This window comes from Ruegeria sp. BJ6 (assembly GCF_056537885.1).
Map to the genome: position 1 here is coordinate 1 of NZ_JBQFSG010000017.1, position 45,655 is coordinate 45,655.

Genomic DNA, 45,655 nt, shown 5'->3' on the forward strand with positions numbered 1-45,655 from the left:
CGGCACTTGCCGCGCTCTTTGCCGGCCTCTTCACGGTTCGGCAGGGGTTCATGTTCGGAATGATCTACGGTGCACTTGTCTGCCAGAAAGCGGGCATCCCGATGCAGGTTTATGTCGACCAACTCCCTGCTACAATCAAATTGGTCAATGACTACCATGACCTCTTTACCAGAACTGTTCCGGTTGAGGATTACGACAGTGCGGAAGCCTCCCTGAAGGTTTACGCGATGGCGCAAGAGGACGCGTTGAAGACCTATCACTCACTTAAGGCGCCCGCTGAATTCATCCAGTTGATGCACGACCGCACCAAAACGGCTTGGGACGATGGCTACGGCGACAGACAGCTGACCGCACTGGTCCAGCATATGACGGATGCCTGATGCAAAAATGCTCCGGCCCAAAGCTGCCCTCTATAGCGACAGACGTCGCTGCGATGCAGCTTCTACAAAGCGGACGTTGATCAACTGCGCAGCATTTCCAACATTAGCGTACACTCATCGGACAAAACGAACTCTTGCAACCGCAGCTTCAATTGTTGCCACGCGACCTCACTTGCTCCGGGATCGGCGCATTTACACATGTCAATCGCCGCCACTTCGGCGCTTCGCAACGTCTGACAGACCCCGGGCCAGCAGGTCGAATACGATCCGGATACGGCGGCTGGTCTGTAACTCCCGATGGGTGACCAGCCAGATTGGAAACTCAAGCGAAGGGAAATCCGGCAAGACCTTCTCTATGCCAGGTTCAGCCTCGCCCAACGTTTCGGGCTGCATAGAGACGCCGTAGCCCGCTTTCACCAATTCCCATGCGACGACACCGCTCTCGCTCGACATCACGAAGCTCTCTGCACGAACGGGCACGCCCATGTTGTGCAGTGGGGCCATTAGCCGCTCGGGGTCGGCATTGCCGACGAAATCGAGTGCGGCCACATCGCGCGGTGTCCGTGGGCGGCTTGCACGATCGAGATAGTCGGTCGCGGCATAGAGAGTGGCGCGAAAGTCGCCCAAGTGCCGTGCGATCAGGTCCGGCTGATCTGGGCGGACGTGGCGTATCGCGATGTCCGCCTCGCGCTGCGTCAAATTCTGCATCTCACTCGACGCGAGAATGCGGACGCGGATGCCCGGCGCCATCTGTCTCAACGGCTTGAGCACGCCCGGCAGGATCGCTGCTGACAAGAGGTCCGTTCCCGTGACCGTGACCTCTCCGGTGACATCCTGAGATTTACCGTCGGCCACCATCGAGATGAGCGTCGCAGCCTCGCCCATCGTGCGCATGTGATCAATCAGGTCGCGCCCTGCTTCCGTCAAGGTAAGACCACGGACGCTGCGTTCTACCAACGTGACGCCAAGTGCCTCCTCCAACGCACCGATCTGCCGCCCTATCGTCGGCTGCGTTGTCTTCAGCACGCGCGCCGCACCGCTGAACGAGCCTTCCTCCGCTGTCGCGAGGAAGGCGCGTACCTGGTTCCAATCGAAGGAAACGGCCTGCCAGTTCATTCATGAGCGTATAGCAGGTGGACGAATTTAAGCAATCGACCTTTTATGAGCGCATGGATGATACCGGATGCGAAACGAGATCGGCCCGGTCTCTGCAATCGAAAGCGACACAATGCATTCCGCAGTTTCTTACGACTGGCGCATCCGCGCCGCTTCAAACCTGAAGTGCAACGCGCAAAGGAAACCGACATGACTGCCCAAGCCTTCTGGGACCGGCATGCGCCCAAGTACGCCAAGAAACCTATTGCCGATGTCACCGCCTACGAAGAAAAGCTGGAATGCGTCACTGCGCTTCTTCGATCGACCGATCGCGTTCTTGAAATCGGCTGCGGCACAGGCGGCACAGCCAGGAAGATCGCGCCTGTCGTCGCTCATGTGACCGCAACCGACCTCTCTGCCGAGATGATCCGGATCGCCCGGTCACGATCAGGTGGCGATGCCGCGGGAACACCAGAATTTCTTCAGGCGGAGGCGGCGCAACACATTCCTGGCCAACCGTTCGAGGTCGCTTGCGCGTTCAGCCTGCTTCACCTGGTGGATGACATGCCGACCGTGCTGGATTCAGTATTCCACCAAATGAAACCCGGCGGTCACTTCATATCAAAGACGGTTTGTCTGAAGGACGCGCCGCGCTGGATGCGAGCCATGGTTCGTTTGCTCATGGCCCTGCGGATCGCGCCTAATGTGATCATCTTGAGTCGCGCTGAATTGACCCGGCACCTGATCCGGGCCGGGTTCGAAATCGAGCAGACGCGGTACTTCGGAAAGAACCGACTGAGCCCCTTTATCGTCGCCCGCAAGCCCGCCTGAGGCAGACCGACACCTTATTCTGAGAGACTGAAGCATGTACTTTATCAGCCGTCGCGAATGGGCGTTCCTTGCCCTCGTGTTCCTCTACTCTTTCATTCCGGCAGTCGTCGGGCTGGTCCGGATTCCGGAACTTTTCGGCGCTCCGGCGATCATACCGCCGAACCCGCGTGCGGTGATCGATCCCCTCCCGATAACATTGCATATCCTCGGCAGTTCAGTTTTCTGCCTTGTGGGGGCTGTGCAGTTTCTGCCGAGCCTGAGGCGCTACCGCCCCGCCTTGCACAGGAACCTCGGGCGGATCGTGGCGGCCGCGGGATGCGTCAGCGCGCTTACCGGGCTATGGATGACCGTAGCTTACGTATTTCCCGACGCCCTGCAGGGACCATTGCTTTATGGGGCGAGGGTCACGCTTAGCCTCGCGATGATCGCCCTCATCGCATGGGCCGTCGTCGCGATCCGGTCGCGAAACGTCGCTGCGCACCGCGCTGCGATGCAGCGCGCTTATGCCATCGGCCAAGGGGCCTCAACGCAGACCGCGCTCTTTCTGGTCACGATGGGCCTCTTCGACACTGAGCCGTCGGGGTTTTCGCGAGACCTCCTGATGGTTGGGGCGTGGGCCATCAACCTTGCGATTGCGGAACTCCTGATCCCCCGCGCCTTTGCAACGCGCACATCCGGTGCCGTGATCTGAACCCAATCGTGCTCCCGGCCTGACACCGGCAAACTCCAGAAACACAGAAAGAAGGCACCAAAATGAGACGGCTCGATCCCCATATTCTTCTGTCGGCCCTGTGGCTGTTCATACTGCTCAACATCATCTTTCGCGACATTCACCAGTTTGTTCTCGCGTCCCATATCGAGATGCTGCTGACAGGCCATTATAACGGCATCGAGATCACCGAAGGGCTGATGCTTCTCGGCGGTTTCCTCGTCCAGGTGCCGATTGCGATGGTGCTCTTTTCGCTCCTGCTAACCCGCAGGATCGGTCGCCCTGTCACCTTCCTTGCAGTGATCGTCACGACGGGTACACTCCTTTCCTCGGCCCCCACCGACATGGATGACACCTTCCACCTCGCTATCGAGATCGTGGCTCTAATGGCAATTCTCTGGACTGCATGGACGTGGCCCGAGCACGAACACACCGCGCCGCAATCCGACGCAAGTTCTTCGTAAAAAACGTGTGCGCACCGCGGACACTATGAATGAGTAATAGGACTAAAGAGATGTTGGCAGAAACGCCTTTAGACGATGCGGTCGATCTTTATGACAAACTCGCACCTCGCTATGACAAACTTCATCATCGCTGGCTGCGTCATGCAGGCGGCGAGGCGCAGGCCGCCCTGGAAGGCCTTGTGCGTGCACTTGCGTCGCCGAATTCGAGTTTTTTGGATGCTGGCTGCGGCACCGGCAATCTGGCACGTGCATTGATTGCCGAGGGTATGCCCCCGAATTTGATGACCCTTCTCGACCCGTCCGCGTCGATGCTTGCACGCTGCGCCGACATTCCCGTGCCAAAGATACAAGGACGGTTGGAGTCCCTGCCGTTTGAGGATGGCACCTTCGATCTTGTGACGTGTGCTTGGGCTTTGGAAACCGTCCCCGATCCCTATCTGGCTTTGACTGAGCTTTGCAGGGTTGTTCGAGCCGGCGGCGCGCTTTGTCTCGCGTTTTGCGCGGACGAGCCTGCCCGTGGTCTTGCCGGAAGCCTCATGCGCCAGGCGCTTTTGTTTCGCGGGACCGGCCGATTTATGTCCCGCTCCCGATTGATGCAGGCAATCGAGCGTTTCGAAAATTTTGAAGTGCGGGCAATTCCGAGCCATGGTCCGGCCTCGACCTTACTTGCAAGGCGGTCTGGCGCAGCAACCCAGGTGTCTTTGTAGCCGGGCTTAAAGTTGAAAATGACGCCCACAGAATTACGGAGATCAAGCATGATCGGATATGTTACCCTCGGAACCAACAACTTCGAGGCCGCGCTGAAATTCTACGACGCCTTGTTTTCGAGTGTGGGCGCAAACCGCCTTTGGAAACACGGCGATATGGCCGCATGGGGCCGCTCAAGGGCCGAGCCTGCGTTATGCCTTGTTTGTCCGTTCAATGGGGAACCGGCAAGTGTTGGAAACGGGGTGATGGTCGCTTTGAAAATGACCAACAGAAAAGCCGTCGATACGCTTCACGCCAAGTGCCTCGAACTTGGCGGAACAGATGAGGGCCCCCCCGGTCCGCGCGGAGATCATGGTTTCTACGGAGGGTATTTCCGGGATCTGGATGGCAACAAACTGAATGCCTATGTCGCAGCGTGACAGCAGGCATAGAGTTGGCTGTTGAAATATCGCGTTCAGAGGACAATGAGCGACGAGCACATCGAAAGACGCCGCAATGAGATCTGAAATAAAATTCGTCCGATTGTCGGAAATCGACCCAGCCGAAATCTTGGCGCACATGTCCGACCCTCGTGTGGCCGAGCATATGCCGCTTCTGAAATTTACTTGGAATGCCGAGACAGTGGCGCGGTTTGTCGCCAAAAAGGAAGAGTGTTGGCGCCGTGATGGACTTGGGCATTGGGCATTTTTGTCCGATGACCGATATGTCGGCTGGGGTGGATTTCAAAAAGAAGGAGTCGAGTGGGATTTCGGACTGGTCTTGCGGCCCGACACGTTTGGCCTCGGGCCGCGCATCTCGCGAAAGGCGATCGACTTTGCAATTTCCGATGAACGCATCCCGTATGTGACCTTCCTTTTACCACCGTCACGCACGAACCTGCGGGCACTCGACAGACTTGGTGCTTGGCGGGTTGGCGAAGTCGATTATGACGGCGCGACCTTCCTCAAATTTCAACTTGCGACAGAGTGACAGCATTGTCCGATTTCTGGTACATCGCCAGCTCCAGAGTGTGTTGTAACTCGCGGCCCAAACAGGACATTCGATGCTCGAGTCATGCTACGATGCAGCTTCTTCATACCAGGGGGTTGTTGAGCTGGGGGAGAACAACGCTTTGCCCGAAGTCTGTATTCCGTCGATATCCAGGTCATCAGTTTTCGACGAGATGGAGCCCCGGGTGCGCAAGCTTTGTACAGCCAATTGCCCAACTTGATTGTTGCCTGGCGTTCTATTTCTCAGCCTTGATCTGGTTTCGCAGCCAACACTCCTCGCCGAACCATCTCGACTAGGTACAACTCATCCCAATTGACGTTCCCCAAACTGACTTCGGGGCCGTATTCGCGCACAAGCCAACGAAGCACGTCGGTTCTGTAAGCTTTTGTATTTCCGGAAATAGTCTCTTTTGGCAACTCAATCATAAGTCTGTCTGTATCTACAACCTGAGAAAGCTCTCTAAGGACGTCGCCACGCTGCTCTCCACAAAAGATCTCCTTGTCTTCCAAGATCACCAATGAAGCGCCTGCTTCGAAGCACTGAACAACATCGGTGATGATTTCCGCGCTTGTCATCTTTCTATCGTGCAGCCCAACCTCTCCAATGACTTCAAGATTAGTACGCTTTGCTGCCAGCGATAGAGCGTCGTACTTTGAGCCGATGTTGGAATCGCTTCGGATGTTCGACACTTCAACACCCGCAAAACCAAGCTGCTCACAGTCTTCTAGAAACGCCTCAAAGCGCCCAGTGTTTACGGCGACCTCGGCAAACAAACCTCCTGGAAACGTGGTAACACCGTGGGAGTTGTACAGCGCGATCTTTGATTTCAAAGCCTCTTGCGGGAGAATTCCAGCAAGGTTTCCAGCAAATTTGGCCTGATCGATGATCCCGCTGTGAGACGCCATCAGGTCTTCTTGTAAAGACACTGGAAGCCCATAGTCGATCAGCATAGTTTTCCCGGTTGTGCGGGGTTTGGTGCTGCGTTGCGGAAGTGTGATTGATTCAAAGGTATGAGCGTTCACGTCATTAGCTCCATGTTTGGGCACATTGGGCCCATTTCGATGTGTTTGCAGTTATTCGGAAAGCTCTGCGTCAGGCTGGCGGCTAGTTGACACCCCAATCGTTTCGCGGCGGAGGTCGGCTGCGGATTTTGCATTTTGCAATGCGCGCTCGAGCTTTCCAAAGATGCAGTGAAGCATCTCTTGTTCGTCTTTATCCAAGGCGTTGGCCAGTTCGGCTTGCCGGGCTTGTCGAACGGCCTCGATTTCCCGGCTCAAAACATGACCTTCGGGCGTCAGTTCAACACGTACAAGCCGCTTGTCTCCCGGATCATCCTTTTTTACCAAGATTCCGTGTTCCACCAGGAATGCAACCGCTCGACTGGTCGAGCCTTTGTCCATTTTTGTATTGGTGGAGAGTTCGGACCCGGTCAGTCCAGAGGCCCGGGAAAGGGCCCAAATGACCCGAATCTCGGGTACGGCCAACCCAAAAAGCTCTCCATAGATCTCCGAACTCAGGCGGGACCACATGCCGGAAATGAGCTTCAGATTCCGGCTAATGTGAGTCTGCGAGATTGAGCTCTCCACTTCCTGCAAGGTGTCTTTCTGAAACCTTTTTCTGGAGTTTTTCATTTTGTTCACAACGTCTTGCGGATCATCCTGCATCATCTGCCCCTAGGTATCTCAAAAATATTCTTGCACTGTTTGACTGAGCATGTCAACGTTGTTTGCAGAACGTTGTGTTGCCAACGTTCCCATGGCAACGGTAAGTGCTGGTTATTCTAACCGTAAATGCCTGTTGTCCTTGAGATGGAGGAACTCAGATGAAAATGCCAATGAAGCTATTCGCTTTGGCTGCCGGCCTATTCGCCGCAAGTGTTGCAGCTCAACCGGTCGTTGCCGAATACCCCGATAGCCCGATTACAATCGTGGTGGGATCTCGTGCCGGAGGCGGGATGGACACCATGACCCGGGCAATTGCTCAAAAGATGGAAGAAAGCCTGGGGACATCCATCATTGTTGAAAATCGCGGTGGCGGCGGTGGAACAGTTGCTGCGAAGTTCGTCCAAAACAAGCCAGCGGACGGTTATGTTATTGGCTTCGGCAGCACCGTTGCCTTCACCCTTGCGCCTCTATTGGGCAAGGTCGATTACACACACGAGGATTTCAAGACACCGGGCATGATCAATGAGGCCGGCCTTATCCTGCTTGCGCGAGCCGACAGCAATTACGGCGACTTCAAAGGTTTGGTCGAAAAGGCGAAGAGCGACGGTTTCATTCGCTACGGCACTCTTTCTCCGGTGGACCTTTTGGTCATGAAGGCAATTGCCAAAAAAGAAGGCTTCGAGCTGGATCGCATCGCAGCCAAGGGCGGTGCAGAAACCCGTGCAGCATTGATCGCAGGTGATGCTGACATGGTTGCCAGCGGAGCTTCCGGTCTGCGTCTTGTCGCAAAAGATAAAAACATCGTTGCTCTAGCGACCTTCACTCCTAACCGACTGGCAGCAGCACCGGATTTACCGACGCTGGCCGACTTTGGGTACGAATTCGATGTCTCTTCAAGCTACATGTTCTTTGTTCCCGCAGAAACACCAGACGCGGTCGTCAAGAAAATCGATGTATCGGTTCAAGAGGCTCTGGCTCAGGACGACATCAAAGCTCTCATAGAAAAATTGGGGCACGAATACTTGCCACGAAATACTGAAGCCTCCAACGCTCGACTGCTTGAGACCCTGGAAGCCATGAAGGCTCTGGCGTCAGGTCAGTAATGTCATCGGGAAAGGGCGAAAAATGTCACGCTTGAAGTCTCAGGATACTGTCGGAGGCCTAATCGCCATAGCTTTTGGCGCACTTATGTGGACTTGGTTGATACCTGGTTTTGTGGATGAAGATACGGATCTGCAATTGCCGGTATCAACGATGCCGAAATTCGTTGCACTGGCCCTGATCGGTCTTGGGGCATTGCAGGTGTTTAATGGGTTGAAGCAAGCATCCCAGACGAAGCCAGACGCATCGCCCTTTCCCATGGATGAAGCACTGGTTGTGAGTGGACTACTCTTGGCCATTGCAGTGGCAGTTTATGCGATGCAATTTGCCCCGTTTCTGGTTGTCGCACCGCTGCTAACCGCCGTTTTTGTGCGAGTTTATGCCAAGACGTCCCTTTGGGTGCTTGCCGCAGTATCGATCATTGGCCCCGGCGTGATCTTTGTAATCGTCCGCTACGTTTTCGAACGAACTTTGCCCTGAGGACAGTAGAATGGATACCATTCTGGAAGCCGCCAGAAGCGCGTTTGAATTCTGGAATCTTGTTGCCATCTGGGTTGGCGTAATGGTGGGGATAACCATCGGTGCCATCCCGGGGCTGAATACCCCTATGGCCATGGCGATTGCCATCCCTCTTACCCTGACCATGGAACCACTTGCTGCAATTGGCATGTTGGTCGGAGTCATGAAGGGGGGCGGCTTTGGTGGTGCCATAGCGGCCACATTGTTGAATACTCCCGGAGAGCCTTCTGCGGCAGCAACCGCATTGGATGCGCATCCCTTGGCCAAAGAGCAAGGGAAACCGCGGAAGGCTCTCAAAATGGCATTGTTCTCATCGGTAACGGGCGACACTCTGTCTGACATCGTCCTAATCACTTCGGCAGTGCCATTGGCAATTTTGGCATCTCAAATGGGACGAGTAGAGCAGACTGCTGTCTTGTTGTTTGCCTTCACCATGGTCGCCGGAATCGCCGGCTCGTCTCTCGTACGAGGCTTGATTGCCACCATGCTTGGTATGCTTGTTGCGCAAGTTGGCGAAATCGAGGGGAGCATTGCTGAACGGTTCACGTTTGGTGTTCTGGAACTGAGTGATGGCGTACCGCTTGTCGCCGCAGCTCTGGGATTGCTGGCCGTGCCCGAAGTTCTTATCCAGCTTCAGAAAGGTCGAGCCGAGGGCTCCACAGCAGCCGTGATTTCCGAAATGGGGACAAAGGAAGATAGGCGTCTTTCCTTTGGCGAGTTTTGGAGCGCCAGGTATTCTGTCGCGCGTGGAGCTGTCATCGGAACTGGCATCGGCGCGCTCCCAGGGCTTGGAAGCTCGGTCGCAGCTTTCATCAGCTATGGCCTCGCCAAGCGTTTCTCCAAGACGCCCGAGCAGTTCGGCAAGGGATCCCTTGAGGGTATTGGAGCAGTCGAATCTGCGAACTCGGCCGTGAACGGTGCCAATCTCATCCCATTGTTGACGTTTGGCATTCCCGGCAATGTCACTTCCGCCTTACTGATTGGCGCGTTCGTCATTCACGGGGTGGAACCAGGCCCAGGCGTTTTTGACAATGACGCGTTGCTGATCTTTGGACTGTTCGTTTCGATGTTGATCGCCAACTTCCTGACGTTTTTAAGCGGTCAAGTTGGTCTCAGATTCTTCACCACCGTTCTGTCCACACCCGGCGTAATTGTCTTTCCGACAGTTGGTATTCTGTGCTTCACCGGCGTCTACATCTCGGCTGGTATTGGGTTGCTGGGTGTCGGGATAATGGTCGGTTTTGCGGCTCTTGGCTATCTGATGCGGCGCTTCGACTATTCAACCATCGCCTTCATTATCGGATTGGTGCTGGGTGACACATTCGAACGAAATCTGCGTGGCGCTGTTACCATTCTTCACCGAGACCCGATTGGAGGATTGGCAGAGCACCCATTCGCGGTCGTAATGATGCTGGTGACATTGGTGTTTCTCTACTTTCTCTACAGGCAAAAGCGAGTGCTCATGAAAGAAATGAAATCGCTGAACAAGACGTGATGTAAAGCTGCGCGATCCGTTTCGGATGGATCGTGGCAACCACTCAAACAAACCTGACGCAGAAGGAAATTTCAGAACGGCGGCAATGTTGCCCGCCGCTCCTCTGACTGTGTTCTGAAACAACTAAAGAAAGGTGACCCACAATGAACCTTGGGGATATTGTCAAACGCTCGGCGCGATACTGGCCCGAACGACTGGCCGTCGTAGACGGAGACCGACGCATTACGTATCGAGAGTTCGAAGAACGGACCAACCGGTTGGCCTCAAGCCTTGCTGATTTGGGGCTTAAGGAAGGCGACCATGTTGCCGTGCAAGGGCCGAATGCGCTTGAGCTGCTCGAGGCAGAAGTGGCCTTGTACAAAACGGGCATGGTGAAGGTGCCAATCAATGCCCGGCTGTCCATTGATGAGACAGTCCATGTGATCAACGATGGCCAACCGAAGGCGATTATTTGTGGTCCACAACATGCCAAAGCACTGACCGCCCGGCGTTCGGAAATGCCAACTTTGGAAACCGTAGTGGCGTTCTGGGCCGACACGGGTGACGTGAGCTATAACTTTTTGATCGATAAGGGATCGGCGGAATGGGAAAACGCAAATCCTGACGACTCGGCCACGGCAGTTTTGCACTACACATCCGGTAGTTCCGGGGTGCTCAAGGCGGCCATGCAGACCTACGGCGGTCGCCGAGCCTTGGTGCGCAAAAGCGCCATGCTGCCTTCGGCCCGCATTGAGAGCCATGACGTTTTGGCGCATGTCGGGCCGATCACGCATGCGAGCGGCATGCAAATGATGGGTCTGCTACGCGTCGGTGCCTGCAATCTGATGAAGAATGGCTTCGACGTAGATGACCTGCTTCAGACGGTCCAGGATGAAAAGGTCACACGCCTGATCCTGGTGCCCACGATGGTCAATCGCATTGTGAACCATCCCGGCGTTGAAAAATATGACCTGAGTTCGCTGCGCAACGTATCTTATGGCGCGGCTCCGATGGCTCCGGCATTGGTTGAAAAAGCCTTTGGATTGTTCGGTCCGATTCTATCCCAGGGCTATGGCGCTGGCGAAGTTTGCAGCGCTGTCACTGTTTTGACCGAGGAAGACCACATCAAAGCGATGGCCGGGGACAAAAAGCGGCTCGCCAGTTGTGGCCGTTGCTATTTCGATACCGAAGTTCGGGTCGTAAACGACGACTTTGATGACGTGGCTCCAGGTGAAACCGGGGAAATCGTAGTAAAGGGGCCTGACGTTATGGCCGGATACTACAACGCCCCCGAACTGACCGCAGAGGTCATGAAAGAAGGTTACTATCTGACGGGTGATCTCGCGACCGTCGACGAAGAGGGTTTCATTTTCATTGTCGACCGCAAAAAGGAAATGATCATTTCGGGTGGTTTCAACGTCTACCCCAACGAGGTTGAAAAGGCGCTTTACCAGCACGAAGGGATTTTTGAAGCAGCCGTTGTTGGCGTACCAGACGAAGAATGGGGCGAAGCAGTCAAAGCGGTAGTAGTGGCCAAGCCTGGGCACGAGCTGACACCCGAGCAAGTCATGTCCTTTTGTGCGGACAAGCTGCCCGGCTTCAAACGCCCAAGAAGCGTGGATTTCGTCACTGAACTTCCCAAAAACCCCAATGGCAAAGTCGTGCGCCGACAGGTTCGCGAAGCCTACTGGCAAAACACTCAGAGAAAGGTGAACTAATGAAAGTGCCTTCTGATTTCCGAGGATCCGAGCGTGCCGCAGAGGTGCTTGACGGACTTCTGACGTTTCTGGACGACGTCATCATTCCCATGGAGCAGGAAGCTGGCCTCAAGTGGGGTGAAAAGCCGGAAAGAAGCCTTCTTGAAAAGGTTTGGAAAACCTCCACTGAGGCTGGCCACTACTCAATGCTGCTACCCAAGGAGTTGGGTGGGGCTGGCCTGTCCACACGAGATTTTTGTGCTGTAAAATGCGAAGCATATTCGCATGGCTCGCAACTTGTTGCTCATGTCTTGGGTGAATTGACTGGTCCACCTCGCGTGGGCCACTTGTTCAAAGTTGCGACAGACGATCAGGTCGAAAGGTTCCTGTCGAAAGTTAGCAGCGCAGAAAAGAACGTTTGCTTTGCTCTTACCGAGCAAGGGGCAGGATCGGATGCAACCTCGATCAAAACCAAGGCCGTACGAGATGGCGATGAATATGTCATTAACGGGCATAAGCGGTTTATTTCCGGCGGGCCTTACGCAAACTTCACGATCCTTCTGGCCGTAACGGACCCTGAAGCGGGAGCACGTGGCATCTCAGCATTCTTTGTCGATCTCGACGGCCCGGGCTGTACGGTCAAAACCGACTACGAGGTTCTGACCGGTCAACAGTCACATGCAGATTTGATTTTCAAAGATGCACGCGTTCCCGCCGCCAACCTGATCGGTGAAGAAGGAGCCGGGTTCAAACTGGCAATGGGACGGATTACGGTCAATCGGCTGTTGCACTGCGCAACAATGCTTGGCCAAGCTAAACTGGTGACCAAGCTGTCCATCCAGAGGGCCCAAACACGACAGCAGTTTGGCAAGCCTATTGGTATGTTTCAAGCGATTCAGCACATGATTGCGGATATGTCGACCGACCTTTTTGCGGCCCACAGCATGATGTTGGACGCAGCCGCCCAACATGATGCCGGGCACGATATCCGCAAGGAAGCATCCATGGCCAAAGTGTTCTGTTCCGAGAAGGCATTCGAGATCGCCGACCGTGCCGTCCAAGTCCATGGAGGCGTCGGCCTGCTCAAGGGAGGAGCACCGGAGTACATTTTCCGAACCCTCAGAATGTACCGGATTGTCACAGGAACAAGTGAAATCCAGCGAAGCACGATTGCAAAGGAACTTTTGCTGCCCAAAGGAATGAAGGTGCCGAAATGAGCTTTCCCCAACCACTTGCCGGACTGAGCGTCCTGGATTTTTCGATGCTTCTGCCTGGGCCGTTTTGTACATCAATGCTGGCCCAATATGGTGCCGAGGTGATCAAAGTTGAGCGACCCGAAGGCGACCCGGTGCGCAAGCGAAGCGTCTTCTTGTTCGACCAGCTAAACGCTGGAAAAAAGTCCATCGTCCTCGACATGAAGTCGCCTGGCTTTGCCGATACAGTTCTCGAACTCGCAAAAGATGCAGACGCCGTGGTCGAAGGCTTTCGTCCTGGTGTCATGGATCGGGCGGGCGTCGGATACGACCAGCTAAAAAGCGTTAACCCGGCGCTCGTCTATTGCTCGATTTCTGGGTTTGGGCAAGATGGCCCATATCGGGACCGGGCTGCACATGATCTGAACTTTTTGGCCGTTGGTGGATACTTTTCAGTTCCCTCGCAGTTGGACGGTCGGATTTCTCGCCCAAATGTACGGCTCGCTGACACCTTGGCTTCAGTTAACGCCGCATACGCCACGTCGATGGCAATGCTAGAAGCGCAAAAAACCGGTAAAGGATGCCACATCGATGCCAACATTTTCGATGGGATCGCAAACTGGTCACTGATGCTGCTTCTTGCTGGTGGCGGGATGATGCCAGAGAAAACGGCACAGTTTGGGCACGTTATGGCGGACAGCGAAATGTACGAAACCAGCGACGGACGATTCATCACAATCGGAACACTGGAAGATAAGTTCTGGGTCAACTTGGTCGAAGCCATTTCACCCCAAGGGCATCCTCTTCGCAGTGAGGTCTTTCAAACCAGACGCGGTCGCGACAAAGACAAACACGCTTTGCAAAGCCTTTTGGCTGAACAATTCAAGCAGAACAGTTTGAAGCAATGGGAAGAGATCCTTCGGGACGTAGATACGGCCTGGGGCACTGTCTATCAGGGGTTGGAACTACTTCGTGACCCCCATCTTGTCGAACGCGAGTTGGTACAAGAAAGAAATGGGTTCAAGTATCCTGCTTTTCCTGTTTCGTTCTCGCAGGACCGAGGCTCTGTATTGTCTCCAGCCCCAAAGTTGGGCGAAAACACGGGTGAGTTGCTTGATGGATTGCAAGTTGCTTCCCAGGAGACCTCAAAGCTGTAGGCTTCGAGCGTCTTTGTGATGGGGCAGTGGGTCGAGAACTGCGACGACCCGCTGCACACTCCATGCATTTTCCGGGTTTACTGATAGCTAAGAGTGGTTGGGCGGTTAAGCGCCCAAGTGCTGTTTGGCACGGTGTGGTTTCATGGGAAACCAAGCGATGGTTATCTACCACCGCTGGTTTCAACTTGCGCCCGCAGCGAATGTCTGTTTCCCGCCCTTGGCACCGGAATCTTCCATTTATCCCGGGTATTCCGATGGGTTTCCGCGTGGCGCTGTGTTTTTAATAATGTGTTATTTTCAGCGCTATAGACGCTTTAAAGATGTACTTTTCAAAGAGATCCTCTTGCCTTTTCTTTGAAATTATATGATCTAGGGCGTCATGAACACTGGAAGATCGCAAAATCTGAAGAAAGTTCTCGACTCGGTGCCTGCGGGATATCTCGTCGATGCCAACTGGCTCACCGCCCATGGCATAGCCTACGAAACCTTTCGCGACTATGTAAAACGGGGCTGGCTCGAACGCGTTCACCGCGGCGTTTTCCGCCGACCTGTTCCCAATCCGCCCGCATCAAACACCGTTGACTGGAAGGCCTGCCTGATCTCGATGCAACATATCATGGGCTATGATATTCATGTCGGCGGAAAAACCGCTCTCTCACAACAGGGCTACGACCACTACCTGCGTTTGGGCAACAACGCCCCCGTCTGGATCTATGGCTACAAAATACCCAACTGGCTCATTAAGCTGCCACTCAACGCACCTATCGAAACGCGCAATACGTCACTGTTCGCTGACCAGGCACTTGGCGTTACAAATGACGACATAAAATCTGAAAACTCCCTCCCGTGGGACTGGCAACTGCGCATGTCGGTCCCCGAACGGGCGGTCATGGAAGCCATGGACGAATTGCCGGGCCATGAGAGTTTTCACAACCTCGACATGGTGTTCGAGGGTTTGACGACGTTACGACCAAAGATGCTCTCGGCACTTTTGCTGAGCTGCAGGAAAATAAAGGTCAGGCGCCTCTTCTTCGTTTTTGCGGATCGCCACAATCACCCCTGGCGCAAACGACTTGATGCTGACGCCTTCAACCTCGGGACGGGGGATCGAGCATTGGTCAAAGGTGGCCGGATACATCCGCGATATCGCATCATGGTACCCGAAGAGTTCGTCACGACAGGGGCAGAAAATGGCGCGTAGGAATTATGAATCCCAGGTCGCCCTTCTCGTGCGTGTATTGCCTTACGTCGCGAAGGAAGAGATATTCGCGCTCAAGGGCGGGACAGCAATCAACCTCTTCTATCGCGATCTACCGCGACTCTCGGTTGATATCGACCTGACATATCTGCCGATCAAAGAGCGTGAACAGAGCCTCGCCGAGATCAACGAAGCCATGGATCGTATCGCTAAGTCGATCGAAAAGGGTATCAGCGGGGCGAAGGCTCAAAGAATAAAAGGAGGTGGGGGCGGCGCCACCCGCGTGCTTGCGCGTCTGGAAGGTGCAGAAGTCAAAATCGAGACCTCGCCTGTCACACGCGGCGTTGTTCATGACCCCGAAACCCGGGCGGTCTCCGACGCCGTAGCAGACGCGTTTGGCTATGCAGAAATGCAGATCGTCTCATTCGAAGATTTGTTCGGCGGTAAGCTCCACGCAGCCGTGGATCGCCAGCATCCACGCGATCTTTATGATGTAAAGCTGCTCTACGAACACGAAGGACTGACGGATGATCTGTTCCGGACTTTCCTGATCTACATCGCCTGTTCGGCACGTCCGGCACACGAATTGCTGAATCCCAACCTGATCGCCCTAGATCAACCTTATGTGCGTGAGTTCGAGGGCATGACTAAGTCAGCCGTCGGCCTGGATGACCTACTGACGACGCGCAACCAACTGATTGCGGATATCCAATCTCGCTTCGACAAACCCACCAGACAATTCTTGCTCAGTCTGCAGGATGGCGCGCCGGATTTCGCCGCAATAGATCGACCGCAAGCCGCCAATCTTCCCGCCGTGCGTTGGAAGCTTCTCAATCTGGAGCGCCTGATCCGGGACAACCCGAAAAAGCACGTCGAGCAAAGGGAAGAACTCGAGAAACTCCTAGGTCGCCTCTTCGACTGATTGAAATTCAGAGTCCGACCAATTGAAAGCGCGGGGACATTTCCGCGCCGCTTATTGTCACTGCGTATAATGCCGAGAAATTCGAACATCCCATTACGATTCAGGGGGCTCATTCTTCTCCGTTATGGGAGCCACCTGTCATCAGGTCAAGAATCGTCAATCGTTAGGTAAGCCGTAAGGAAGTCAAATTGGGTTGGCTTCAGCGAATTTCCGAATGTACGCGAGAAATGCACGGTCGGGATCTTTGGGTGGTTCCATTCCTGCAGACCAGTCACGCCATTGGCCCTCAATGTAGTAGATGTCATACCCCGGATGGCGCAGACGAGCAGTTTCGTAGGTTTCGGTCTTTAAGGCGTCACCTCTTTTTTCTAGCCAGGCCGGACGCGGCTTGATGCTTGGAGCAACAGGCACTTGAACGTTTTCTTCCTGTTTTTGTGCTTTTGCCTTACGTCCAACGGACGAAAATTTTAGAGCACGTTCCGCAGCCCCCTGCCCTTCTCCGTCCTTTTTCCACCAGCGCAATTCGACGTGAGTCACACGGCGCCCGGTCTTTATTGGATCGATCGCCACCATGTAATCCGACAGCGCATTGACTTCAGCAATTGCAGGTTCGATCGCGCGTAGCTTCAGGTTGCTCCAGTTGGTTAGCTTACCCTTTGGTACACCTAGAATGCCGCGCAGATCATCGACGGAAAAATTCTCGGATGAGCGCCAGCGCAAATTGCCGCGCTTCTGTACGATCTCATACAACGTCAGCGCATATTTCGAACTCAGTGCGAACATGATCTCGCGCTGTAAACGGGCAAAAACTGTCGAATTGGAAATAATTTTGCGCAACCGCGCTGGGATCTCGTATTCAATTAGCCCGTCGCTTCGCACTGTTTCCACGTTGCCACCCAACAACTGGACCCGCTCGACCGCAGGTTCGCCATCCCATACAACTTCCACTTTCACAATGGCGGACATCAATCGCTCAATAGACTCCCCTACCCTGTCGTTCGAATTATGTGACCCACGCAGCATGGATTTCTGAATAACATGGCTGACAGGCTTGTCGATCGCATCCCAAGCGTTTTCCAAAAGCTGATTGTAGATCCGCCGATCGTTAAGCGTCAGCGGTGTTACCTCAATCACGTCAACAAGCTCACCAGGCTTGACCAGGCTTTCAGAATTTGGCCGTGCGTCCAAAGTGCGGTATGGTTTTTTTGACATGTACTGCCCAACACCTAATTATTACTTTTGTATGGCGTATGATGTAAGCATAGACATCACTGTTGTCTCGGTCCAGCACCCAATCTGTAATTTTTCGAATCAGCATCGAGTCTCGCGTGATTCGAAGGAAGTCTCACAAACCCCAATAAAACAAGGGTTTTTCGAATCACCTCACCCGTCCCCAAAAGTAGGATTTAGGCCCATCCCGAAATGTAAGCTTTAACCATCCGAAACGTAAGGCAAAGCACCCCAATCTGTAAGGATTTGCGCCCGATATGTAAGGGAAACATACCACAAAGCATTGATTTCAAAGCAATAACACTCGTATGAACAATTGAATCCAAGAATCTTGAACAAGATTGTTTTTTATATTTGGTTTTTTGGGGGATTGGTACCAGGCAACATCGTCAGACATCAACTTCACCCGTATTAGATGTTCTGAGTTAGAATGTTGTTACTAATGACCTTCGGTTACCCCCAATTTCCGCTCCTGTGGCCTTTGCCTTCGAATTTCCCATTTTTTACGTGATCTGCCTCAAAAACCACACTTGAGCCGATTCACCATTCCGGGCATGATTCACGAAAGGCAGATTTCTACAGGACAAAACCTATGACCACCTCCCCCTTGCCCCCTGTTGGGCTGGAAGAGATTGAGCAACTATCTGATCGTGCAAGTACCGTGATGGAGCGATTGCGCGATCGAGTATTCTCCCCTGACACTGAGAAAACGCTAAACCTAAATTTTAATGTTCGCTCCGCTGCCGAGATGGTAGGTCGATCAGAGAAGTTAATCCGTGATGCTGAAGCGGACGGCCGCTTGCCTGAGCCGGAAAAAGACCCAGTCACTGGAAGAAGGACCGGGTACTCACTGTCTGACATAAACCGGATGCGGGAAGTGTTCGGTACACTACCTCATCGTGCAACAGATGATCCAACACTGGTTTTGTCAGTTCAGTCATTCAAAGGTGGCGTTGGAAAGTCGACGGTAACGACCCATCTTGCCCAGTTCCTCGCGCTTAAAGGCTATAGAGTTTGCGTTATCGATTGCGACAGCCAAGCTTCAACGACTTCGATCTTTGGCCTGAATCCTGACATTGACGTGGATGAGACTGAAGATACGCTTTACCCATTCTTTCAGCATGGTGGGCCGCAGACGCTTCATTATGCTTTACGCGCTACGTATTGGCCTGGCATTGCGCTCATCCCTGCAAACCTCGGTCTCTATGACGCTGAGTATGAATTCGCAGCTCGGATGGCCAGGGATCAAGTTTTTGTGTTGGACCGTTTGCGAGATGGGATCAGCACCATAGCCGATCAATTCGACGTAATCCTTCTAGACCCGCCGCCTGCGCTGGGAATGATTTCTCTTTCAGTGCTTCGAGCAGCAAACGCGATGGTGATCCCTGCCCCGCCGAATAATATCGACTTTGGATCTACTGCCCATTTTTTGAAGATGATGGGCGCAACGTTGAATGAACTAGCTCAACATGGCGGAGCTCGTGATTATTCATTCGTCAAGATTCTGGCCACCAAAATGAACGACAACAAATCTGCGCATGCAGCCATCAAACGAATGATGGACGCGGTTTTTCCCCAAGACATGTTGGCCAGTGTTCTGAAAGACAGCGCCGAGATTGATAACGCCACAGCGAACTTGGGCACGGTGTACGAGATTACAGGACCAGCAGCTCGTACAGAAACCCACAAACGCTGTCGGGCATATCTGGACGCGGTGGGACGCGAGGTTGAAGTTTTGATGCGCAAAACCTGGCCCAGTCACCATGCTGCATTGCGCAAGGAGGGAGTGTTATGAGCAAGAAACATGACGCAATTTTCGATGACGTACTAAGCGGTCTCGATAGCGGCCCTGCCCCCAAAGCCGAACGCGCTGGCGCTCGCTTTCTAAACCGCTCTAACAGGGTTGCGGAACGGATGTCGGGGGATATCGAGGAGAAGTCCCTGAGGTGGGTTGATCCCGGAGAATGCCGTATGTGGGAGCGACATAACCGGGCGTATGACCTACTATCAGAGGACAACTGTCGAGATTTGATTGACGGAATCCGCAGTCAGGGTCGGCAAGAGTTTCCAGCTATCGTGCGCAAGACAAGCGATCCAAATCAGCCGTATGAAGTGATTTGCGGTGCACGGCGGCATTTTGCAATCAACTGGCTACGCGCAAATAACTATCCACAGTTTCGCTACTTGGTGGATGTTCGAGAGTTGACCGATGAAGAAGCTTTTCGATTGGGCGATATCGAGAACCGCGACAGAGAAGATATCTCCGACTATGAGCGTGCTCGTGACTATGCAGACGCTGTGACTCGTTACTACGGTGGTAAGCAAAAGGCGATGGCCGTACGGCTAGAGGTCAGTGAGGCTTGGCTTTCACGTTATCTGCAACTGGCCAAGTTGCCGAACGAGATCGTTGAGGCATTCCCTTCGATCCGAGAGATCAAAGAACTGCACGCCCGTACGCTAAAACCGTTTCTGGGTCGGCCCGAGGATCGTGAGAAACTGTTAGAAACTGCGAGGCAGATGGCAACGGATGGGGTCAGCCGTGACGGCGTGCAGGTCATGAATATCTTCAAGGCAGCGTTGAAACCTCCTGCTTCGACAAAAGCAGATTCAGTGACTCTTCAATCGTCACCCGAAAAGCCTGCGATGACATACAAGCGCAAAGGCAAAAAGATCGTGTTAGAGTTTCCGACCGACGTACGCAAAGATGAACTGCAAGAGGTCTTTTTGATCTTCTTGGACAGGCATTTTGACACAGATCGAGACTGATCTACTGAAGCGAAACTGGAAATTGCCAATTGGCAATTTCCCTGCAATGTCGGTCTTTCGAAAAAATTGCCAATTGGCAATTTTGGTAATCCCCTCACTCAGAGGTCGTTTTAACCACTCGAACTGGCTGCATATCTGCCGGCGCAACCGAAACATTTACCTCAGCCATTGAAGAGGCTTTCATCCGCGACAAGTCCAATAGCTGAAGATTGGAATTTGATCTGCGTAACTTGAATGGAATCCAGATGAGCGATCACGCTTCAGAAACGAATCCAACTAATGCGCAATCGAATTCTTGCCAGCGAATATTCGGGTTCGGAGCTGTGGGCAGGGAGTAGGGCGGCCTTATGGTGCGAGTTGGTTTTTTGGCGAACGGTTACCCCAACAGGTCCGCCGCCGGGTTTTCGGTGATATCGACGTCGTCATAGTACTTTTGTGCCTGGGCCATGGAGCGGTGCAGCGAGAGGCGCATGGCAGCCTGAATTGGGGCGCCGTCCAGTGCAGCTTGGGTTAGGAACCCAGAACGCAGACCGTGCGGCGAGGCGAAGTCTTCAGGCAGGCCCGCCAGTTTCACGCGGTGTTTGACGATCTGGTAGATCGCATCAGCGGAAAGGCGACGTTTCAGCACCCGATCGGCCTTGGAGATTGGGCGGAACAATGGGCCATCCTCGATCCCGCCAACCTCGATCCAATGGACCAGCGCCTGGGCTGCGCGGCCTTTCAGCACCAGCCGCGGCGTTTCACCTTTGGTTGTCGTCTTGGTCTCCAGCAGCGAAATCCAAACCAGACTCTTCTCGTCGAATTCCTTCAACGAGACGTCTTCAAACATCAACCCGGTGATCTCCGAGCGCCGTCTACCACCAGAAGCCCAACCCAGCATCAAGATGGCGCGGTCGCGGCAATCCCGCCGGGACCCTCGACAAGTGGACAGCAACTGCTCGAGCACATCGCGAGTAATCGGGTGTTGCGATTTTGGGGCAGGGGGCCGGGCGGCGGCGCGGCGGGCCTTGGCACGGGCCTGCTTCACCTGCGGCGCACCGAAAGGGCTGGTCAGGTTCTTCATTCGATGAAAGGCAAGCCAGGAGGCGATGCGCCGGTCCAGCGTCGAAGGGGCAGGGCAGGCGAGGGACTTGCGCAGCCCCTGAGCAATCAGCGCTTCTGCGGCTTCGCGCGCCACATCCGTTTCTGGTGCGTCATTCAGATCGCGGGCGTGATCGAGAATGAAGGCGAGGGCGGTGGCCTCAGATTCCGGCCAGTCCAGCGTCGCTGCGAACCGCGCGGACTTCCAGGCGGTGACATAAAGCAGATCCCGTTCATATGCCCGTAGCGTGTTTTCCGGTGTGCCGCGTACATAAAGATCAGTGAGCGCCTCCTGATCGGTTTGAGACAGGGCAGGGGAGGCGGCCGGGAGATATGGGGCAGGGGGCTTCATGTACCCATTCTGCGTCAATTTGGATCAGATTTCAAATAACATGATAAGCGGTACTTATCGAGAGTAATAGGTATTTGATATTGTGTTTAGGGTAACGTGCAAAAATTATGAATATTGCGCGTAAGGCGGGGATGGAGGTTGCAACAGCATAAAAAACAGATGTATAGCTGACTCCGTTGTCCAATAGACTGAAGGGCTCTGTTGGGTTCTGTTGCAAAGTTTCTTGCTGAGTGCAGGTACCGCGCTGCCCCTGCGGGTTAAGCAGCCAATTCCGCAAATTGACGGAACGGACAGATTCCAGGCGTGAATTGGTCTTTACGGATCATGTGCGACACTTCGATCCCTGCAAGAGTTGCGGATGCAGATGCAAAGGACTTGAAGCCGAGCATCGGGCGTGTTCGTCTTTTGATGAAACGATGGTCTTGTTCTACGATGTTGTTCAGATATTTCTGCCTGACCATCTCTATCGGGATGGGGCAACCAAAGCCTCTGAGCATTTTGTTGATCGCCTTGATGCCAGCTGTGTTCGCCCCGCTTTTGTCGATAACGATCTTTCGCGGTAGGCCGTTGACCTCAAGCATTCGGGCAAAGAACTTTGTTGCGGCTGGCTTGTTTCGCCGCTCGGACAGCATGAAATCCAGGGTTTTGCCGTGTTTATCGACAGCGCGATAGAGATAGACCCACGTGCCTTTCACTTTGATGTACGTTTCATCCATTCTCCAAGAGCGGTCGCTCGGACCCTTACGACGACGCGCTGCTTCAGCGATTGCGCCTGCATACCGTGACACCCAACGGTTCAGCGTAGTGTGATCCACCGCAACGCCTCGCTCATGCATGATTTCTTCCAGATCACGATATGACACGCCATACCGAACATAGAAGAAGACCGCGAACAGGATGACGTCCCTAGGATATTGTGCGCCTTTGAAAGAGATCATGAGCCAGCTTTCGACCATAAATTAGAGCGAGCTATTCGCTCGCTACATCCATGACCGCCAATGGTCAAAACTTTGCAACAGAACCGGCCGGATGTCATTGGCACGCCTTCGGCCGATCCGTTGTCCAGCGAGAGCGACGCCGTGCAGCACGGCTTCGCCATGGTCAATGATCAGTATCAGCTGGAACGCGCGGGTCTCGCACCCAAGAACCCGTTCCCGGGCAATCCGATCATCGTCGGGGACAGAGTGATTTTTGCGGCCTACGACGCGAACTGGTAACCCGAAAACCCAATGAGGGTGCCGAAACGGTGAGAATGCTTATCACACAGTTTTGGCACCCTTCCCTTCGTTTTCAGGGGATCCACAAGCGCTTTTTGATACCGCAAGGTATCTTTTACGCATCTCGGCAGTATCTGGACAAGCTGGCTCGTAAGGCACTTTCGGAGGTTCTCGACTGAGGATATGTCAGGGAACGCTCCGAAGCGCTGCGGGCTGAGTTGGAAAGGCGGTGGTTAGACTGCCTCGAGCACTGCCTCGGATTCCTCTTCCGACGGAGTTTGGATCGCGTCCTCGGGCCAGTCGATGACGGAATAGGCATACCCGGGCCATAACGCTTCCGCCTTTTGAAGAGCATATTCTTCATCCGTGAACACAACGGCCAGCGTCGGACGACCTCCGCCAGACAGGTTTGAGAGCTTGACGGGGGTTGCCGCCAACCCGTGATCCCGCGCGACTTCCCGCAGTGTCGTCAGGACCATTTTGTCTTTGACATTTTTTCTGAAATTTTCGCCTGACGTTTTTGCTTTGAATTCATGGGGCGCGTCCTCGACGAGACCTGGTCTGGATATCCGAAGTCCTTGCAAGGACCCGCTTTTGCTGCTTAGCACTGCGCGTTTCAGCTTTTCGTAGTGGCGTGACGTTCCACGCCACAGCTCCTCAAAGTCGACAAGGTGATCCACCGGCAAGTCCAGCAATGGAATATTGCAGATATTCATGACCCGCTTGGCACCGGGCCTATAGTTGGAAATCAGACGCAGGCGCGCGATCGCCTGGCTGGACTGCGCCTCCCGCATCTGTTGCAGCAGGGCATCTCCCCGAGGATCAGGATGGACTTGCACCTCTCCTGGTCCAGATTTCTCATGAGCCGATCGGAACTGATACGGTCGATACCCTCGGACAAGCCTGCTGTCCCTCGCAAATTCAAGCGGGACATCGCTGTCCCCAAACACCGCCCGAAGATCATTGTTCATGGAAGCGACATCCGACTGCAGGCGGCCAATGAGAATGATTGTGCCAAATTTTGCATAATCATTGACACCCAACATCCTTGGCCCAAACCATCGAGCTACCGCGCCATGGAGTCTCGGGAGCGCCTTAGCCTCTTCGTCGAACTCGATATCGGCGTCGTCAAAAAGCGCCTTCAGCACTTTTTTGGTGGCGACCACAAGGGTTTCAAGACCCCGCTCAGATGTCACCGAGACCTCGCGGCTGATAATTTCTGCCAGCTTGCCCCGCAGTTCTGTTGCTCCGGGCTTTGTTGTCAAAGCATGTGTGGACATTGTCAGATCGCTGATCTGCACAATCTCCGCCTGCGGTAAAGCGTGCAGCGAGATCAAATCCACACCGGGATGGAACTTCCTGACGATGGTTTCGTCCAGATCGGCGTCAAGGAAGAGAACCGGTGCGTCATCAGGTAGTTCCCTGAGAAGATGTGCATTCAGAAGAAGAGTTCGTTTGCCGCCCTGTTTCTCTTCTGAAATGCTCAGGCGCTCCGTCGTCTCCCTCTCGGATGTGTCCGCCAACAACTCGAATATGCGCGCCACCGTCTGAGCGGCGCCAGCATCAGTTTCACTTGCCTGTTGGAGTTGTCGTTCGATTTCCTTTTCATCCGTGGTGGGGTTGATCGAGAGCGAATGCGCTGTGTTGCTTGCGTGACTGGCAAGGATGTCGAGATGCTCTTTGGTGATGTTCTGATCTCGCAGCGCGGTATGAATGGGCTCTGCGTCTTCTAGGGCATGCCGGACTGTTCGCCGCACAGTCTTATTGGATTTCTCATGCTCACCAGGAATGTCCTTAGGGCCCGGCGACGACCATGTTTCAAGAGGAAGTGTCACCGTCTGGATCATGCTGGGCCAGAATTTCTCGTCGATGATACGCAGAGCAACCGGCCCGGGCACGATAGGCGGTAAAGTCAGGTAAGCGTGAGCCAGAAAAATGATGCTATGCTTATTTGTGTCCCATTGATCAAAATAGGGGCAGTTTGTGGCACAAGGCGCGGCGATGGTTTCCCCTTCTTCTTCAACCCGGCACAGGGCTTTTGTGATGGATGGGACGCGGCCCGTGATCTTCCTGACCAGTTCCTTGCGCTCACACATGGGCTGACCGGTTTTCGGATTATCGGCTTCGCGCCCGCGCAGAACGAAGCTGGGTATCCCGCTCCCCAGTTTCGCGAAGTCTTCTGCGGCACGATCGGCGAGATCCAGCGTCGGGACATAAAACAGAATATGCCCTTTGGTCAGGATGGATCGACCGTATTTCCTAAGCATCTCAAGCGTTCTACTGGTTTTGCCCAGCCCGGCGGACACCTTCAGCCCAAGAGCAATTTTGCTGCCATCTGCCTTCTCCGGTTCATCTACGACTTTTCGTAGAAAATCGGAAATTTCGCCCTCAAGCTCTTCGCGAGCCCTCTTGGCGTTACGCCAGTCAATGTCCTGCATGGGTGGTCTTCTGCTTTATGTCTTCAGGCCCGCCGCCTGTCGGTACGGCTACGCGCTCGCGTAATAATCATGAGGCGAGAATTGAAGGCACAATTCAGGCTAAATGATGTTTTCTTGCCATTTCTCGATCACGCGCGTCCACTGCGAGCCTTCATTCGCATCGCAACTGTTTGCAGCGGCCATTGAGCCTATGCGCCCTGCCCCTTTTCATCGGCAATGAGAATTGATCCCGAGCAAATATGAATCGGAGATTTTCAGAAACTTCTTTCAATACGCTGATTTTATTCAATTAAAATCTTCGAAACGCGTTTCCGTGTTTTGGCAAACGAACCGATGTCCTGCGCACACAAGGCAAGGACATCAACCATGACATCGAAAACACCCCGTTCCACGGCCCGCATCCTCGACCAGTTCTACACCGACCCCGCGATCGCAGCGGACTGTGTATTGTTCGCCAAAGAGCATCTCGAGCACTTGGCCCTGGAACTGGTGATCGAGCCCTCCGCCGGCAGCGGCGCATTTTCCAACCTGCTCAACGGGTCCCACATCGCGCTGGATATCGACCCCAAAGACGCTGGTGTCGAGAAGGCCGATTTTTTGACCTGGCAGCCGCCCGCAGAGACCGGGACCTGCCTGGTGATCGGTAATCCGCCATTCGGCAAAGCAAGTCGGACAGCCGTGAAGTTCTTCAATCACGCGGCAGAATTTGCCGATGCCATCGCCTTTATCGTGCCTTTGAGTTTCCGTAAGCAGAGCATTCAGACGCGGCTCGATCCGTGCTTTCACCTTACGGCCAGCCGCCCCCTGCCCCGGAAGTCCTTCCTGTTCGAAGGCAAGCCCTATGCGGTGCCATGCGAGTTTCAGATCTGGGAACGCAGGGAGACACCCCGCAGAATTGAAGAAGCCGGCACCACGCACCCGGATTTCGAGTTCTGCGCGCGGGAAGAGGCGAATTTCGCCATCCAGCGCATCGGCGCCAATGCAGGCCGCATCAAGGACGTCGCCGATGCCGGCAGCGCCAACTCGCATTACTTCATCCGGGCGAACCGGTCCGCGGTTCATCTGCGCGCCCTGTTCGAACAGATCGATTTCGACCAGGTTCGTCTGGACACCGCCGCCGTACCGTCGATCGCAAAATCTGAGCTTGTTGCGCTCTACATGGATCAGATGCCGATTGTTCCAGCCCTGGTCCCTGGTGAGATCCGGCTACCTGAGTTTCTGGCCCGTCGGAGGGAAGGTCAAAAGAAGAGTGTACCGGATCTCAGCATAGTCGCCGAAAAGGCGCCCATGGCCTTCGTGTCAAACCGCGTCGGATAACACGTATCGCGTTGTGATGTGGGGCGATCCAAAGTAGTCAGCTCGCGGCTTGCCCCGCAAAACTAGGCGCCTCTTTGTCGCGGCCATCCCTGGATCTATGCCTACCCTTGGCTGAGACTTCGAAAAGCCTGGATGCAAGCAAGTCAACCTTTCATGATCTTTTCATAGATCGGGGGGGCAGTGGCACCCTCTGTACCAATGAGGAGGACACGGGACTTCACTGTAAGTGCTAGGCATGAAGAACAGTCCCCAGAAAATCACCCGTTTCCAATGCATCCAGAATATGGCGCCGCACTGCCGCAACCTGTGGAGCGGCCAAACGTTCAGGGCGGCAAAGCAAAGTCAGGGGAACCGGTTCGATAGACCAGTCAGGAAGCAGGCGCACGACGTTGCCAGCGTGTTCAGCCTGTTGCGCCAGCAATGTGGGCAGCATGGCAACTGCGTGCCCCTCTGAAACTACCGCATAAGCAAGTTCCATCGTGTTGACCCGCAACCCAATGGGCGGCGTGACAACTTCTTGTCGGCCGTCGTCGTTCTTGAACACCCATTTGCAGGGTTCCTGAGTTCGTAAGACACATGGAAGCGGCAATAAGTCGGCAGGCCGGGCAACGTCTTGCACCTGTTCCAATAGGGCCGGGCTGGCGTAAGGCGCCCGCCGGGCTGGCGGTAAGGTCGCCGAGATGAACCGCCCTTTGTCGGCGGAACCAGTCCTGAACGCCAAGTCGATGTCCTCTGCCGCAAAATCCGACCTGTAGTCGTCTGCATGAAGCTCAAGTTCGACATCCGGATAGCGGGACTGAAGTCCAGCCAGGAGGGGAACAAACAGTGTGCCAAGCAAGCTATTGGGACCCGAGACCGAAACTCGACCAGCAATCTTCCCGCTTCTTGCGAAGCCAAGCTCTGCCTCGGCCTCAAGCGCCGCGTCAACCGGACCGGTACAGATCTCGAATATCCTGCGCCCGGCCGTGGTCGGGGACACCGCCCGACCTGACCGGTCCAGCAATACAAGCCCCAATTCAGCTTCGAACAACGCAAGCTTCTGGCTGATCGCCGATTTCGTGGTGTTCAGCTCTACTGCTGCGGCACTCATTGACCCGGCGCGCACAGTGGCCACCAGGGCCTTGGCGCAGGAATAGAATCTATCGTTCATAAACACGAACGATAGTTAACAAAAGGATCATTTTCCAGAACGAAGGAGGTCCCTAAATTCTGTCCCAGCGAACAGGCCAGGAGATGAACAATGCAGACAGAGATGGTCTACCACCCCGCCGCAACCCGTGAGTTCAAGGACTTCGGCTTCATGCAGGCGCATTTGTCGTTCAAGCCGCATCTGGAAGCAGGGCGGCGCAGGTTCGGCCCGCTGATTACAATCGACGACGGGACACTGGCCCCAGACGCCCAGGGTTTTGGCCTGCATCCGCATCAGGATGTCGAGGTCGTTACCTTCATGGTAGACGGAGAGGTATCGCATATCGATCCGGTGGTGCCCGTTCACAACGGCACTGTAAAAGCGAAGGGCCTTCAGGTGATCACCGCTGGCACCGGCATCCTCCACAACGAATTGAACAACTCGCGGACGATGCCGATGCGGGCGCTGCAAATCTGGCTTGAGCCGCGGGCCAAAGGGTTGGCGCCGGCCTATTCACGCAAGGAGCTGAAAACCGCGGACCACACCAATCGGTTCCAGCTGGTGCTGTCTGCCGACGGTGCCGAAGGCTCGCTTGTTGTGCAGCAGGAAGTGCGTCTCAGTTACGGCAAATTCGACCGCCACGGCGTGCTGAGTTTCAGCCCGTCCAGCCCCGAACGCAGCCTCTACATTTTTTTGATCGAAGGCGAGGCAACTGTTGCTGATCTCCCCCTTGGCAAAGGAGATGGGCTGGGACTGCTCCGCTCCGGAAACCTGGAGATTACGGTCTCAGCTAAAGCCGAAATCCTGATCTTCGATCTGCCCACTTCCGAAATCTCTTAACCAGGAAAGGACATCAATATGACCTCCACAAAAGTGACCCCCGACAACGCAGCCATCATTCTGATAGACCATCAGGTCGGCACAATGAACTGGGCAAAATCCGTTGACCGCGAACTAATAGAAGCCAACACCCGCGCCCTGGCGCGGACGGCGACCACGCTTGGCATGCCGCTGGTGCTGACTTCCAGTATGGAAGACAACATGCAGGGCCCGCTGATGCCCGCGCTGGAAGAGATCGCGCCGGATGCCTTCGCCGCGCGGATCAGGCGCCCCGGCGTGGTCAACTGCTGGGACGACAGCGCCTTTGCAGATGCCTGCCGTAACACCGGACGCAAGCATTTCATCATGGCAGGCATCACAACCGACGTGTGCCTCGCCCCACCTGCAATCAGCGCCGCCGAAGAAGGCTTTGCCGTGACCGCTGTCGTCGACGCTTCTGGCTCCCCCACCGCGCTGACAGATGAGATGGCGTTCCGGAAAATGGAGCGCGGCGGTGTCGAGCTCACCACAACCAGCGCGCTGCTTGCAGAGCTCGCTGTCAATTGGGCGAGCGAGCCCGGGCAGAAGATCATGCAGATCCTCGGCGAGGAAATCCTGAGCCGCGGATGACCTCTCTGCATCGTTTCAAGCAATGCAATTGCGGCCGCCTCATGCATGGGGTGGTCGCAAAAGCATAAGAAACTCCCAGAAGCCGTTTTGACCGACATGTTAGCAGATGGGCAAACAGCGCCAAATCATTGACTTTTTATGCTCTGTATTTATCCATTTACGACCTGTTCTCGGCCAGCTTCATTCTTTTCTTTGCCATCGAATGTCCGTCACGGATGTTCAGCCCCATCAGGGATAGATTTAGTGCGCCTGCAACTAGTTCCACAGCCTGAACCGCGTAGAAAGTGCTATCAAATGCGCCCGCACTGGCCTTCGCTTCCAGAAAAAATGCCGCTGGCACAAGAACCAGCAAGCCGTTCGCCGCAATGAATGGCATGCGTCGCTTTTTTGCAAGAGCAGGGGTGTCCTTTCTTCGACCCCCCATGTTCATCCCTGACGCACCTGCCACTGCCATGGCGGGTATAAGGATGATCATGCCATATAAGATCGCTCCCTTGACTGCTGCGATGGTCGCGTGTGTGCCAAAAAGCTCAGACAATACAGTGGATGTCCAGAATGACAGGATTGTCAGAAAGGCTATCACACCGGCAAATGCGTGAATCTTCGGTTTCATCTTACGTTCCCCTGCTATCCATCATTCGACACAGTGGTTGGCGACTGCCAACTTCTTGAAAAGGTGCGGGCGCGCGATCGCGCTCTCCGGGTAGTTTGAGATCCTCCTCTGAAACTCAGGATGTAAAAATGCATCACGAAAGCTCTTTACGTCCTGCCAGATCGCGTAGTTCACGAAAGATGCACTACCGGCGATGCCTCTATGAAGTTGCGTGGATATGTAGCCAGGTTGTGTTTTCATGAAGTCGGCATCGTGCGACCACGCTTGGAGCAATGCCTCTTCGTCTGCTTCATCAATGGTGAAATGATTGAGCAGAACAACTGGGCCTTCCTCCGCCTTCATTTGATCTGCGAGTGACACAGTTGCATCGAGTTCTTCGATCCGTGGCATTGAAAATTCCTTCCGATGTGATTCTCTTTACATAGCTTGCTATATAATATTGAATAGCATGCTATGTAAATACTATGCTGGGCGCATGACGTTTGAAAAATCCAGATCCGCCGGGTTCGTCGTGAACCACATGGCACGCTTGTTTGCGAAAGGCCTTCAGGAGCGGATTGTGCCTCTGGGTATAGCTATCGGCCAGTTCCCAGTGCTTCTGGAACTGTGGGAAAAGGACGGGGTGAGCCAACGGGAATTGCTTGAAAGGCTTGACCTTGAACAAGCCACCTTGGCGAACACGCTCACACGAATGGAGCGTGACGGCTTGATACGTAGAACCAAGAATCCATCGGACGGCAGATCTCAGCAAATCTGGCTGACTGAAAATGCGCAATCAATCCGGGAGCTGGCGTACCAAGCAGCGCATCAACAAAACGCTGCGGCACTGGCCGGTCTAACAAAGCTCGAGAAGGAGCAATTTTTAGAACTCTCTGGTAGAATAATCGATGCCATGCGGGAGTAGTATCGAAGCCCAGAAGCTGGCAATACCCAGCCCTCCACTCACTTCCCGACAGGTTCTGTTCTTGATAGGCTGGACCGATAACGATTGCGATTTTGCTGCGGGAATCAAAGAGATGCCGATCATTCAATACTGCTGGCGTTGTGACATGGAAATCCCCATGCTGACGGACGCAGAATGGGCCAACCTGCAAAACCTGATCGCGGGCGAAACTAATTCGCTCTCCAAACGGCACACCAGGCTTCTCGTCGAATACAGGAAACTTACCGGGTACCCGGTATCAAACCCAAACGCTGTCTATCACCATTTAGCGAGCCAGAACGGCCCGCCTTGCCATTCATGCAAGAAGCCACTTCGGACACCCCAAGCCTCTTTTTGCACCGCGTTCGGGGCGCAAAGACCAAACCTGAAAAAAGAGAGACAGCCTTCTCTGGATTCAGCCCAATCTGATGAAACCGCACTACAAGGCGGATCATGACTACAAACGTCAAGGGCCGACCGAAACTGGTAGTTTGCCACTACGCTTCCCTAACCAGAAAATGATCTCGCCTGCCAGTTTGTGGCAGACGAGATCCTTTCCTTCACGAACTCCCGACACGAGCCGAGGACCGGTCGATACGGCTCTTTAGAACATCTCTCTATGGATCTGCTCAGTTTTCTGGCGATCGAACACTTTCTGCCGGCGATCCCAATAGGATGTGAAATACACCATCAGTAGATCGAGTTCGATCTTCCGCGCGCTCAGATGCTCCAGGTCGGTGCGCCCCTCCTCGTCCAGTTTGGCTCGGACGCGAGCTCGGGCATCGAGGATAATCTCACCAAAGCCGGGCAGGACGTTGGTGTCATCCCCATTCAGGCAGTCGCCGTTTTTGAGACGGGCGCATAGCTCCGGCCAGAGTCGGCGCATGGCGCCGGTGGTTTCGATCGCCGCGTTCTCCCAGGCTTCCGCGAATATGCGCCCCTGGCGCAGGGTATCGTAGATCAGGTCCTCGATGGGTTCGAGTTTTGACATATTGGTCTCCCAAAACAGACCGCGCAGGGCCGCGCGGCCTTTCAAGATGGTCAGCAACTGGGATTGCTGACCGGAGCGCTTTCACGCGGCAATGCGGAGAGTTTCCTCACCGGGAGAGCTGTCGATAAGGCCGAGCGCCCGCAGACAGTCTGACAGCGCGTCAGCAAGACGGCACAGTTCATGTACTTCCTCGGTTGCGGGATCGAGCTCGGCAAAACACGCCGCCTCGAGGCTGTCGGCCTCATGCACGTTCCGCAGCATGAAAAGATCGTGCAGGGCATGCAGATCAATTTGCATGGACCGCGTCAGGCCCTCCGTGTCGGGCAGGTCATCTTGCAGGCGCTGAACACGTCTCAGGGAAGGTTGCCCACCCAACAGAAGGGCCGCGTTTTGCAACTCTTCGTTTTCGAGGAGAAAGAATGCCTGTAGTGCCGACAGGCCGCTGGAAGAAAGATCAAACATGGCCTTTCCTTTCATTGCCAGGACGGCATGCCCCGGCTTCAAGAGCGCGGCCTTTCCTTGTCTGCTCCTATCCGTGTCAGATGGCTGGTTGCAGGGTCGGTGGCCTCACCAAAACGGTCACAGACCCTGAAACAGACCAGCCTGACATGCATCTTCAGCATTGAAATTTCTACGGCAGAGATCCCCTGCTCATTGCCCGCCGTCTTGGTGCGCTTAAGGAGCGAGAACGCAGCTGGCAAAACTTAGCTTTCTAAACTCAGATCGCATCAGGTTACAAAATCTCGGCAGTCGCAAGTTTCCGTTTGTACCGTCCCGTACCAAATCGGTGCTTGTTCATCTCACGCTGGAACCCGGTTTCGAAGCAGGGCTTTGAGACAGCGCATAGACCGCGCAAGAGTGATTATTTACTGCTTTGCGGAACGGGGTTGGCACCCCGCATGAGGCGCCAGCGACAGCCTATCGCAGACCGCGATCAAACCAGATCCGGGCATTGGGCGGCCAATTCGCGGGTGCGAGACACGGCCTGCACAACCTCATGGGCTGACATCAGACCGCGGGGCACTTCCTTCGCCCGGTCCTGCGTCAAAAGCTTGAATCGCTCCTGCGCATGTCGATCGAGATCACGGGTATATGTCGCAACCTCATTTCGGATGTTTAGAGAGCGTTTGGTCCGGGAGCCGCGTTGATCGGAAATGATCCCCACCTCTGGCCTGCGGCCATTGGAAAACAACACTGTTCCGGTCGGAAGCGTTCGAAACTGTTTGCTCAGGCGTTTTCTTCGGGCGTCACGCTCCAGGAGATCGGCTCCCAATTTTTTGGCGCGCTTGAGATCATGTGCCACGACATACAACAACGCGGCGAAACTTCCCTGAACGTCTTCGCTGAGATCGAAAACCTCCGGCATAACCTCACGCAACAGACCTTGATGCTCGGGCGGCAGGTCGTTCAGCGAAACTCGCGGAACATGGTTCCAGGGGATCAGGGCAATGGTTTGATCCAGCACCATCGGAAGGAGTCGCGCCACGCTTTGAGCGCGGTCAACGTAGTAAGATACGTCCTTCCCGCTCATCCTTTCCACCATTTCGGTGCGCCAGGACCCGCTGCACGAAGGCTCGTACTGCACAAACTCGACGCAACCGTCAGGTGTTTCGAGTGACACAAACACGGAATGCAATGCATCGTTGCTCTCTACGACACGGCTTATGAACTCCAAACCCTCCAGTTTGGCGAACTGTTCCTTCGCCTGGTTGACCCGCACTTCTCCCGGGGTCAAATCTATCGGTTGACGGAGCAGGTTTCTTCCTGCCCTCAGTTCAAAATTTCCTATACCCATGATGTTCTCCTGTTCTGATCCAGTGGTGTGGCTTCTCGGCCTGGCAGGCTCGTTCCTGCCGGCGAGGTCAGAACATTGTGTCAACTGTTTTCAAACAAAGCGGTGTTGAACATTTTATTGAACGCAACAAACAAGCGCCCACACAGATCAAACCAGATCCGGAAACCGCGCCACCAATTCCCGGTTTCGCGCCACCGCCCGCATGACCTCATGGGCCGACATCAGGGTTCGCGGCACCTCATTGGCCCGCTCCGGTGTCAGCAGCTTGAACCGGTCCTGCATATACCGATTCAGATCGTAGTATTGCTCGCCGAGCTGACTGCGCACCAACAGCGACCGCTCGGTGCGCTTGCCTTTTCGCGCGGAGACAATCCCGATCCGGACACTCCACTCGCCGGCGATCAGGACGGCCCCGACTGGCAGGGCCTCAAACAGTGCGTCGATCCGCCGGGTGCGCTCCTCCGTTTCCCGCGCGCGCTTCAGGTCGCGCGCAAGGACATGAAGCAAGTCCCCGAATGCATCCCGGACCTTCGCGCTCGCCTGATTGGCGCCTGGGAGATAATCCCGGATCAAGGCCTGGTGCGCCTCGGGGAGATCGACCACTGCAACCGACGGGACGTGATCCCACGGAACGAGTTCCAAAACGTCATCCAGAGCCGGCAGCACCCAGTTCCCGAATTTCCGTGTATTCTCCACGAGGTTCCCCCGGTTCTCGCTTGACTGGTGTGCGTAAACCCAGGTCGACCACCGGCCGCTTTGGGATTGAGGTCGACGTTTATACGCGACCTCGCCCAGAGACGATGCAAAGGATACCGCCACTTCGTGAACGGCGCCGTTGCTCGCAACCACCCGGCTTGAGAACTCGACGCCGGAGAGATTGGCAAGCCTCTCCTCGACCCGGTTCACCAGTTGCTCTCCCGGCGCCAGATCGATGCTCCGGCGCAGCAGGTTGCGACCGGCCCAGATTTGGTAGGTCTCCATGTTTCGTTCGATCTCCTGTGTTTGCCGGAGGGGAACGCCTCCGGGCATGGATGAATGGATCAATGTTGCTTGGCGATTGGATCAATGGGTCCGCGTAAAGCGGGTGGCCTCACGTGACGGTCCGTTTCCCGCGCGGGCGTCGTACCGGCCAGGCCCGGTATTTGTTGCCGCCCCTGCCCTTGTGGGAATGTTCCGATCCGCATGGATCAACCCCATGATCCACCCGGCCCTGATCGTTGGCCTCCCGCAGCTTCTTCGCCGCCTGCACCTGTTTGCCATTCGCGCGATAGGTTTCCGTGGTGGCAGTGGAGGCGTGGTTCAGAACCACGCTGGCCAGACGCGCCTTCTCCGGCACCTGCGAGACGATGAAACCGGCAACGATGTTGCGGATGACCTGCGGTGTGACACGTTTGCCAAAGAGCTTCTGGCATTGATCGCCCACAGTCTGACTCAGGTAACCGGGCGCGACCGGTTTCCCGCGACCGCCCACAAACAGCGCGGTTTCCCGCAGCGGCGCGACGGCGGCCCGATGATGCGTCACGTAGTCTGTGAGCTGCTTGCGGACCTCCGGGGTCAACACCCGCTCATCCCTCTTCTTGTCCTTGGTTTCCCGCGGCGAAAGAAAGAGACGCGTGAAGTCGGGATCAAAATTCTCTTTCAGATCCAGGGTCGCCAGCGACTCCCGCCGAATCGGCGAGTTCACCAGCAGGCTGATCGCAAGCCCGGTGCGTGCCAGTTTGTTAGCCGTTGTTTTGGCTCGATACCCGGTGGCCGCCCGGTGATGGCGCAGCGCAACCTCCGAACAGCTGATCGCGGCCTGGCGCAGCTCGGCCAGATCCACCAGCCGCGCGTCATTGCGCGAGGGCTGCAGCGCCATCTTCTTTTTCAGAATGCGCTGGACGGGATCGAGCCATGTCCAATCCCGGTCCCGGAACAGTGCCATTCCCAGCATCTTCAGGCGCTGAATCTCGCCGTGGATCGTCGCAAGCGACACATCACCCGCCCGAAACTCGGCTTGACGGGCATCCAGCCACCGCTGCACGGTGATCCGCGTGACCTCTTCCTCCAATCCCTCTGCGCGGCAGAAGTCGAAAAAAGCCCAGACAGATTGCAGGCGGGATCGCAGCGTATCCGCCGTCCAGGCCTCGACCAGCAACCCGTCACGCAAGCCCTCCGGACAGAAATGCAGCTTCGACTGCGCCGCCTCCCGCCAATTGGGCGGCAGGCGATGCCAATTACGGGTGATCTCACGCTTGAGCGCCGCGCGCTTGCTTTCCACCTCGACCCGGGTCTCCCGGACAAAGACGGGCGTGTCGGGAAAAACTGCCTGCAGCGCCTGCTTGGCGGCCGCAGCCATTTCCGGTCGCAGATGGCCCAGCCTGCGCTCGATCAGGGCCGGCGTGATCAGGTCGGGGGGCAGATCATCGCGATCCGCCTCCAGAAGCCAGCGACCGAGACCCTGCTCAAGGCGCGGCCTCTGATGCTTCGAAGCGGCTGAAAACCGGTCCTCGAATCTGGCCCGTATGTCCTCGGGCCAGTCGGAAGGTGCCATGGACAAACGGTGGTTTGGCATGTCTCAGCCCTCCATCTGTTGTTCGAGATCGATCCGGAAATCCACATGCGACATGATCCGCCGGGAATACTGGTCGAGCAGGTTGAGGTAGTTCTTCTGCGCCACGATCTTGCAGACCTGCGCATAGTAGCTTTGGGTCGTCTCGATCCGTTTGTGCCCAAGCACCTCCTGCACCAGACCCATGGCGCTGGGATCCATGTCGAGGATCACCTTGCCGGCGATGTGGCGCATCACCTGCAGATCCATGCGCAACTGGCAGTGTTTCCAGATGTGTTGCCGGAAACGCTGGGACAGTTTTACCTTTGTGATGTATCCTAAACCGCTCGGATATCCGCCATTCTCGCCTTTTTCCTTGCGCGCGCTGGCAGCGCCGGGAAAGAGATGCGGGTTTTCCGGATCGGCCTTGGCGTTCTCGACAAAGATCGGACGATAGACGTCAATGAATCTCTTCAGCATCTTCACCGTCTCCGGATCGATGGTGACATGGATCGACCGGAGGTTCTTCAACTCCGCCCCAGGCAGGATCAGAGTCCCCTCCCCTGCTCCGATCGGCAGGCTCAGGTGGCTTTCCTCACCAAAGGCGCGCAACCGCGCGATATTGGTCCGCCGCATCGGTGTGATCCGTTGCGCCAGTTGTGCGATCAAGGCGGAGCGCGCCAATGATGCCTGAGCGATGGTTGGGCGGTTCTTGCCCTGACGGGTCCATTTCTCAGCCTCGCGCCAGAGGACACCCGGTGCCTGGAACCAGCGTTTCAGCGCCGAGTTTTCATTGAATTGGCGCAGCATGGATTCGTGATGGCGGCCGATCTTGCGGTCTTCATAGACATAAGCGAGCGTGCCATCGGATTTGAGCTTGGTGCCGACGACACTTGGATCCAGCTTGAGCGTGAGCTGACGAACCGGCTCCAGCAGCTCGTCCGACAAATCGCAACTCTTGCCAACAGAATGCAGCGCCTGCATCAGCGAACATTCGTAGCGCCCCACTTTGTGGATTTCCCAGCTCTCGCCCCGGGCTTCGACCCGTGCGCGGCGTTTTCCGCGGATGGCCGCCACCGTGGCGAGAAGGCAGTCCTCGCGGAAGAGGTCTTCCAATGAACGCGGTTTCTGCCCCACCTTCGGGCTGGTCTGGGCCGCATGCCAGACGCGTTTCACCGCGTCGCGCAGGTTTTTCTGTGTGCCCTGTTCGCGCGCCAGCACCGTCTCAGACCCGGCGTTGGGAGCGACAAGATCGCCGAGACCAAGATCATCCTCTGCGTCAGCGATGAAGGAGGACCACGCCTCATCGCCCTGCGGCGCCACCGTGCGATCGGTCAGCGCGTCGAAGCGCGACCGGATCGGGTCGGGCAGCTCACTCCAGGCCACATCCGGCAGCCTGTTCTGAGGGCCGGTGTTTTCGAACCGCGCGGCGGACAGACCGTCCTGGGCGATCACCCTGTTCCAGATTTTTCCCGCCCGGCGCAGCTTTTCCTTATGGCTGGCCGATTTGGTGGCCAGCTCATAGACCATAAAGCCGGCGATGAATTCGGCCTGGACCTGGGCCGGCGCCAGCCCGTCTTTATCCGCTCGGACCGCAAAGCGGCGAAGGATGGCCCTCTCCGCAGAACAAGACATCGGAATTTTTGTCTCGAGCTTTTCCAGCATGTCCCGCCAAAGTTTCGGAAGCGTTTTGATATCCGCCGGCCCGCTCGACACCGCATTGGGATCCACAAGCCTCACCGCAGCGCGGATCAGGGCGATTTTGTTGCTGAGCGCTTTGGGAGTGTGGACGCCAAGGTCTTCCGGGGTCAAAGCCCGCAGCAGCGGTTCCACCACGACGGCCGTCGCCACGATGGTTTCCGGGGCCGTCGCCTGGGATTTAGCAAGGTCTTTCAGAGCGCCAACGCTGCGCCGGGTTTTGTCCGAGGCTCCACTGGCCTCAATCGCGTCGATGGCATCGGCCAGAGACGGCAGCCTGCCCTTGAGCCGCAGCACCAGATTGCGCCGGAACCCCTCCACCCAGGCCCGTTCGGCGCGCCTGGCATCGCTCAGGATCTGGGCATGCCTCTCACCGAGTTTGGCGCGCAGCTCCGATGTCGGATTCAAGGCCGCATCGAAGAACACATCGGCAGGCAGGTCCGGCCCGCCCGACATGGCGTCTCTCAGCGCCCGAACCGATATGATCGTGTTGATCCTCGTGGAGGAATTCATCGGGGTCAGGCGCAGCACCGAAATCACGTCGGCGGTGGTGCCTGTGGCTTGGGAAATGTCCAGCATGTTTCTTACCTTTCTTGTAGGGTGTTGGAGGGTGTTTTGAAAACGCGTTCAGCATCAGACGGGCTTTCAAAACACCCTCCGGACACACCTCCAAACCCCGTCAGGGGCAGTCATCCACCACCCACTCGCGCCCTGCCCCGTCCCGGGGCGACAAGGGCCGACACCGGGGAACACAGGGTGGTCTGCATTCCCACACAATGAAGACCGGCCTGTTTCCCCTTGGTTCGTAACACGCTGAATTACAACGACTTTATTCTGCGTCATGTTTTGCCATCCGAACGCAGTAATCGATCCAGATATCCTGCATTTCCCGGGCAATTCCCTGAAACCGCCACAGCTCCAACGCGGTGAGCTGCCAGCGGCCGTTCTTGCGGGTGCCCTGCAGTTTGCCGTCCGTCAGGTAGCGCTGCACCTGGCGTTCGGACTTGCGCAGAAAGTCGGCCGCCTCGCGGGCCGAGAAAGTTTCATCGGGGGATACGATCATTCGGGGTCTCCTGTTCCAAAACGTTGGAAGGGAGATGGTCCCGTGGGGCGGTTCGGAAAAAACTTCGTCAAAAAAATCGCGACAGCCCACGCCGTAACCCGAACTCCCACGCCGGCAGAGCGACATGAGACGTCACTACACTGTCCGGTTGGGCCCGGGTGAAATCCCTAAAACCCGCGGGTCAAACAATCGGTTTTTCCGTTTTGGCAAAGAACACCAAGTCGTTCGTACCGCGCCGCTCCAGGCCCGCACTACACCATTGAGAAAAGGAAAACCGACATGACCATGATGAACCCCACCAAACGGGTAGAATTGATCGAACAGACGGAGACAGGGCACTGTCTCCATTTCTATCCCGAGGACTCGCTGGAACGCCAGGCGGCGTCCAGATACTGGAATTGTGACTGGCGATCCATGTTGCGCGCGCTGTTTGCCGAATGGCCGATTGCCGGGACACCGATCCGGGGCGTCTCCTTTGTGTTTGCCGACAAGCCTTTCGAACTGAGCCGATTCCTGGTCGATGCCGTTGTGATTACGGAGGGCGCGGAATTTAGGCGCATTGACGTGACCAACCTGCCTGAGCCTTTTCGGGCAACGCTTGCGGTCTTTGAGGACTGCGTTCAAATGGCCTTGGTGGGGAAAGTCGGGAATGCTGTGGCCACGATGACCGAACATTATGGACACCAACTACATTCCGGCCAGGCCTATCTGACACTCGAGACGCTGACGGTCATGAATATTCACGGTGAAAACCTGTCCGGCATCGTCGAGCTCACCCCCACCCTGCCCTACGCGGTTACCACATTGCTGACCGGGACCGCGGAGGAGATTGCCGCCCGCAGCCCGGAATGTTGCGAACCGGGCGGCACGTTCTGGCTTGTGGACTGGGCTATCAGCAACAGGGAGGAATCCCGGGTGAGCCAAAAACATCTCAAAACGTCTTTTCGAAATCTGCGCAACGCGCCCAACGAGGGCCGCGCAAACCCAAAGACATTCCGAGAAGCCGCCCGAAAGTTCCGCCAGCAAGAGATGCTGGAAGCCGCGGGACCGGATCAGGCCCCGCAGACGAAGCCGGTTCAATCAGGCTGCGACCACCTTTCTCTGCCCTGTATCGCGACGCCCCAGGAAACCTGGACGGCGCCGCCCGATCTTCTTTACCTTGAATTGTGATTTCGGATGCAGGCCCTGCATCTCGGAGAGGCGATCCACGGGTGGCAGCTGAGCATACAATGCGGCCAGCCTGTGCGTGAGACCGGGAGACAGATGGCCGACCTTGGCGGTGCCCAGCAACCTGCGCTGTTTGAACCGGGGATCGCCAAGGTGCACCCGAACGCGGCGGTCCACCTGGAAACGGGTGGCCGCATGCAATCCGGCAGCCTGGCAATCGGTTTGAGAAAACACGGCCAGGGCAAGATCGGGATTGTTGTTCAGGCGCAAATTGGTTGTGCCATAGGCGACAACAACGTCACCCCGTTCAGTGTCTTCCGCGACAATGGCGCAGATGCGGGTCTTCGATCCGCCATCGGCATAGGGAAAGTCGAAGGCGACAAGGTCACCGACGGTGAATTGTTCGGGAGTAGTAAGAATGGGCAAGGCGGTCTCCATCGTTAACGTGAAGGTCACCCGAAAGCAGAAAAACCTCATTCGGCTCTTTGGGTCCGGGTGCCACGGCAAACACCCGGAAACACAGAGACCAATGAGGCAGACCATTGGATTATCGATTGGAGAGCACCGAAGGTGAATTCAGATGCTCCAGAAACCATCAATGGCAGGCTTGCTGTTCAAAGCATGCCGATGGAACGCACAGGTTCAGATCCCATCCGGCAGGATATCCTGTTCGATTTCGTCAATCTCGCCAGGATCCAGCTCATCCTCTGCAACCCGCAGGACATCCTCGTAATCGCCCCGCAAATTTGCATCCACCGTTTCCGCATCCGAGATCGCCAGCGTCATCGCAACGATCTGGACGGCCAGGTGACGCGTTGGATTGTCCGGCGCCACGCCCTCGCCGATACCCGTTCCCGTGGTCAACTCCCGGACGATATCCATCGCATCCTCCTCCTCAACGGAGCGGATGAAATGAAAGGGTCCGCGTGGTGTGTCCCAGAATTGCCGAACGTAAGTTTGAAACGCAACGAAGTCAGGATACTGCTGAATGGCGTTTCGGTCTCGAATACAGCACAGGAGATCTTCGAGAAACGCGCCGGGATCGCCAGCAGCCTCCGCAAGTTCAAACCCTACGGCAATGAGGTTTCTCGTCAACAGGTCCAGCTGAAACGGACCGGCGCACATCTCCTGCACGTAGTGTTCCTGCGCCTGGGCCAGCGCAAAAGAGATCACATCCGGGTTCAGAGTGGTGGTTGTTTTAGTCATGCATTTTCCTTTCAAACAGATCACGGCATTGCGCCTCGCGCGGGATATGGGTCTGTTTGAAAAAGGAAGAAGTGAGGTAGCAGGCCAGTTTGGGAAAGAGTTTCAACGGTCCTTTGCGGGACTTGAGCTTGTCGCCAAATGCTGCGTCGTGGCGTTCCCGGAAGCGGACGTTGATCAATGACGCAGCATCTAATGGTTTATGGTGGCGGCTCTCAGCAAAGCAAAGACTGGCCGGACATGCGCCAACCGCGGTTTCCGGTCGGCCGATCAGCACTGACGTTTTTTTCTGCCCAACTCGAGTGACACCGCCTCACGCCAATAGCTGCGTCTCCTTCCGAGAGCTTTTTCATCACAATCAGGACCAAAGGTTAGCATTACCTACAAAGACGAAACGTCCTTTGCTTGTAATCCGATAACCACCGACCCTGCGTATGCTAATGGAGGCGACCATAGAATGTCATGCGTGCGGCTTCCGACAACGACACACCCGGTTCAGAATTATAAGCCAGAACGGCGAGCATCCGCGTCCGGTCGCCCATATTCGGCGCAACGCGGTGGATTGAGTTACGTCCGCGGAAGAAGACCAGTGTACCAGCCTCGGCCTCCATGGACTGCACCGGGGTCTTGCCGTCCAAGATGTCGGCGACATCATCAAACCCCATTTCACCGTTATCCGCATCGCGAACGCCCGTCACATATTCGAACTGCCCGCCTGCCTCAGGTGCCTGAACCATCAACGTGATAGAGAATGAGGAATTGTCGAAGTGCCAACCCAGTTCCTGCCCCTTCTCGTGGAAGTGCAGATTGATCGATGAGAGCGGATCTGAGTACTCATGCAGTTGCTCTTCCCCCAATACGTCACAAAGAAAGTTTCGGAAGACCGGGTCGTCATAAAGTGTGCGCAGGGCCGAATCCTGCGGCATCAGATCATCTGTAATGCAGCCTTTGGACGAAGTGACCAGCCGGTTGCGGGCGTGTTCATCTACAAATGCAGGGTCTGGCTTGCTGAGATAGACGGTATGCTGTTCGGTTTTCGCATAAACCTTGTCACGGTTTGCCTCACCTTCGTCGCGGACGGAGGTGATCGCTTCGGGTAAGATAAAACCAGGCATGACATACACACCGTCTTTATCGAAGTCTTTCTTACATTCCGCGCGAAATTCAAGGTCAGCGATAGGGAATCTGTCCAGATCGACAATCTTAGTCAGGCTCATATGACGCTCCAGGTTCGAGGAAATTACCTGAACTTGAATATCAAATCTCGAAAAGCAAGAAAAACTGTATAATGTTTCCCTTAAGAAAAGAAAAACTTGGCTGGTGGTTATGTCCAAAGTCACACTCAAACAATGCAGCTATTTTCAGGCAGTCGCCAGAAAAGGAGGTATCGCGGCGGCGGCGGAAATTGTCGGAGTGTCCCAGCCTGCCATCGCGCAGGCGATCAGCAAACTTGAGGATATGACCGGTCTTGTCCTGTTTCGGCGTCACCATGCGCGCGGGATGGAGCTGACATCGCAAGGTAAAGAGTTTTTGCGCTACGCCGATCAGCTTTTGGCTTATGCAGATCAGATGGATGTGGCGGCGGTAGACATCGCCAAACATCGCATGGGCACAGTTCGCCTTGGATGTTTCCAGTCGCTAGCACCGTTTTTTCTGGCTCAAATTCTAAGCGGCTATCGCGCGGAAATGCCCGGCATCGTGTTGAGTGTCAGCGAAATGCTGCAGGAGCACCTGACGACCGCATTACAAAAGAACGAGTTGGATCTCGCCATACTCTACGATCTCGGACTGGATACGCATGTCTTCGATCTGCATCCGCTGACAGGTGCGCGGCCATACCTTATCGTCCCGCAAGGGCACAGATTGGCAGACTGCAACCGGGTTTCAATCCAGGAAATCGATGGCGAAGATTTCGTTCTCTTCGACGCACCGCAAAGCCGGGATTACTTTTACGCGCAATTTGCCCAGCACGGCATCAAACCTCGGATCGCGTACCGATCTGCCTCTATCGAAACGGTACGGTGCTTTGTCGCAAATGGTTTGGGTGTCTCAATACTGTCGATGCGTCCGGCACCGAACCTGACATACGATGGAAAGACAGTTGTGCCGGTAGAGCTGGTGGAGGATTTCGGACTCACTCCGATAGTGATCGCCGCACTTCGCGGACGCGAGACCAATGCACTTGCCGCTCCATTGATCACCTTCTGCCAAACGATGTTTCAACAGCCATTCGAGAACGAACGGAACTAACATTGATCGACAAAGACGCCGGGCAGTCGGTCAAATTCCAAGTTGGTTCGGCCCAATGCCGACATTCGATATCTCTCAGAGTTCACCTATCGGCTTCCCGAAAGCTGCCGTTCGTTCAAAACGCTGAAATTTCAATGAGCGGATGGCCGTGAGACAAACAAACCTGCCATCGTTGAGAAGCGCCGTTAAGCAAACTTGATTGCTTTCAGAGACCCGATTAACGTTTCTGCAACTATATATTTTCGCGATTTTTAGGACATGTAGATATAGATGACACCTGATGTACAAACTGCCCGCCGCTTAGCTCAAGATCATTGCGCTGCTTGGACAAACCGGGCGCCCGGCGATGTCGCCGGAAGATATGCTGAACATACAATCATGATAATGAACGGCGGCGACCCAATGAAGAGCCGGACCGAGATTGGCGACATGGCGGCGGGATTTATGGCTGACTTCCCTGACCTCGTTCTTGACCTCGACACGGTTCTCGTCGCCGATCACCACATGGTCTATGCGTGGACTTTCGAAGGCCATCATAAAGAAACTGGTAATCATGTTCGTTTCTCGGGCTGGGAGGAATGGGACTTAGACGACAACCTGAACGTCACCAAATCGCTCGGTTGGTATGATGGTGTGGATTATGAACGCCAAGTTGCGGGAACATGACCATATCCGGCGCCAATTCCCGCCCTGTACGCACAATCGTATACCGCAAGTCAGACCCAATTTGACTCTGGTCGGTGCTCTTTACTACCTACAGCAAGTGAGGGGGCGTCCATCGGAAAAGACTTTTCTCATATTCGGTAATTGAATTCGAGAGCCACTGCACGAACAGCTTTGCCGCTGGTCGAACCGAGCCCGGCAACGTGACGAGGTAGTAGCCGATCTGCGGTATTGGATCGTCGAACAGTGCCACGAGTTGTCCCGATTTCAACTCGTCAGAAACAAAAGCCGGTACCGTCGCCCCGATACCATCACCGCGCCGGATGCCATCCAGAAGCATATTGCCCGGCACGCGGACAACCCTCCGGTCCGTTTCGGGGGGGATTCCGACCTTTTCCATCCAAAGATCAAACTCGACCGATGCCTGTTCCTGAAGAAGAGTGAATTCAAGCAATTCCGCAGGTTTTGTGAGCACCCGGTTTCCAATCAGTTCGCGGGACGCGACGACCGTCAGACAGCCGGGTAGCAGCATCTGCGAGACAAGCCCAGGCCAGCGACCTGTTCCGTATCGGATGGCCATATCAATTCCGCCCGGCTTGAGGTCGACAGCTTGGATCGTTGAATCAATCCTCAATTCGACATTGGGGAATTCGTCAATAAACGTCGACAGACGCGGCATGAGGAACGCGCTTGAAAACATCGGAGTCGCGCTAACCACCAACGGTCGAACCGACTCTGCACTCGACACGCTCTCGGTCACGGAGGCCATTTCAGCGAAGGCTTCAAGCAGGCCAGCTGACAGGAATTCACCTTGCGATGTCAGAGAAATGCCATGTCGGGTACGAGTGATAAGCCGAGTGTCGAGATGTTGTTCGAGCCCGCGGATTTGCTGGCTGACTGCGGAATGGGTCACGTTCAGAGCCTCTGCCGCCCGGGTCAGATTTCGAAACTCGGCAGCGGCGGCGAAGGCTCTGAGAGATGTCAAAGAGGGAAGTGTGCGCCAATCCATAAGTAAGATCATCTAACAATATATAAAAATTTACAACTATGTGATCCCCCGATGCCGGCGCATGCTGGTGCAGTAATTCATTGGCGACCACCGGAGACAAACATCATGAAAATTGCTGTTTTGGGACTGGGCAATATGGGCTCAGCGCTGGCGCATTGCTTGCTCAAGGCAGGCCACGAAGTCAGCGTTTGGAACCGCACATCGGAAAAGGCAGAGGTTTTTGCTGAGGCTGGAGCCACGATCTGCTCTTCACCGGATGATGCTATTGCGGCGTCTGATTTTGTCATCATCTGTATCAAGAGCCACAAGGAAACTGTTGAACTGGTCAACGGGCTGAGCGTCTCGCTAAAGGGTAAGACCATCTGTGACATGAGCACGGGCGATACCTCGGATGCCGATAGACTGGTCGCCATCCTTGAGGGACAGGGGGCTGGCTACATGCTGGGCATGATCAATGCCTACCCTTCCGGCATTGGTAGTGACGGAACCACGATCCTCACGGTGGGCAGTACCGGAACCTGGGACCGCTATGGCAGTATCATCAGAGAATTGGGTGGAAAGTCCGCCCATGTTGGAGAGAAACCAACGGCACTTGCCGCGCTCTTTGCCGGCCTCTTCACGGTTCGGCAGGGGTTCATGTTCGGAATGATCTACGGTGCACTTGTCTGCCA

General features: G+C 55.4%; 49 protein-coding genes. 28 read left to right on the forward strand and 21 right to left on the reverse strand.

What is annotated here, in order from left to right:
* A partial coding sequence (locus tag ACR0D6_RS21810; protein ID WP_480767079.1) for a hypothetical protein occupies positions 1-380 on the forward strand: 380 nt, incomplete at its 5' end.
* Positions 381-581: 201 nt separating this feature from the next.
* Here ACR0D6_RS21810 and ACR0D6_RS21815 read toward each other — a convergent pair.
* Positions 582-1,496, reverse strand: coding sequence for a LysR family transcriptional regulator (locus ACR0D6_RS21815; protein ID WP_170689465.1), 915 nt, complete (start codon positions 1,494-1,496; stop codon positions 582-584).
* Between the two features lie 189 nt (positions 1,497-1,685).
* Between ACR0D6_RS21815 and ACR0D6_RS21820 the strand changes: the two genes are divergently transcribed.
* The 6 genes from ACR0D6_RS21820 to ACR0D6_RS21845 all read left to right on the forward strand — a co-directional run bounded on the left by ACR0D6_RS21820 (position 1,686) and on the right by ACR0D6_RS21845 (position 5,156).
* Positions 1,686-2,306 (forward strand): class I SAM-dependent methyltransferase, encoded by a 621-nt coding sequence (locus ACR0D6_RS21820; protein WP_170689464.1) that lies wholly within the window; start codon positions 1,686-1,688, stop codon positions 2,304-2,306.
* A 34-nt stretch (positions 2,307-2,340) separates the two neighbouring features.
* Positions 2,341-2,997 (forward strand): DUF2306 domain-containing protein, encoded by a 657-nt coding sequence (locus ACR0D6_RS21825; RefSeq protein ID WP_480709939.1) that lies wholly within the window; start codon positions 2,341-2,343, stop codon positions 2,995-2,997.
* Between the two features lie 62 nt (positions 2,998-3,059).
* Entirely contained in the window at positions 3,060-3,479 is a 420-nt protein-coding gene (locus ACR0D6_RS21830) for a DUF6326 family protein (protein ID WP_085824872.1), read from the forward strand.
* 29 nt (positions 3,480-3,508) lie between these two features.
* Entirely contained in the window at positions 3,509-4,186 is a 678-nt protein-coding gene (locus ACR0D6_RS21835; protein WP_480709940.1) for a methyltransferase domain-containing protein, read from the forward strand.
* Between the two features lie 48 nt (positions 4,187-4,234).
* Positions 4,235-4,606, forward strand: coding sequence for a VOC family protein (locus tag ACR0D6_RS21840; RefSeq protein ID WP_170689461.1), 372 nt, complete (start codon positions 4,235-4,237; stop codon positions 4,604-4,606).
* 76 nt (positions 4,607-4,682) lie between these two features.
* Positions 4,683-5,156: a GNAT family N-acetyltransferase gene (locus tag ACR0D6_RS21845; RefSeq protein WP_170410345.1), complete on the forward strand. Its 474-nt coding sequence runs from the start codon at positions 4,683-4,685 to the stop codon at positions 5,154-5,156.
* Positions 5,157-5,419: 263 nt separating this feature from the next.
* Here the strand turns inward: ACR0D6_RS21845 and ACR0D6_RS21850 are convergent, their stop codons facing one another.
* On the reverse strand, positions 5,420-6,199 hold the full coding sequence (locus ACR0D6_RS21850; protein ID WP_480767080.1) for a phosphosulfolactate synthase: 780 nt from the start codon (positions 6,197-6,199) through the stop codon (positions 5,420-5,422).
* 51 nt (positions 6,200-6,250) lie between these two features.
* Positions 6,251-6,841 (reverse strand): MarR family winged helix-turn-helix transcriptional regulator, encoded by a 591-nt coding sequence (locus ACR0D6_RS21855; protein WP_480767081.1) that lies wholly within the window; start codon positions 6,839-6,841, stop codon positions 6,251-6,253.
* A gap of 158 nt (positions 6,842-6,999) precedes the next feature.
* Here ACR0D6_RS21855 and ACR0D6_RS21860 point away from each other — a divergent pair, with 158 nt between their 5' ends.
* From ACR0D6_RS21860 to ACR0D6_RS21895, 8 genes are all read left to right on the forward strand, one after another.
* The gene (locus tag ACR0D6_RS21860) at positions 7,000-7,944 is read left to right on the forward strand and encodes a tripartite tricarboxylate transporter substrate binding protein (RefSeq protein WP_480767082.1); all 945 of its coding nucleotides are present in this window, start codon (positions 7,000-7,002) and stop codon (positions 7,942-7,944) included.
* A gap of 22 nt (positions 7,945-7,966) precedes the next feature.
* Positions 7,967-8,422, forward strand: a complete 456-nt coding sequence (locus ACR0D6_RS21865; protein ID WP_480767083.1) for a tripartite tricarboxylate transporter TctB family protein — start codon at positions 7,967-7,969, stop codon at positions 8,420-8,422.
* A 10-nt stretch (positions 8,423-8,432) separates the two neighbouring features.
* Complete coding sequence (locus ACR0D6_RS21870; RefSeq protein ID WP_480767084.1) at positions 8,433-9,956, forward strand: tripartite tricarboxylate transporter permease; 1,524 nt, start codon at positions 8,433-8,435, stop codon at positions 9,954-9,956.
* Positions 9,957-10,099: 143 nt separating this feature from the next.
* Entirely contained in the window at positions 10,100-11,653 is a 1,554-nt protein-coding gene (locus ACR0D6_RS21875; protein ID WP_480767085.1) for a class I adenylate-forming enzyme family protein, read from the forward strand.
* Positions 11,653-12,849 (forward strand): acyl-CoA dehydrogenase family protein, encoded by a 1,197-nt coding sequence (locus ACR0D6_RS21880; protein ID WP_480767086.1) that lies wholly within the window; start codon positions 11,653-11,655, stop codon positions 12,847-12,849. Before ACR0D6_RS21875 ends, ACR0D6_RS21880 begins: the two co-directional genes overlap by 1 nt.
* Complete coding sequence (locus ACR0D6_RS21885) at positions 12,846-13,982, forward strand: CaiB/BaiF CoA transferase family protein (protein WP_480767087.1); 1,137 nt, start codon at positions 12,846-12,848, stop codon at positions 13,980-13,982. Before ACR0D6_RS21880 ends, ACR0D6_RS21885 begins: the two co-directional genes overlap by 4 nt.
* A 379-nt stretch (positions 13,983-14,361) precedes the next feature.
* The gene (locus ACR0D6_RS21890; protein WP_480767088.1) at positions 14,362-15,183 is read left to right on the forward strand and encodes a type IV toxin-antitoxin system AbiEi family antitoxin domain-containing protein; all 822 of its coding nucleotides are present in this window, start codon (positions 14,362-14,364) and stop codon (positions 15,181-15,183) included.
* Positions 15,173-16,102, forward strand: coding sequence for a nucleotidyl transferase AbiEii/AbiGii toxin family protein (locus ACR0D6_RS21895; RefSeq protein ID WP_480767118.1), 930 nt, complete (start codon positions 15,173-15,175; stop codon positions 16,100-16,102). The genes ACR0D6_RS21890 and ACR0D6_RS21895 overlap by 11 nt, the downstream gene beginning before the upstream one ends.
* 183 nt (positions 16,103-16,285) lie before the next feature.
* On the opposite strand, the gene ACR0D6_RS21900 is transcribed toward ACR0D6_RS21895, so the two are convergent.
* Positions 16,286-17,314 carry a RepB family plasmid replication initiator protein gene (locus tag ACR0D6_RS21900; protein ID WP_480767089.1) on the reverse strand — a complete coding sequence of 343 codons (1,029 nt, stop codon included), beginning with the start codon at positions 17,312-17,314 and terminating at the stop codon, positions 16,286-16,288.
* Between the two features lie 610 nt (positions 17,315-17,924).
* Here ACR0D6_RS21900 and ACR0D6_RS21905 point away from each other — a divergent pair.
* Positions 17,925-19,127, forward strand: coding sequence for an AAA family ATPase (locus ACR0D6_RS21905; RefSeq protein WP_170637909.1), 1,203 nt, complete (start codon positions 17,925-17,927; stop codon positions 19,125-19,127).
* On the forward strand, positions 19,124-20,098 hold the full coding sequence (locus ACR0D6_RS21910; RefSeq protein ID WP_480767090.1) for a ParB/RepB/Spo0J family partition protein: 975 nt from the start codon (positions 19,124-19,126) through the stop codon (positions 20,096-20,098). The genes ACR0D6_RS21905 and ACR0D6_RS21910 overlap by 4 nt, the downstream gene beginning before the upstream one ends.
* A 376-nt stretch (positions 20,099-20,474) precedes the next feature.
* On the opposite strand, the gene ACR0D6_RS21915 is transcribed toward ACR0D6_RS21910, so the two are convergent.
* A complete protein-coding gene (locus ACR0D6_RS21915) occupies positions 20,475-21,530 on the reverse strand; it encodes a tyrosine-type recombinase/integrase (protein WP_480767091.1) in 1,056 nt (351 codons plus the stop codon).
* A gap of 257 nt (positions 21,531-21,787) precedes the next feature.
* Positions 21,788-22,468, reverse strand: a complete 681-nt coding sequence (locus ACR0D6_RS21920; RefSeq protein ID WP_480767119.1) for an IS6 family transposase — start codon at positions 22,466-22,468, stop codon at positions 21,788-21,790.
* A 60-nt stretch (positions 22,469-22,528) separates the two neighbouring features.
* Here ACR0D6_RS21920 and ACR0D6_RS21925 point away from each other — a divergent pair, with 60 nt between their 5' ends.
* Entirely contained in the window at positions 22,529-22,747 is a 219-nt protein-coding gene (locus ACR0D6_RS21925) for a hypothetical protein (RefSeq protein WP_480767092.1), read from the forward strand.
* 233 nt (positions 22,748-22,980) lie between these two features.
* Here ACR0D6_RS21925 and ACR0D6_RS21930 read toward each other — a convergent pair whose 3' ends face one another.
* On the reverse strand, positions 22,981-25,185 hold the full coding sequence (locus tag ACR0D6_RS21930; protein ID WP_480767093.1) for a hypothetical protein: 2,205 nt from the start codon (positions 25,183-25,185) through the stop codon (positions 22,981-22,983).
* Between the two features lie 366 nt (positions 25,186-25,551).
* Between ACR0D6_RS21930 and ACR0D6_RS21935 the strand changes: the two genes are divergently transcribed.
* Entirely contained in the window at positions 25,552-26,502 is a 951-nt protein-coding gene (locus tag ACR0D6_RS21935; RefSeq protein ID WP_480767094.1) for a hypothetical protein, read from the forward strand.
* Positions 26,503-26,731: 229 nt separating this feature from the next.
* Here the strand turns inward: ACR0D6_RS21935 and ACR0D6_RS21940 are convergent, their stop codons facing one another.
* Positions 26,732-27,652 (reverse strand): LysR family transcriptional regulator, encoded by a 921-nt coding sequence (locus ACR0D6_RS21940; RefSeq protein WP_480767095.1) that lies wholly within the window; start codon positions 27,650-27,652, stop codon positions 26,732-26,734.
* A 90-nt stretch (positions 27,653-27,742) separates the two neighbouring features.
* On the opposite strand from ACR0D6_RS21940, the gene ACR0D6_RS21945 reads away from it, so the two are divergent.
* Positions 27,743-28,471, forward strand: coding sequence for a pirin family protein (locus ACR0D6_RS21945; protein WP_480767096.1), 729 nt, complete (start codon positions 27,743-27,745; stop codon positions 28,469-28,471).
* An 18-nt stretch (positions 28,472-28,489) separates the two neighbouring features.
* Positions 28,490-29,080: an isochorismatase family protein gene (locus ACR0D6_RS21950; RefSeq protein ID WP_480767097.1), complete on the forward strand. Its 591-nt coding sequence runs from the start codon at positions 28,490-28,492 to the stop codon at positions 29,078-29,080.
* Between the two features lie 157 nt (positions 29,081-29,237).
* Here the strand turns inward: ACR0D6_RS21950 and ACR0D6_RS21955 are convergent, their stop codons facing one another.
* Together ACR0D6_RS21955 and ACR0D6_RS21960 are read right to left on the reverse strand one after the other, a co-directional pair.
* Positions 29,238-29,693: a hypothetical protein gene (locus ACR0D6_RS21955; protein ID WP_480767098.1), complete on the reverse strand. Its 456-nt coding sequence runs from the start codon at positions 29,691-29,693 to the stop codon at positions 29,238-29,240.
* Positions 29,694-29,714: 21 nt separating this feature from the next.
* Positions 29,715-30,083, reverse strand: a complete 369-nt coding sequence (locus ACR0D6_RS21960; RefSeq protein ID WP_480767099.1) for an antibiotic biosynthesis monooxygenase family protein — start codon at positions 30,081-30,083, stop codon at positions 29,715-29,717.
* 85 nt (positions 30,084-30,168) lie between these two features.
* On the opposite strand from ACR0D6_RS21960, the gene ACR0D6_RS21965 reads away from it, so the two are divergent.
* Positions 30,169-30,597 carry a MarR family winged helix-turn-helix transcriptional regulator gene (locus tag ACR0D6_RS21965; RefSeq protein WP_480767100.1) on the forward strand — a complete coding sequence of 143 codons (429 nt, stop codon included), beginning with the start codon at positions 30,169-30,171 and terminating at the stop codon, positions 30,595-30,597.
* A gap of 61 nt (positions 30,598-30,658) precedes the next feature.
* The gene (locus ACR0D6_RS21970) at positions 30,659-31,072 is read left to right on the forward strand and encodes a hypothetical protein (protein ID WP_480767101.1); all 414 of its coding nucleotides are present in this window, start codon (positions 30,659-30,661) and stop codon (positions 31,070-31,072) included.
* Positions 31,073-31,219: 147 nt separating this feature from the next.
* Here ACR0D6_RS21970 and ACR0D6_RS21975 read toward each other — a convergent pair whose 3' ends face one another.
* The 7 genes from ACR0D6_RS21975 to ACR0D6_RS22005 form a co-directional block, all read right to left on the reverse strand.
* Positions 31,220-31,663 (reverse strand): hypothetical protein, encoded by a 444-nt coding sequence (locus tag ACR0D6_RS21975; RefSeq protein ID WP_480767102.1) that lies wholly within the window; start codon positions 31,661-31,663, stop codon positions 31,220-31,222.
* Between the two features lie 24 nt (positions 31,664-31,687).
* Positions 31,688-32,068: a hypothetical protein gene (locus tag ACR0D6_RS21980; RefSeq protein ID WP_480767103.1), complete on the reverse strand. Its 381-nt coding sequence runs from the start codon at positions 32,066-32,068 to the stop codon at positions 31,688-31,690.
* Between the two features lie 472 nt (positions 32,069-32,540).
* On the reverse strand, positions 32,541-33,137 hold the full coding sequence (locus ACR0D6_RS21985; protein WP_480767104.1) for a hypothetical protein: 597 nt from the start codon (positions 33,135-33,137) through the stop codon (positions 32,541-32,543).
* Positions 33,138-33,548: 411 nt separating this feature from the next.
* Positions 33,549-34,382 carry a hypothetical protein gene (locus ACR0D6_RS21990; protein ID WP_480767105.1) on the reverse strand — a complete coding sequence of 278 codons (834 nt, stop codon included), beginning with the start codon at positions 34,380-34,382 and terminating at the stop codon, positions 33,549-33,551.
* A 109-nt stretch (positions 34,383-34,491) separates the two neighbouring features.
* Positions 34,492-35,934 carry a hypothetical protein gene (locus ACR0D6_RS21995; RefSeq protein WP_480767106.1) on the reverse strand — a complete coding sequence of 481 codons (1,443 nt, stop codon included), beginning with the start codon at positions 35,932-35,934 and terminating at the stop codon, positions 34,492-34,494.
* A 24-nt stretch (positions 35,935-35,958) separates the two neighbouring features.
* Positions 35,959-38,208 (reverse strand): site-specific integrase, encoded by a 2,250-nt coding sequence (locus ACR0D6_RS22000; RefSeq protein WP_480767107.1) that lies wholly within the window; start codon positions 38,206-38,208, stop codon positions 35,959-35,961.
* A gap of 250 nt (positions 38,209-38,458) precedes the next feature.
* The gene (locus tag ACR0D6_RS22005; RefSeq protein WP_480767108.1) at positions 38,459-38,692 is read right to left on the reverse strand and encodes a hypothetical protein; all 234 of its coding nucleotides are present in this window, start codon (positions 38,690-38,692) and stop codon (positions 38,459-38,461) included.
* Between the two features lie 414 nt (positions 38,693-39,106).
* On the opposite strand from ACR0D6_RS22005, the gene ACR0D6_RS22010 reads away from it, so the two are divergent.
* Together ACR0D6_RS22010 and ACR0D6_RS22015 are read left to right on the forward strand one after the other, a co-directional pair.
* Positions 39,107-39,862, forward strand: coding sequence for a hypothetical protein (locus ACR0D6_RS22010; protein WP_480767109.1), 756 nt, complete (start codon positions 39,107-39,109; stop codon positions 39,860-39,862).
* A gap of 93 nt (positions 39,863-39,955) precedes the next feature.
* On the forward strand, positions 39,956-40,303 hold the full coding sequence (locus tag ACR0D6_RS22015) for a hypothetical protein (RefSeq protein WP_480767110.1): 348 nt from the start codon (positions 39,956-39,958) through the stop codon (positions 40,301-40,303).
* Positions 40,304-40,501: 198 nt separating this feature from the next.
* Here ACR0D6_RS22015 and ACR0D6_RS22020 read toward each other — a convergent pair whose 3' ends face one another.
* The 3 genes from ACR0D6_RS22020 to ACR0D6_RS22030 all read right to left on the reverse strand — a co-directional run bounded on the left by ACR0D6_RS22020 (position 40,502) and on the right by ACR0D6_RS22030 (position 42,279).
* Positions 40,502-41,065, reverse strand: a complete 564-nt coding sequence (locus tag ACR0D6_RS22020; RefSeq protein WP_480767111.1) for a hypothetical protein — start codon at positions 41,063-41,065, stop codon at positions 40,502-40,504.
* Positions 41,058-41,339, reverse strand: a complete 282-nt coding sequence (locus ACR0D6_RS22025) for a hypothetical protein (RefSeq protein ID WP_480767112.1) — start codon at positions 41,337-41,339, stop codon at positions 41,058-41,060. The genes ACR0D6_RS22020 and ACR0D6_RS22025 overlap by 8 nt, the downstream gene beginning before the upstream one ends.
* Before the next feature lie 160 nt (positions 41,340-41,499).
* On the reverse strand, positions 41,500-42,279 hold the full coding sequence (locus ACR0D6_RS22030) for a HalD/BesD family halogenase (protein WP_480767113.1): 780 nt from the start codon (positions 42,277-42,279) through the stop codon (positions 41,500-41,502).
* A gap of 109 nt (positions 42,280-42,388) precedes the next feature.
* Between ACR0D6_RS22030 and ACR0D6_RS22035 the strand changes: the two genes are divergently transcribed.
* Positions 42,389-43,312: a LysR family transcriptional regulator gene (locus ACR0D6_RS22035; protein ID WP_480767114.1), complete on the forward strand. Its 924-nt coding sequence runs from the start codon at positions 42,389-42,391 to the stop codon at positions 43,310-43,312.
* Between the two features lie 270 nt (positions 43,313-43,582).
* Positions 43,583-43,978 carry a nuclear transport factor 2 family protein gene (locus ACR0D6_RS22040; protein ID WP_480767115.1) on the forward strand — a complete coding sequence of 132 codons (396 nt, stop codon included), beginning with the start codon at positions 43,583-43,585 and terminating at the stop codon, positions 43,976-43,978.
* A gap of 88 nt (positions 43,979-44,066) precedes the next feature.
* On the opposite strand, the gene ACR0D6_RS22045 is transcribed toward ACR0D6_RS22040, so the two are convergent.
* Complete coding sequence (locus ACR0D6_RS22045) at positions 44,067-44,960, reverse strand: LysR family transcriptional regulator (protein WP_480767116.1); 894 nt, start codon at positions 44,958-44,960, stop codon at positions 44,067-44,069.
* 129 nt (positions 44,961-45,089) lie between these two features.
* On the opposite strand from ACR0D6_RS22045, the gene ACR0D6_RS22050 reads away from it, so the two are divergent.
* Positions 45,090-45,655 (forward strand): NAD(P)-dependent oxidoreductase (locus tag ACR0D6_RS22050; protein WP_480767117.1); only part of this gene is annotated, 566 nt, incomplete at its 3' end.

Bases quoted from the DNA above. Each gene is read 5' to 3' on its own strand.
- ACR0D6_RS22020 (WP_480767111.1), bottom strand. From the start codon at position 41,065: ATGACTAAAACAACCACCACTCTGAACCCGGATGTGATCTCTTTTGCG.
- ACR0D6_RS21840 (WP_170689461.1), top strand. From the start codon at position 4,235: ATGATCGGATATGTTACCCTCGGAACCAACAACTTCGAGGCCGCGCTG.
- ACR0D6_RS21895 (WP_480767118.1), top strand. From the start codon at position 15,173: ATGGCGCGTAGGAATTATGAATCCCAGGTCGCCCTTCTCGTGCGTGTA.
- ACR0D6_RS21960 (WP_480767099.1), bottom strand. From the start codon at position 30,083: ATGCCACGGATCGAAGAACTCGATGCAACTGTGTCACTCGCAGATCAA.
- ACR0D6_RS21885 (WP_480767087.1), top strand. From the start codon at position 12,846: ATGAGCTTTCCCCAACCACTTGCCGGACTGAGCGTCCTGGATTTTTCG.
- ACR0D6_RS21995 (WP_480767106.1), bottom strand. From the start codon at position 35,934: ATGGCACCTTCCGACTGGCCCGAGGACATACGGGCCAGATTCGAGGAC.
- ACR0D6_RS21985 (WP_480767104.1), bottom strand. From the start codon at position 33,137: ATGAGCGGGAAGGACGTATCTTACTACGTTGACCGCGCTCAAAGCGTG.
- ACR0D6_RS22040 (WP_480767115.1), top strand. From the start codon at position 43,583: ATGACACCTGATGTACAAACTGCCCGCCGCTTAGCTCAAGATCATTGC.
- ACR0D6_RS21865 (WP_480767083.1), top strand. From the start codon at position 7,967: ATGTCACGCTTGAAGTCTCAGGATACTGTCGGAGGCCTAATCGCCATA.
- ACR0D6_RS21910 (WP_480767090.1), top strand. From the start codon at position 19,124: ATGAGCAAGAAACATGACGCAATTTTCGATGACGTACTAAGCGGTCTC.
- ACR0D6_RS21855 (WP_480767081.1), bottom strand. From the start codon at position 6,841: ATGCAGGATGATCCGCAAGACGTTGTGAACAAAATGAAAAACTCCAGA.
- ACR0D6_RS21870 (WP_480767084.1), top strand. From the start codon at position 8,433: ATGGATACCATTCTGGAAGCCGCCAGAAGCGCGTTTGAATTCTGGAAT.
- ACR0D6_RS22015 (WP_480767110.1), top strand. From the start codon at position 39,956: ATGGCCGACCTTGGCGGTGCCCAGCAACCTGCGCTGTTTGAACCGGGG.
- ACR0D6_RS21990 (WP_480767105.1), bottom strand. From the start codon at position 34,382: ATGGAGACCTACCAAATCTGGGCCGGTCGCAACCTGCTGCGCCGGAGC.
- ACR0D6_RS21830 (WP_085824872.1), top strand. From the start codon at position 3,060: ATGAGACGGCTCGATCCCCATATTCTTCTGTCGGCCCTGTGGCTGTTC.
- ACR0D6_RS21825 (WP_480709939.1), top strand. From the start codon at position 2,341: ATGTACTTTATCAGCCGTCGCGAATGGGCGTTCCTTGCCCTCGTGTTC.
- ACR0D6_RS22005 (WP_480767108.1), bottom strand. From the start codon at position 38,692: ATGATCGTATCCCCCGATGAAACTTTCTCGGCCCGCGAGGCGGCCGAC.
- ACR0D6_RS22030 (WP_480767113.1), bottom strand. From the start codon at position 42,279: ATGAGCCTGACTAAGATTGTCGATCTGGACAGATTCCCTATCGCTGAC.
- ACR0D6_RS21890 (WP_480767088.1), top strand. From the start codon at position 14,362: ATGAACACTGGAAGATCGCAAAATCTGAAGAAAGTTCTCGACTCGGTG.
- ACR0D6_RS21935 (WP_480767094.1), top strand. From the start codon at position 25,552: ATGACATCGAAAACACCCCGTTCCACGGCCCGCATCCTCGACCAGTTC.
- ACR0D6_RS21845 (WP_170410345.1), top strand. From the start codon at position 4,683: ATGAGATCTGAAATAAAATTCGTCCGATTGTCGGAAATCGACCCAGCC.
- ACR0D6_RS21950 (WP_480767097.1), top strand. From the start codon at position 28,490: ATGACCTCCACAAAAGTGACCCCCGACAACGCAGCCATCATTCTGATA.
- ACR0D6_RS21880 (WP_480767086.1), top strand. From the start codon at position 11,653: ATGAAAGTGCCTTCTGATTTCCGAGGATCCGAGCGTGCCGCAGAGGTG.
- ACR0D6_RS21955 (WP_480767098.1), bottom strand. From the start codon at position 29,693: ATGAAACCGAAGATTCACGCATTTGCCGGTGTGATAGCCTTTCTGACA.
- ACR0D6_RS21965 (WP_480767100.1), top strand. From the start codon at position 30,169: ATGACGTTTGAAAAATCCAGATCCGCCGGGTTCGTCGTGAACCACATG.
- ACR0D6_RS21900 (WP_480767089.1), bottom strand. From the start codon at position 17,314: ATGTCAAAAAAACCATACCGCACTTTGGACGCACGGCCAAATTCTGAA.
- ACR0D6_RS22000 (WP_480767107.1), bottom strand. From the start codon at position 38,208: ATGCTGGACATTTCCCAAGCCACAGGCACCACCGCCGACGTGATTTCG.
- ACR0D6_RS21925 (WP_480767092.1), top strand. From the start codon at position 22,529: ATGGTCAAAACTTTGCAACAGAACCGGCCGGATGTCATTGGCACGCCT.
- ACR0D6_RS21920 (WP_480767119.1), bottom strand. From the start codon at position 22,468: ATGATCTCTTTCAAAGGCGCACAATATCCTAGGGACGTCATCCTGTTC.
- ACR0D6_RS21815 (WP_170689465.1), bottom strand. From the start codon at position 1,496: ATGAACTGGCAGGCCGTTTCCTTCGATTGGAACCAGGTACGCGCCTTC.
- ACR0D6_RS21875 (WP_480767085.1), top strand. From the start codon at position 10,100: ATGAACCTTGGGGATATTGTCAAACGCTCGGCGCGATACTGGCCCGAA.
- ACR0D6_RS21835 (WP_480709940.1), top strand. From the start codon at position 3,509: ATGAGTAATAGGACTAAAGAGATGTTGGCAGAAACGCCTTTAGACGAT.
- ACR0D6_RS21980 (WP_480767103.1), bottom strand. From the start codon at position 32,068: ATGTTTGATCTTTCTTCCAGCGGCCTGTCGGCACTACAGGCATTCTTT.
- ACR0D6_RS22035 (WP_480767114.1), top strand. From the start codon at position 42,389: ATGTCCAAAGTCACACTCAAACAATGCAGCTATTTTCAGGCAGTCGCC.
- ACR0D6_RS21945 (WP_480767096.1), top strand. From the start codon at position 27,743: ATGCAGACAGAGATGGTCTACCACCCCGCCGCAACCCGTGAGTTCAAG.
- ACR0D6_RS22010 (WP_480767109.1), top strand. From the start codon at position 39,107: ATGTTGCGCGCGCTGTTTGCCGAATGGCCGATTGCCGGGACACCGATC.
- ACR0D6_RS21820 (WP_170689464.1), top strand. From the start codon at position 1,686: ATGACTGCCCAAGCCTTCTGGGACCGGCATGCGCCCAAGTACGCCAAG.
- ACR0D6_RS21915 (WP_480767091.1), bottom strand. From the start codon at position 21,530: ATGAAGCCCCCTGCCCCATATCTCCCGGCCGCCTCCCCTGCCCTGTCT.
- ACR0D6_RS21905 (WP_170637909.1), top strand. From the start codon at position 17,925: ATGACCACCTCCCCCTTGCCCCCTGTTGGGCTGGAAGAGATTGAGCAA.
- ACR0D6_RS21860 (WP_480767082.1), top strand. From the start codon at position 7,000: ATGAAAATGCCAATGAAGCTATTCGCTTTGGCTGCCGGCCTATTCGCC.
- ACR0D6_RS21940 (WP_480767095.1), bottom strand. From the start codon at position 27,652: ATGAACGATAGATTCTATTCCTGCGCCAAGGCCCTGGTGGCCACTGTG.
- ACR0D6_RS21930 (WP_480767093.1), bottom strand. From the start codon at position 25,185: ATGCAGGACATTGACTGGCGTAACGCCAAGAGGGCTCGCGAAGAGCTT.